Genomic DNA, 57,671 nt, shown 5'->3' with positions numbered 1-57,671 from the left:
CTCAAGCAAAATAAAGGAGGAGTAAACAAACTTGCACATTGAGTTTTTAGTAGAAGAATTATCAATGAAAGAAGCTCTCCAAAATTTATTACCTAAAATCTTAGGAGAAGAAATTACTTTTGATATTCATCCTTACCAAGGTAAAACCGATTTGCTTTCTAAATTACCTAACCGTTTGAGAGGATATAAATCTTGGTTGCCAGACGAAGACCGAATTGTAGTTTTAGTTGATGAAGACCGGGAAGATTGTAAATTATTGAAGGGAAAACTAGAAAAAATAGCTATTAATACAGGCTTTAGTACTAAAACATCCGTCGGTATAAGTCAGAAATTTCAAGTCCTCAATAGAGTAGCAATAGAAGAACTAGAAGCTTGGTTTTTTGGAGATCTACATGCTCTTATCAATGCTTATCCTGGAGTATCACCTAATCTAGAAAATCAGGCAAAATACCGTGAGGCAGATGCGATTACAGGTGGAACTTGGGAAGCTTTAGAAAAAGTGCTACAGAGGGCAGGGCATCATAAAGGAGGTCTAGAAAAGACAAGAGCAGCACGATAAATTTCGCTACATATGAACCCATCCAACAACCGCTCTAAAAGTTTTCAAATATTCTACGATGGCTTATTAAAAATCATACTATCTTGATATTTACGATATCCAAAGAGCAGTTGAAGATGAAGCCACAGCCCGCATTTACTATGAAGGACGCATGATCAGACTGGAACTGTCAGAATCAGAACGTCCTCACATTGAGCCAGAATTTGAAGAAGTCAGCGAAGGTCAGGAACAGTCAACCAGAAAACAGTTAAAAACCAAATGGGGCAGATTGAAAATAGGAAGCTTAAGCACAACGCGAGCTTCAAAAGCTCTATGATAGTGTGGTGAGGTGAATTTATAGCCTCACACAGCTCGTTGACAAGTCTAAAGACATTATTTTGTTAACGGTTGTCGAAATAACTTTGACGACAAATAATTAGTTATTCGTCAATTAAGATTGACAAGTAATTTGTCGAAAACTACTACTTTGACTACTTTGACAAATAATGTGTCGCCACGGTCATTTAATTTGTCACTTTACAACATCACTATTCCAGGTTTTGCAAACCAACTGCAATCTTGCTATGCTTTTCAATTTGCCCCATGACTTGTTTTGCCCGTGCAATCACCACCTTGGGTAAACCCGCCAACCTTCCCGCCTCAATACCGTAGGACTTATCAGCGCCTCCCGGTTGGACTTGATGCAAAAAGATAATTTGGTCTGGTAACTCCTTCACCGTCACCTGGTAATTGGCAACATTTGGCAATAGCGACGCTAGTTCATTTAACTCGTGATAGTGCGTGGCAAAAATCGTCCGCGCCCGAATCTCCGTTGCAATGTACTCCGCCACCGCCCAAGCAATAGAAAGACCATCAAATGTTGCCGTTCCTCTGCCAATTTCATCCAACAACACCAGCGATCGCGACGTTGCATGGTTGAGAATATTCGCCGTCTCATTCATCTCTACCATAAAAGTAGATTGACCAGTCGCCAAGTCATCTACTGCACCCACACGAGTGAAAATGCGATCGCACACTCCCAACCTAGCTTCCCTAGCAGGTACAAAACTACCAATTTGCGCTATCAGCTGAATTAACCCCACCTGACGCAAATAACAACTCTTACCACTCGCATTTGGACCAGTGAGGATAATTAAGTCAGGATGAGAAGAATTTCCCTTGTCCTCCTCTTCCCTTCCCAACTGCGTCGAATTCGGCACAAAGAAACCCGCAGGCAAAGACTGTTCCACAACCGGATGACGCCCATCCACAATCGTAATTTCTCGTCCTTCCACCATTTCTGGACGACAGTAACCTTGATGAACCGCTAACTCTGCCAAACCACACAACACATCCGCCGCCGCCACAGCACGAGAAATATTGCGAATCACCTCGGCTTGTGAACCCACTTCTTCGCGCAACGCCACAAAAATCTCATATTCCAACTGGTTCAAATCATCTCGCGCCGTGAGAATTCGCGCTTCCCGTTCCTTCAACTCCGGCGTGATGTAGCGTTCTTCATTAACCAGCGTTTGCTTGCGTATATAATTAGACGGCACTTGGTCTGCCTTTGCACGGGAAATACTGATATAATAACCAAAAGTTTTGTTAAATCCCACCTTCAGCGTCGGAATTCCCGTCTTTGCTCTTTCGTCTACTTCCAAGTTGGCAATCCATTTTTGGTCGTCTTCGACAGTAGCACGTCTTTCGTCCAACTGAACATGAACTCCAGGGCGAATCAACCCGCCTTCTTTGATATGTATCGGTGGCGACTCCACCAGATGACCGCGAATTTGCTGTGCTAACTCTTCTAAAACAGGCGGTACCTTCTGCAATGCTTTCAGGAAGGGTGAACGAGCATCAGCGACCAAGCGAGATAATTCCGGTAAACGAGATAGAGAATCTGCCAAAGCAAGTAAATCTCTTGCATTAGCAGTACCAGAACCAGCGCGTCCCGTGAGCCGATCTAAATCATAAATTTGACGTAACAACTGCCGTAGTTCTTGACGGAGAGTTGTATTTTCTACCAATTCTTGAATCGTGTCTTGCCGTGTCCGAATACCTTTAATATCAAGTAGTGGTTGCAACAACCACCGCCGTAAAGCACGACTACCCATCGCCGTACTGGTTTTATCCAAAGCCCAAAGCAGGGAACCGTGAAAAGTGCCATCGCGCACAGTTTGTGTAATTTCCAGGTTGCGGCGAGTTTGATGGTCAACAATTAAAAAGTCAGTGAGGGTATAGGTGCGTAGCGACTGGAGGGGGATAGCGTTTTCCTTCTGCGTATCTTCCAAATATTCCAGCAACCCACCTGCGGCGCGGACGGCTAAAGGAAGATGATCGCAACCCAATCCTTCTAGCGATCGCACTTTAAACTTTTGCAACAATCTTGCCCGAGATTCTCCTTGAGAGAACGGAATTTGCGATCGCAACGAATAACAAAACGATGGTGGCAAACATTGGGGGAGATGTTCTGATTTTTCTCCCGGACGCAGTAAACTTCCCAAGTCTGGTGCGTTGGTGGGAATAAGCACCTCCGCAGGCTGCAAGCGCATAAGTTCCTGTGTTAAATGCTCTAAATTGCTACCTTGCGTGGTGAGGAATTCACCAGTGGAAATATCTGCATACGCTAAACCCCAATGCTCCCCAGCCATGACCACAGCCGCCAGGTAATTATTGCGACTTGACTTTAACATTCCCTCCTCTAGCAAAGTGCCAGGGGTCAGGATGCGCGTGATTTCCCGCCGCACCAACCTCCCTGCAGCTTCCGCAGCATCTTCCACTTGGTCGCAAATGACAACAGCATATCCTTTTTCTACCAACTGTGTCGCGTGGCGTTCCCAGGCGTGGTGCGGTACACCACTCATCGCTACCCGTCCGACTTCCCCTACTGACTTGCTGGTGAGGGAGAGTTCTAATTCCTGCGCCAAAGTCACAGCATCTTCAAAGTAACATTCAAAGAAATCTCCCACTCGATACAGTAGCATCGCATGAGGATACTTATCCTTCGTCTCGACATAATGCTGAAACATTTGAGTCAGCTTACTGCGATCCACCAATCGAGTGTCAGTGTGCGGCGCAGTCGGGTTATTGGGTTGGGATGTTTGGGATGCAGAGTAAGAAGCAGTCATGGATGTCTACCAATACACAGGGCAACCTGTCAATATCCGATGATAGCTTGATATCAGCGATACTCTCAAATTGTTCAAGGTTTATTAACTCTTCGACGACTTCGCCTAGGAATTTGCACAGGAGTCGTTGGCTGGTAAGCCTTCAGTCCGTCATCACCCGTGAGAATTTCCACCTGACAACCGATTTTGGCGTAGTATTCAGCCACTGTCTTAATAGTCGCATCACCGATAGAAATACGTTGCACTGCTAAGTTACACCATTCATCCGCTAACTTTTTCAAGCCTTCTGCGTCCCAAAATTCCGCTTGTTCAGTGAAAGCAGCCCAAGGTGTTGTTGCGTCTGCTGCTTTCACCATCAAGTCTGCTAAAGCTTGAGCCATTTCATATCGATTGAAATTTGCTTGTGCAATGTGATTACCAGTTTCTATAATGACGGCTAGAGGTAGCACAAAATATGCATTGTCTTCTTCTTTTTTGAGAAATTCATCAACTCGCTTTTTGTCCCACTTATTCTCATCCGTTCCACAGGTATCTTTGCCAGGAACCCCCAAGTAAACACACAGTATGGATGTATCTATTATCAGAACCTTCTTCATATTTGGCGCTACTTGGTATCAGCCAGGCTCCTTTCAATAGCACCCTTCGTTGTCAGCTTACCCAGTGTACCCGATGCCATTAACTTAGGCAGGTTCTCAATATCTTCTAGCAAAGTCAGTTTACTTTCTCCAGTTTCAGAATCTCGATGCGCTACAACCACGAATGGTACTATTTCTGGTCCCAAAGCATCAAGCAAAGCTGGGTTATGAGTCGTTATTAATATGTCAATTTTTCTTGTTTCACCAATTTCTCGCAGCATTCTTACCAGTAATTCTGCCCGCGAGGGATGAAGCCCGTTATCTATTTCTTCAATTACCAGTTGACTACCTTCTGGTCGAGTAAGAAGCGCTGTAAGGATAGCTAGAAATCTCAGCGTACCATCCGACATACTTCTAGCATCTATCTCTGTGATGTGACCTGGTTTCCATAGCTCCTCGCAGTAAAGCATGGCATCTGTGCCAAACCTACCGACTTTTTCTGTCCAGATTTTTTGAATATCTCCTTCTGGCAAATTTTTGGCGTAGGCAGAAATAGTTTCTTCCACCTCAGCTTTTTGCTCATCAGGTAATGCTGCTAATACACCAGCAATGTTTGAGGCATCACTTTCAAGCGTGTCAGAAAGCAGTGAGTAATCCCGCATTTTGGAAGGAATGGGATTGAGAATGAAAATATTTGTGAGCGCAGAGATTATTAGATTGATTTTGTTTAATGTATTACTCAACTCATCTATTTGTTCTTCTATTTGTTCTATGTTAAGTGTCTTGGTTGTGGTCTTTATTGATTTTATTCTATTTTCTAACTTTTCAGTTAACGATTCTACTTGTTTTTGATTTTCTTCTTGTAAAATTTTCTCATTATTCTGATTTTTAGCGGATAATATTTCCTTAACTAACTCGTTGAATTCTTTAATATTATTTTTTGCTTTATTTAAACTATCAGAATATAACTTGTTTTTCTTGAAACTGAGCTTTAATTCTGGGAAAAAAGATTTTTTTGATTTCGTCTCATTAATTAAAATCTCCTTTTCAAGAAGATGTTCATCATTTTTTTTATATTCTATACGTTCTTCCAAAACTTGAACCACAGGTTTTGTTTGTACTGTAATACTATAAAGATAATCGGTATTTTCATCTTCCCCTTGAAGAATTGCCTTTAATGTAAACTGAGCTTCCGGTTTACGTGCAGCCCATTCCACACCCCCTCGAATTGAGGGTAAAGTTTTATCTCCTGCCAAAGCTGCTTCAATATCCTCGCCTCTAACTATTCTTTGGAGAAATTCCAAAGCTTCAACGACATTCGATTTACCACTCGCATTCGTACCAATAAGAACAGTCAGTGGGTCAATCGGAAGTTCTGCATAACGAAAACTTTTCCAATTCTCAAGGATGAGTTGCTTAAGCATGACCCACTCCAAAACTCTAATAGTTGACTTTTCTTATTATCGCTTTATCGCTCTAGCAAAACAGTTGGGGTTTGTTCACTAGAAATGCTATCACCTGAGTTATGTTGCGCAGGCGGTAGCCTAAATCCCCCCTCACGCCAGCTATCCGCCACATCTTTGATAAAACTGGCTATAGGTATAGCAACCAATAAACCCAGTAGTCCTCCCAGTTTGGTTCCTAACAGCAAGGAAATGACCACCCACACGGGATTTAAGCCAGTCAAATTCCCCAAAAGGCGAGGAGCAACAAAATTAGAATTGACTTGGTCGATCGCCACAGAAACGGCTAAGACTTCTATCCCTAACCAAAAGTTCTGCAATCCCACCAATAAGCTCACTATAGCAATACCTATACCCGTGCCAAAGGGGAACAGAGAAAAGAATCCAATGACAATACCAAAAAGTAAAGCCAAGGGAACTTGCAGCGCCAAAAATACAAGTATCAGAGCAACCGCTAGCAAAGCACCCAATGTTGCTTGACCAATAAAGTAATTTTGAAAGTCCTCGCGCAATAATTGCCGTACTTGCGAACCAATATGAGGCGAGAACCACAGAAAAATTCCATCCCAAAGACGTTCTCCGTTCAATACTAAGTAGATAGTCAGTACGACCGTCAGCAGCACATTGACTACACTACCAATGGTATCCACAGCAAAACTGAGGATTTGACCGGTAAAGGACTGAACTTGATTGGATAATCTGTCTAACACTTGAGTCAATAAACCACTCAAATTCACGGGAAGCTGTTGAGTCGCAGCCCAGTCTTGGAAAGCTTGCAGTTGTTGCGTTCCAGAATCAATCCAACTTGGCAAAAAATTAGCCAGTTCGTTAAGCTGTTCCAAAATCAGAGGAACTAAGGTGAGAGCTAAAGCGACTACAATCACTACAGCTAACAACAACACACTCCCAACAGCTAAGTTGCGTTTTACCCCTCGTTGTTGGAAAAACCGAATGGGATAGTCTAGAACAAAAGCCAGCAAACTGGCGGCGACAAAGATACTGACCAAAGGTTGAAAATACTGCACAACCTGAAGCAATACCCAACCGTTGAGTACAGCCAGGGGAAATGCGAGGCTCAAACTTAACCATCGTGGTAGTTTGTAGTTAGTCATTAGTTATTAGTCAGATTAACACTTGAGTCAGAAGACAATTTATCGTGTCTCTCCATAAAATCTAACAAAATCTGCTGATGCACAGGTCCAAGGGGTCGCACGTCTCCTGATACAGCAGAATAACTCGCACCCAAGCGAATGTCTTGCGGTGTTATTAAGCCCATATCCCAACCTTCATTCAGAACCAGTTGATTTAATTCCACTGTGAGTGGTGCATGGAAGACATGACGAACCGCAATTTTGTCGGGATAGCAGCCAAACTTAGAAAATGTTGGTGGTAAAGTATAACCAATTTCTTCTAAAATTTCCCGTTGTACCGCAAACTCTGGGGTTTCACCGGGTTCTATGTGTCCGCCAAAAAGTGCCCAGTAACCGGGATAGACAATATTGGGGATGTTATCCCGCAACTGCATGAGAAATTTGTTGTTTTGGTAGAGAATGGCGATCGCCACTTCGGTAGCCATATTCACTCCTGCTTGTCATAATTCACCTGTACGATAGACATTGTCTCTCATGCATGACTACCACAAAAACTTTAACTCTTTAAGAAAACCCTTGCATAGCAAGGGTTTTGAATGTTATGCAGCGATATTACTTGGGAGGGTTAAAGCCAGCTTTTTGCGCGGTAGCTGTATCTGCAAAGCAAATGTTTGGCTTGACCTTTTCATAATCAAGTGATTTGGGAGCATGAAGAATGTTACCCCGCTTCTTGGTAACTACGCCCTTAACAGGAGCATTGCTAGGACAAGTGGTTTCTCCTTGGGGCTTAACACCTAACTTCTGAGCTTCAGCCGAAATCCCAGTAGTTGAAGAACCACCAGTTGTCCCTGTTCCAGGACTATCTGAGGTTCCAGTTCCAGAAGACGGAGCAGTTGTAGATGTAGACGCGCCAGAGTCGCTAGATGGAGAAGTATTGCCTTCCTCAGCCTTTTTCCCACAACCCGAGAGGGCTAAGATAGTCAAAAGTGCGATGGAAATAGTCCATTGATGTCGGAATATATTTTTCATAGCCTGTTTTGATTGCTGAAATTGCACCCATTAGACCCTAAGTGGGTCGGTTTCATTAAAGTCAATGTAAAGAAGGGTAAGGGTGAGGGATTTGGGTAAGTAACCTTCTCTTACCCTTTCCCTCTACCCTTGTACAAGTTTTCCGTTTATTTACGCCGCTGCTGCTTATCTAACCGACACTGACTTCGTCAGTTGTAACGTCTGTTGCACCGCTAACACCGCTTGCAATGTTTACCAGTTGGTCGAGAATCTCTTGACTGGGAACTTCCCCTTTGAGAACAACTGTGCTGCCCGTTTGTGCTACCCACAAGTTGTTAATATCATCAAATTCGGGGTTTTCATCAAAAGCTAGGGCGACTCGCTTTGCCAAACCACTCTGATCGTACTCTCCATTTAACCCCACTCGCTCTAAAGGAATTTCTTCGCCTGTATCGTTGTTCTGACTAACTGCAGTGGGATCGGGATTCACTTGAGCATCTTCAGGCTTTTCGAGACCAAAAAGTCGTTTTAACCAACCCATAAACTTTTTTCTCCAAATATCAAACACTTCATTATTGGTCTACTTCAAACTAGGGTTATTTCCTTCTCACTCAACCCGTGTAGATTTGTATTTCCTACTGTTTGTTCAGAAATTTTCTAGTGGGTTTGAGGACAAACGAAATAGCCCTGCCTTGAAAGCAGAGTTGTTGCTTTATCAAAAGGGACGCAATAAATAAAGTTAAAAACTGATAAAAAATTGTTTCTTTCTCTATCTAAAGTATGTCTCCCTTGTCTCTAAAGCAACGCTGTGTAATGACGACTTCGTACATTACAACACATACATAGAAAATATGCTAAAAAAAAAATAAATTTTTGGCGACATTAGGATGACTAGAGTAAGTTAACAATATAGCCGCTGTCATTCGGTTAAAATTAGGACTTACGCACTGTACAAAAAGACTGAATTATGCATAACGTGCGAGCTTGTGAGGGAAGCATTGTCTGTATCTGCGGATCAATTGCACTGCGGCTGCAAAATGTTTCAGCTATCTAGAAGTGCATAAGTTGATTTCACTTACACCTACTTAAGAATGCAGCTATGAGGACTTACAGCACATTGCAAGTAAATGAAGTACAACCCTGTTGTCTCAAAGCCGAGACACTAAGCCCTTTTTACTTCTGACTTCTGACTTCTGACTCAGGAATTGCTGCTGTATGTCCTCGCTAGTTCAAAACCCCGACTTTATTGAGGTGATTTATGTAGAGATGCACTATGGCAATTCCCAGGCAAGAAAAATTTTGTCAATGCCTAAATTCTAAAAATTTTGCTTTGATATAAATAATAATTAAAATTTGCAGAAAAACTAACTTTAGATCGACGAACGTACTCAACACTACCGGACACTTGCCTGCGTCAGTCTAATAGTTCACCTTTATTAATTATGATGTATTAATTATGATGGTTGTATAAGTTCGTAGTAAGGAATGCGCGTCCACGACTGTTATCGCTTTCGCAGCGATCACTACGAAGCCTTCAAAACTAATGCGTTCTTACCACTAAAATCTCTATTCATCCGGATTGCTGGGGGCTTCTCGATGCAAGAAGCTCCCATAACTTGTTGGGTTGACGTTCCAATCACTGCTCTTCTATTTACTGCTCCTCTATATAAACTTCTCCATATTCTTTGCCAGCTAAAGGAATACTTTGGTGGCGAACTTTACCCTTAATCACCACTTGCTCTCCCTCGCCTAGACCAGTCTGATTGGTGACAACCCAGATTTTCCCTGTAGAATCATTAATTTGATATGCATATTGATTCAAAAGCGGAATTCGTTTTTCCACCTTACCTTGTACGTACACTGTAGTACCATCGTCTTGTTCTGGTTTCAACTCCTGAATTTGGGTGATGTTGGCTCCTATGGCATTCATGCCAAACCGCCCCAAGTTCCCACAACTCAGCAGTCCCCCTACAAGGCAAAGGGTCAATCCCAGGCGTATGGGTACGACAATGCCATATTTGTATAAAAACGAGAAGTTGAAATTTTTCACGAGTTGCATAACGAGTACCTCCACTCGCAAATTTTGGCATCAGTGCTTGGGTTGTGACAATTTTAATTTAACAAGTGATTATCAATACTTTATGTTTCATTGAGCCACTCCCCCAACTTCTAGTTGGGGGATTCAGGCAGAGTTGAGACTAGCTTTTTACTCGTTATAGCTATCTGGCTAGACTTTCTGCCTTTGTTAGAGAACCGCTCAAAGGGAGAATCAGACTTCCTGCTTTCAGGCGCGCCTACTTGCTTGCGGTTTATCGAACGTTGCCACGCCTCCAACAAGAGCGACTCCGCCCTCGGATACTCAAGATTAGCATCCTGCAATGACAACACATCCTGATTAACGAACCTACTCACAAACGCACTAAACAAATCCCGATGATGGTCTGGGATACCCGTTACGTCACGGTGAACTCGCTCAGATTAGATGCCTGGATTTTAGATTTACAGATTGTGAAAATCTTGCATAGGCTCAGTTTCACTCAACCATGTGTCGCATTCTTTTTTCACGCTTGGTCTCCTAATCCTTTTCCTTGAAAATCTAAAATTCTTTCCTGATTGGGGAACATTCTAAATTCTGGGTTCTCAAGTCTTCTTAGACAACCAATCTGAGAAGATAAAGAGTGTGGTCTTGCTGTTTACGCTCAGGCATCTGACAGCAACGCCAAGGCGTAGCGTACTTGTGTTGAATTCTCATGGAAACAAAAACAGCCAAACTTCTTGATGGTAAAGCGTTAGCTGAAAAAATTCAGCAAGAACTTTCTGATGGCGTTAAAGAATTGCAACCCCAAATAGGACGCCCGCCAGGTTTAGCAGTGCTGATGGTGGGCGATAACCCAGCGTCAGCAGCTTATGTACGCGGCAAAGAACGAGCTTGCCAGAAAGTGGGTATTGCTTCTTTTGGTAGACATTTTCCCACGCAAACGACCCAAGCAGAACTAGAAGAAGTTATTGCTGCACTTAATAATGATCAAAGGGTGGATGGCATTCTCGTGCAATTACCCCTCCCTAACCACTTGGATGCTGTGGGACTTTTGCATCAAATAGAGCCAGATAAAGACGCTGATGGACTGCACCCACTTAACTTAGGACGACTGGTGCGGGGAGAACTAGGTTTACGCAGTTGCACTCCCGCGGGGATCATGCGGCTGTTGCAGGAATATGCAATTCCCTTGCAGGGAAAACAGGCGGTGGTAGTAGGACGTAGTATTTTGGTGGGCAAACCAATGGCTTTGATGCTTTTGGAGGCAGATGCTACTGTGACTGTAGCTCATTCGCGATCGCACTCTTTGGAGTCGATCACCAAAAATGCTGATATTCTGATTGCAGCAGTAGGTCGTCCAGGACTTATTACGAACGAAATGGTGAAACCGGGCGCTGTTGTGGTAGATGTGGGGATGAATCGTGTGACACACTCAGACGGCAACAGTCGTCTAGTAGGCGATGTCCACTTTGAGTCCATGAAGAGTGTTGCCGAATACCTCACCCCAGTTCCAGGTGGTGTAGGTCCGATGACAGTCGCGATGTTACTGCAAAATACTTTTTCCAGTTATTTAAGGACGAATCAAAAATTATGAATTAAGAATTATGAACTATGAATTATGAGTTATTATTCTTCACTCTTAACTCTTAAGTTCTAAATTTTTTCCTGACTCCTGACTCCTCATTCTTAATGTGCCAAAGCCTCGTAAAATTGTTACTTATATAACAGAATATTAAGGAATTCAAGGATGGTAGCAGCAGATAACATTCAAAAAACTCCTGAGTCAACCAAATTTGACCTAAGAGCTTATCTCAAAGAGCGACAAAAGCTTTGTGAAGCTGCTTTGGATAAAGCTATTCCCATACGTTATCCAGAAAAGATTTACGAAGCAATGCGCTATTCACTCTTAGCAGGAGGTAAGCGTGTGCGCCCGATTCTTTGCCTTGCTACCTGTGAGATGATGGGCGGTACAATCGAAATGGCACTTGCAACAGCTTGTGCTGTGGAGATGATCCACACAATGTCGCTGATTCACGACGACTTGCCAGCAATGGATAATGATGATTACCGTCGCGGTAAGTTGACAAATCACAAAGTTTATGGTGAAGATATAGCAATTTTGGCTGGGGATGGCTTGTTAGCTTATGCTTTTGAGTATGTGGTAACTCACACCCAGAATGTACCACTGGAGCGAGTTGTACAGGTAATTGCTCATTTGGGTCGTGCAACCGGAGCGACTGGCTTGGTTGGTGGTCAAGTGCTAGATTTAGAATCGGAAGGAAAGACAGATATTTCCCTAGAAACGTTGAGTTTCATTCATAGTCACAAAACAGGTGCCCTCTTAGAAGCTTGTGTTGTTTGTGGCGGCATTTTAGGAGGAGCATCATCTGAAGATGTGCAGCGACTGTCTCGGTATTCCCAAAACATTGGGCTTGCCTTCCAAATTATTGATGACATTCTAGATATCACTGCAACCGATGAGCAATTAGGCAAAACTGCTGGAAAAGACCAAAAAGCTCAAAAGGTGACGTATCCCAGTCTTTGGGGACTGGAAGAATCAAAACAAAAAGCTCAACAGCTGATTGAGGATGCTTGTGCAGAATTAGAACCCTTTGGAGAAAAATCTTTGCCTTTAAAGGAGTTGGCACACTTTATCACCAATCGCAAGCACTAAATAATGAATAATGAATGATAAAGGCTGAGCGACTTTACAATTCATAATTTATCATTCATAATTCATATTTCTTTTCATAATTCATCATTCATAATTCATAACTTCTCATCTTACGCAAAATAGCATGCAGGACATAGGCGATATATTAGACAACCGAGTGCTGTGGGTTGCTCTAGTAGCTTGTTTGATGGCTCAAGCATTGAAGCTCGTCATCGAGCTCATCAAGAACCGTAAACTGAATATAAGTGTTTTAGTAACAACTGGAGGTATGCCTAGTGCTCACTCAGCACTGGTAACAGCCTTAGCAACTGGAGTAGGGCAAACTCTTGGTTGGGCTTCTGCGGAATTTGCGGTGGCGATGATTTTTGCCATTATAGTCATGTATGACGCCGCAGGAGTTCGCCAAGCCGCTGGAAAGCAAGCCCGGATACTCAATCAAATGATTGATGAATTATTTCACGAACACCCAGAATTTAACGGCGATCGCCTCAAGGAATTGCTGGGACATACACCAGTTCAAGTCATTGCTGGATCGGCGTTGGGTATAACTGTCTCTTGGTTGGCGAGATCAACCGGCGTGTTGGTTTTTAGTCCATAGTCAATCCTGCGATCAAAAGAAGCTGACAGCTACTGCAAACGCACAGTTGAGCGCAGTAGCACCACTTTACGACTATCTACGAGTAGGGCAAAAAAACCTTTTTCGCTCAGCTTCTCCAATGTGCTATATGCTTCTTTTTGGTTAGGTGTGTAAATAGCCAGCAAATAAGGGCGTTGTCCGTAGGAAACAAAACCCACGTCTCCTCCCACCACTTGCCGCACTTGATTGGCAACTTCCGGGCGGTTGTAGTAATCTACCAATACGGCGAAACCCCCTCCCAACCGTTCGGGTTTGTAGGTGACTTGCTGAGGCTGAGTCTGTACCACCTCTGTTGAGCGAGCAGTTTCTGATGGTCGAGTGGTGATAATACCAGACAAACCGGCAACATTGTTGATATATTTTGCCCAACTGTTAGCTTCGTCTATCTTGGTAAACCCACCTATGCGCGTCACTGTATCTTTGAGATATCTACAGGTGGTTGTTTTAATGTTAGATGGTAAAGCGTGGCGCAACTGTTTCTGATTATCTGCTGTGGGACTGATAACCAACAAAAGATACTCACCTGTATTCGGAGGTTGACAAACGGGAAGATCTTGTTGTTGAGCCAAAGCAGAATTGATGCCGCCAGAAGAGCCCACAAGGGCTAGCACTAAACCACTCAGTAAAGCATTTGGTATCTGAAATTTCTGGACAACAGTCTTAAACATAAATTTATCTTGAACTTTTCTTTTAAAAGATTATATTTAGTTATTAGTCAATAGTCTATAGTCCAATAACTAATGACTAATGACGATGTAGAGACGCGCCATGGCGCGTCTCTACAATGACTCATGACCATAGATTAAGACACGGCAGCCAGAGATGCCAACGCATCAGGAATTTCTGGTGAAGGAGCTTGAAATTCGCCTGTCACGACGTACTCCAATCGAAGTTTCAACCAGGTAATAAATTGGGGATTGGTGGAAATAATCGCCACTGCTGGTTGAGGACACTTCGCCTTAACTTCTGCCATTTGGGGTGCTTCCAAAAAAGCTGGCTGCTTAACCACCCAAAAATCAATTTCTTTTTCTTGTTCGTGGTAGTGACGGGTGCGTTCCTTGAGAACTTCCTCCATCGGTTCTTCTTCAAGAAGAAAGCGTTGAGAAGCCAAAACGTAATAGTATGTTTGCATTTTCTTCCTTTGGTTGCTAATGAATAATGATAAGGGCACAGTGACCAGCACTGTACCCTTATCATCTAAGTGAACCAGAATCACCTGATCAAAGCACTTAAGGGACAACGACTCGCTTGCAGTTCGCCAGTTGCTTGTTTTTGTGTTAATCCCCAAAGTCGCCTGACAAAACCCCAAAAACTTCCTTGCTGTTCACCAGTTCCTTTTTTGGCACCAGCTGTCAGCTTTTTAAGAAACAGGCTGTTGTCGAAGTAGTGTTCTATGGAAAGAACTCTCAAATCATCAGTGACACGCGCCACACTCATACCGACTATCTCCACCGTCTCTCCTGTAGGTGCATAGTCTTTGTATGAACCGTTAAAAGTTCCCCAATGCCGCCATTTGAATGTAACATTTGGTGGACCTGAGTAAACCTCAAGCACTTCCCACAAAAATCCTTTGGGAAATGCTGTATGGAAGAGATTGGCTGATGATTCAAAATCTTCCTCGGAAGCCTTGTAATCTTCAGTATCGCCGATAAATAAGTTGTAAGTGCCTGCGTTTACCACATCTGATGCTGTGTACGCTGCACCACCATTACTACTCATGCGAAACTGTTCGTTCACAACTGACAACCACTCAGAAGGGTTGGTTTTGAACGATGCTTCCATCTCAAAGGTTCTCACCAAGTTTTGGACAAGAGCCTCTAATGAACCTTCAAGATGGTTCTGTGTACTTTCCTTTGCAAGATTTTCCTTTGAGCGGGTATAGTCTGGAGGTGTACCATAGCGCCACTCGGCATCGCGACTATGTGCAATAACTGTGTCTCTGCCCTGTACCCAAAGCGGAGTGCTGTTCGACTGAGTTGCGCTCATAAAATTTTTGGAGAAAGAATAACCCTAGTCTTGAACATACCAAACACTTTCTGGATTTACGCAGTCGAACCCCAAAATTGTCGAAAGCAGTTGCCCTTACAGTAGCCCTCGCATCGCTTGCTTCATTTCGCGGACTGCTCTTTCCATCCCCACTAATGCTGCCCGACTGACGATGCTATGCCCGATGTTCAGTTCTTCCATACCTGGAATGCCAGCCACGCGATAGACGTTCCAGTAGGTGAGTCCATGACCGGCATTGACTCGCAATCCTGCTTGAATCGCTTGCTCACACCCTTCGTCTAGCAAGGCTAATTCCTGGTCACGACTAATTTCATCCTTAGCCTCAGCATATCGTCCGGTGTGCAGTTCAATAAATTGTGCCCCCACCTTGACAGATGCTTCAATTTGTGCTGTTTCGGCATCGATAAACAGACTCACTGGAATGCCAGCGCTTTGCAATTTATCAACCACTTCTCCGATTCTACCAATTTGACCGACGATATCCAGCCCGCCTTCTGTGGTGACTTCTTCGCGCTTTTCGGGTACTAAAGTCACATAATCGGGTTTGATGTCGAGGGCGATCGCCACCATTTCATCAGTCGCAGCCATTTCTAGATTGAGGTGCGATCGTACCGTTTGCCGCAACAGGCGCACATCTCGTTCTTGAATATGTCGCCTATCTTCCCGCAGATGCACGGTAATGCCATCTGCACCTGCTAATTCTGCCAGTACCGCCGCCGCCACGGGATCTGGTTCCACCGTCCGCCGCGCTTGTCGGATAGTGGCAATGTGGTCAATATTTACACCAAGTGTCGGCACCCCTACTATCTCCTTATCCACACTCTCAGGTCTTGATTTTACAGGAAATGGTGGTTGGGAGGTGAGTGAGGCTTCAAAGTGGATGGAGTAGCAAGTGGAAAAATGGCAAAGTGGATCCACAAGCCGACTCTTCAAGACTTTAAGGTAAATTGGGGGAATAATGGGGAATACTTTATGTCGCAACCAACTCAAAAAAAATTAATTCAAAAAACTCCAGGAGTTTGTGGAGGTAATCCACGTATTCGTGATACCCGCATTGCTGTTTGGACTCTCGTTTCTTTTCGTCAGCAAGGAGTTTTAGATGAGGAGGCAAGTCATTATTTAGTCGAATTTGCTGACACTCAAGGGCGTGAATATTCAATTGCTACCTTATTTTTGAGCCTGATAGCTTAAATCCCCATTCTCGTTTGAGATTCCCATTATCTCAATACTTGATGGTGTTTCGCTGTATGTGCGATCAGCTTTACGGCAAATGGCTGATAGTATATTTTCCTTAACAGAAATATTTTGACAAGATTCTTGATAAGTACTAGCAAAGCGGGAATTACGATTATACTTCAACTCTCCATTAACATTTTCGATTCCCAGAACCTGAATTGATGTTGACTTGTATGAACCATTTACTCTAGGACAAGTGGCGGATAGTATATCTCCTTGAATAGAAATGTTACGACAAGTTTTGTGATAAGTACTGTCACTTAATGCTTCAGGCTGAAGCTTTTTGAGTTTTTCCAATGTGTCTTGGTATTCCTTTGTGTTTCCTTGTTGCTGATACAGTTCTGCCGCTTTGTGATAATTTTCAATTGCTGCTTGCTTGTTTTTTAGCTTCGAGTAGGCTACACCCCGGTAACGCCAAGCCTTAGGATTATCAGGTTCAAGGCGAATTACTTGATTAAAATCATCTAATGCCTGCTGATGATTTCCCTTCTGACCGTAGACACTAGCTCGCCAGTAGTAAGCTTCAGCATAGTTGCGATTGAGTTCAATCGCTTCGTTAAAATCCGCAATTGCTCCATCATATTCTTTGTTATTGTATTTCTTCAATCCCCTTTTCTGATAAAGCTCTGCCGCTTTTTGATAATCTTCATTTGCTGCCTGCTGGTTTTGTTGGCTAGAATAAACGTCGCCTCGCTTGCGGTAACCATTAGGATTGTCAGGTTCTAGCAAAATCGCCTGAGTGTAATCCTTAATGGCTGCCTGATAATTTTTCATATCATAGTAGGCATCCCCGCGATGTTTGTAACCACAAGCACAGGGTTTTCCACTAGTTCCAGTTAGACGGATAAACTCAGTGTAATCCTCAATGGCTGGTTGATACTCTCTCAAGGCGTGGTAGGAAAATGCTCGCCAAGAGTAAGCGTTGGCATTGTCACCTTTTAGCTTAATTACTGAGGTGAAATTTTCAATCGCTGCTTGATAATTTTTCAGCCAATAGTAGGCCCGTCCTCTATTATCGTAAGCCTCAGCATGATTGGAATCGATATTTAGAGCCAAGCCGAAGTACTCAATCGCTTCCTGATAGTCTTTGCTATTGTATTTATCTAATCCTCGATTGTAGAAAAACTTAGCTGTTATTCCAGGTGTAGAAGAGATACTGGGATGAGTTGAGGATGTAGGTAACGCCGTTATTTTTGGCTGTAGTAGACTGACCATAAAATAAGATGATAGCCCCACTACTGTAGTAATACCCGCACCCACAAGTAATTTGGATTTTTTTAAAACAGGGACAGCACTAGCAAATGTTCTGTCACTCTGATTTGTTGTGGATACAATAGTTTCAACATCCCGTGCCAATTGCCCAACTGCTTCGCGATTTTGTGACACCTGATTTTGGCTCACGGTTATGGTGCCATTAGATACCCGTGAGCCTTCAAAGGGTTTACTTTCAGCTTGTTACTCTCATTGAAATTAGGCTTCTTTTTGAGAATGGGAATAGAATCACCAGAAACTCCAGCCATCCCAATAGCGGTGCGAGCAATGTTGAAGGCAAACTCTATGGGTGAAACCTCATCATATTCTGGATTGTAACTTGCTAACCCGTCGTAAAAGCCAACAGCAAATTCAATCGCTGCTTTGTCCTCAATAACAGCGTTCATCCCAATCACATAATCAATGTGTTGGGCAATCGCCTGTGCTTGTTCCTCGGAATAACAAGCATTTAGCAGCACACACTCCACTTGCTTGGCAAACTGTCCAAATAAATCAGCCAGTGCTTTTCCAGTTACTAGCTGGGTTTGTCCAGTTTCATCCTCAAATATCAATCCCGTGTGTCCTGAGCCATGTCCAGAAAAATGGATAATGTTGGGTCGAAAATTTAAAACTGCGCGGCGAATGTCTCTTGGACGTACCGCCAACTCTTGTTGCACAATAAATTTATCGCGTTTTTGCGCTAGCTGCAAACCTTCCTTAATGTCGCGCACTTCCGTATCCAAACGCAGTTGTAACGTTTGTTTTGGGTTTGCAGCCAAAATCAAGATTTTTTTAACCGGAGTATGGCTAGTCATTTTCTGGTTTGTGGAAAAAATTTTTTAATCATCAAGTAAATACAAATAATGTTTGAGTGTCTCCGGAAATATCTGTAGTTCTTACCATGACATCAGTGCTGCTCCTGTGCTTATGAACTGACTGCTGGCTACTAACTCGAAGCACTCGTATAAAACCGCAACGCAAACTGCCAAAACCTGGAGGAAACAAAAAACAATACCAACGCCAACACTCCCGCGCCTACTATCCAAGCGATTTCACCCCTACCTAGCATCGCTTCCGCTGGTATAGTCGTTAAAAAAGCTACAGGAACAACATAGGTGAAGAAAAAGCGGTATGCAGTAGGATATGCTACCATCGGATATCGCCCAGCTTCCAAAAAACCCCGCAGCACTTCGGTAACATTGTATATTTTGACGAACCAAATACTCGTGGCTCCCAACATGAACCACAAACTGTAAAGAATGACCAAGCCAAAACTCAGGGGAATTGCACTGATGAGGTAGTCGTCTATTCCTAAACCGAGTTTTCTACCTGCGTAGCCAATTATGATACTCCCAAAGATGAGATCTGGCAGTCCCCAAGGTGACACGGTACGGGTGGAAAGCCAAAACTGGCTGCGGATGGGTTTGAGTAGCACAAAGTCCAGTGTACCTTCCTGTACATGGCGGACAATGCTATTCAGGTTTGGGGCAAGGAAAGTCGCAGAAAAACCTTGCAGCAAGGTAAAAATTCCCAAAACTACCAAAGCTGCTTCCCATGACCACCCTGAAAAGGTGTAGCCGTTACCGTAAAACAAGAATAGCCCGAAGAGACTACCTGCAAGATTACCCAAGCTGCTCAAGGTTGCTAGGAGGAAGTTGATACGATACTCCAGCTCAGCCTCTATGGCAGCGCTCCAGAATAATTTTAGGACTCTTAGGTATCTGTTTTTCAAGCTGAAGAACTATAAGCGCAAAAGTAAGTGCATTATACTTATTATCTCATCTACTTGACGCTTTTTGCTCGCGCCCACCTGTTCTCCAGAGGAAAGCAACGAGTACTGCTGCGGTAAACAAAACGACTGCTGCGATCCGAAAGGTTCTCTGAAGACCAAACACCAGTGCTTCAGCAGGTGCAGCTGTGACATCAACAGCAGAGGACTGGGAGAGAGTCAGCACTGCAAACAAAGCTCCCATGACTGACAATCCTGTGGTTTGTCCTAAAGTCCGGGATAAAGACATCAACCCGGAAGCAATACCCAGGCGTTCTGGAGGAACCTCGCCCAAAATAGCGCTATTGTTGGGTGATTGAAACATTCCCAGCCCAATGCCAAAAGGCGCAACCCGCACAATATAACCCAGTTCTGTCAACTGAGCATTGAAGGTACTGATGCCAAGACACCCAACTGTCATCAACAGCAACCCAATCAAGCTGATGATACGCGGTCCAAACCTATCTGATAGATTCCCAGAAAAGGGGGCGACGATACCACCCAACACAGGCGACACCGCCAGCAACAACCCTACTTGTTGGGTGGAGTAGTGGAGAACTAACTCGAGAAAGAAAGGAGCAATAAAAATCACGCCTGCAATCACGATAAACACTAGCAAGCCTGATAACAAGCTGAGGCTAAACTGTAGATTGCGAAACAGCCCCAAGTCCAGCATGGGTTGTTGGATGCGTCTTTCAACCCATAAAAAACTTATTAAGCCAAGGGTGGCGATCGCAAGCAACGCCAGTGCCCCGATACTACCAAAGCCCTGATTTTGTCCGGCTGTCATCCCAACGGCGAAGCAAACCAAGGTCAAAGTCATAATCAGTGCCCCTAGCCCATCAAACTTTTGTTTGGTTGGGTTGCTCTTACCTGCAGGAACACTGCGGACTACGACAAAGCTGGCGAATATCCCTATCGGCACATTAACCAAAAAGATGCTGCGCCAGCCAGAAAGCCCAATCAGCAATCCCCCGACTGTAGGACCAAGGGCAATACCCAAAGAGACAACCGCGCCAATGATACCCAGCGCCCGCCCGCGTTCTGAACTTGGAAAAACCTCGGTAACAATTGCCGCTCCCAGCGCTGAAATCATCACGGCTCCCAGTCCTTGCAGTGCGCGAAACCCAATCAGCCAGTAGTCTCCAGGTGCAAGTCCACATAGGAGTGAACTCAAAGTAAACACCACTAATCCTCCGAGATACAGCTGTTTCTTTCCGAACATATCCCCGAGACGCGCTGCACCCAATACTAACGCAGTCACGACAAGCAGGTAGCTCAAGACAACCCATTGTATCGTGGCAAAGCTTGTGTGGAATACCTGCACCAAAGTGGGAAGAGCAATGTTGACAATACTGGTGTCAATAGTATACATCAGTACACCCAGACCAACACCCAACATTGCCCACCACTTTCCTGATGATGGCTGAGGTAGATGCAATTGGTTTGAGTTGCCGTTCATATTCTTATTTTTTGGTGTCTCAACCTGCTTGGGTTAGTTCTGCCGTCAGAAAATTTCGTAGTCTTTTTACCGCTCGCTGTCTAACTATTAGCTTTCTAACCATTCGTTGTCAATATATTTGTGTGCTTGCAATCAACTTAAGGAGACTCTAAATAGTCAGTTTGTCTCTGTTCTACAGTTTGTTCAAACACTTGCTTTAATAAAATCAATCCTTCTTCTATCTGAAGAATTTGTTCTTGTGTGAGGTCACTGAAGAGATCAGCAATGCGATCGCGAGTTTGTTTGCGAGCTTGTTCCAGGTGATGCAGCCCGTCTTCCGTCAACTTGAGGACAACACGCCGCCGTTCTTGGGGGTGATCATTGCGATGGACATAGTTGCGCTGAACAAGCCGCTCTATAGTTGCTGATGCTGTCGCACGAGTCACTCCCAAGTGTTCCGCAAGGTCAGAAAGTGAAGTACCAGGATTACGATCTAAAAATGCGAGCGTCCGGAATTGAGGAACGGACAACGTAGTAGAGCCTATAGCACGCATATCTGCTCGGATTGCTCGCATAACCAATGGAATTGTTTCCATCACCTTAGCCGCACAATCTTTTGAAGTTGTTTTTTGAGAAGTTTGCTCTAAGCCCATTTGAATTGTTATTTTTCCTAAGTCACTGCAAGTTTAACGATGCAAAGCTGCCACTCTATTGTAGAGATAACAATCTCTTAACTTCTGCTGCCACTTTTATTGGATACAATCTGCACTAACTGACATCTTGCACCAATATCAATAAGAGGCGGAGCCTCTATATTCTCGTTCCCAGGCTCAGCCTGGGAACGAGGGCTGGGAGGCTGAAGCCTCCTCCTTGTTGAGAATGGTGAGTCCAGAGAAAACCGCCCCTCCCCAAAACATCGGGGAGGGGTTGCGGGTGGGGTTTGCACTCTGGTTGGTAATGATGAGTGTTTAAACGGACTTGGTATGACTTAGGACTGAAGGCAAAGAAAAAATAGTATGAGTGTGCGTGAAATAATTTATGTCACCACGCGTGAATACAGTCGTCCACTAATGACCGTCATGACCACAATTGCAAATAGCAGAACTGTAAAGTCTACAGCAAACCCATATGTGCTTGTGCCATTTGCCAACATTGTACCTCTAAGAGCATCGACCTGATATGTTAACGGATTGAGGTGTGAAATCATCTGCAACCATTTTGGCATCAGCGAAATGGGGTAGATCGCATTGCTCGCAAAGAACAATGGCATAGTCATTAACTGCCCAATCCCTGTAAAGCGTTCTCTTGTTTTCACAAGACATCCAATGATTAGTGAAAAAGTCGAGAAACAGACTGCTCCCATAATCACAATCAGCACAACTCCCACAATGGCGAGCGGATTGAAATTCAACTTGACACCCAGCAGCAGTGATAATCCATAAATAATGACTATCTGAGGTAGACTTCGCACCCCAGAAGATAGAGATTTGCCCAGTACCATAGCTACGCGGGGAGTGGGACTAGCCAGGAATTTATGAACAATTCCTAAGTCTTTTTCCCAAATAATTGCCATACCACCTGTGAAAATTGCCATAAATAGCACGCTTTGAGCCAGAATTCCAGCAGCCATGAAGTCCAGATATGGCAAGCCATTGGTGGGAATGGCACGAATGCGGCTAAAGACTTGTCCAAAAATCAGAAGCCACAATGCAGGTTGGGCTGTACGCAAGAATATATCGCTTGGATCATGCCATAGCTTGCGGACTTCCAGCTCAACAATCACGAGTGTCTTTGTTATCAAGTCGGAAATGGCAGCCAGTAAATTTGCTGAACGAGAGGGTCGTCCGTTAGCCCAACCGACGTGCAGCGCGTCTGATTCTCGATGTCTCATGGTAGTTGACTCCTGATGCTAATTGATCACCTGTGTAGTGGATAAACACGTCATCTAAAGTTGCATTACTCTTAGCCAAAGAAGCTTTCAATTCTGCCGGTGTACCAGTTACAACGACCTTGCCTCGATGCATAATTGCCACTCGGTCACATAAGCTATCTGCTTCTTCTAAAAAGTGAGTAGTTAACAGTACAGTCGTGCCATAATTCTCAAGGAGTTGTTGCACAAGCTCCCACACCTGATTGCGTGCTATCGGGTCTAGCCCTACAGTTGGCTCGTCAAGAAACAGAATTTTAGGCTGATGCAGAATTGACTGAGCAATTTCCAGCTTGCGGATCATGCCACCAGAGTAGTTTCGTACTAGTCTGTGGGCGACATCCTGCAAACCCATAAATAATAGAGCCTCCCGGATTCGATGTTCGCGTTTTGACCGGGGAATATCGTACAGCTTGGCAAAAATCAGCAGATTTTCATAACCTGTTAAATTGCCATCTGCAGAAAGTGCTTGGGGGACATATCCAATGACTCGCCTTACTGCTGGCGCTTGATGAGTAACATCAAATCCAGCTATGACTGCCTGTCCTGAGCTAGGGGGCAGCAGAGTTGTCAACATCTTAATGACAGTACTCTTGCCTGCACCGTTCGGTCCGAGCAAGCCAAACACTTCACCGACTTCTATAGTGAAACTTAAGGCATCGACTGCGGTAAATTTGCCAAACTTGCGAGTGAGGTCCTGCGCCTGCAATGCAGCCTCAGTGATAGTCAGTTGCACCACGGATGAAATTTGCCTCCGTTAGTTAGATATTCTAACAATTAGTATTGCATATCTTTATTCACTCGAATACTTACGTTTCATTCATAGATGCAGAACTTACGCACTATAGCGCTTCTCACTCGGATGAAATACATATTTTGTGGGGTGGGCATCCACCCATTGGTGTCAACTTAAGCTAAAACCCTGTCTTTAATCTCGTTTCCAGGTTCCACCTGGAAATGCCCTTGAAGCGGCTAGTAACTAGGGGTGTAGGGGAATAGGGGTATAGGGGGGTCACCGGACCCCACCCTTAAAGGATAGGGTTTTAAGCTGTAGTACCCGTGTTTTTTCGTGCTATGCATCTCAAAACACATCTTTTTTCTATTCCCCTTAAAAGGGGAGGCTTTAAACCAGTCTTCTCCCAAGGGGAGACGCTACGCGAACGGGACGGACTATATTCCCCTACACCCTTACCCCCTTACCCCCGCGCCCGTTGCGGACTCGGTAACGCTCTTAAGCAAGGCAGAGCCTCCTAAGGCTGCATTCCCAGCCTCAGGCTGGGAACGAGGCAAAAACGACGCTAAATTGAGTGTTTGAGCTTTAAGTTGACACGTATGGCATCCACCCTGCCCTCAATTTAAGACGGGTTAGAAGCCCATCCCACAATCCAAAGTTGTATTGCACTCAATCAAGAACCGCTATAAAACGGTCTAGGCAGATTCTGGCTAATACAGGAGTTTTCAATTAGGTAGAACGCAGGTTTTGCGTAGGGGCACAGCAGTGCTGTGCCCCTACCATGTAGTTTGTAGTTTATGTTTTTGAAAGCGCTGTATATTGGCATCGTGTTCTCTGCCTTTGGTGTATGCAATGGAAAAGTGTGATAAATCAGTTAAAGTCAAAAAAATTCTGATATTCTTTTGAATTTTATGTTAAATAAGTTATTGAATTAGAGGATTTTCTATGCATTTTGATTTAGTACAAATAATAAAATCACTGGGATACTTTGGAGTATGGGGAATTATTTTTGCTGAGTCTGGCTTACTGATTGGCTTTTTTCTACCAGGTGATAGTTTGCTGTTCACTGCCGGATTCGTAGCATCTCAGCAACTACTTAACATCTGGGTTCTCATAATTGGTGCTTTTCTCTGTGCAGTCCTTGGTGATAATGTGGGTTATGCAACTGGACACAGATTTGGTCGTAGGCTCTTTCAAAAAGAAGATTCATGGTTATTTCATAAAAAACATTTGGTAAAAACAACAAATTTTTATCAAAAGCATGGTAAGAAAACACTTGTTTTAGCGCGATTTGTGCCTATCGTGCGGACTTTTGCGCCGATTGTCGCTGGCATTGGTGCGATGCATTATCGTACATTTATGTCCTATAACTTAATTGGCGGCTTTCTTTGGACATTCGGCATCACTCTGTTAGGATTTTTCTTAGGAAAATCTCTACCTGCCGAACAGGTAGATAAGTTTTTGTTACCAATTATTGGATTAATTATTGTTGTTTCTTTAGTGCCGTCAATTCTTCATGTTGTCAAAGAAAATCAAAGCCAAAAATAACGGGTAAGCTTAGTTTGTAGTAAGCGAATGGCGCGTATGCAGCGTATGCAGGACTTACTACAAACTCCGCCAAGTTTGTATAGTGAACTACTAAATGGTTTAGTCCTTTGTTTGATGGGTGCAATTGTAAGTCCCTCAATTTTATTTGCCTTAATTTGGGGTGATTCGAGTCTTTTTGACCTCCTGACGGCAAGGTTATGGTTGTTAACTATTTGCTCAAAGAAAATAAGAGTAAGAAAGGGGCGATGTCTTCAATGGGAAGCAAATGTTGAGCTGCACCGAGGGCCAGTGCCTCTTTCACCATGCCAAACGCCACACCATTCTCATCTTGAGCGATTGTCAGACCTCCTACTTGAGAAATGACTTGTAAGCCTTGTACACCGTCATGACCAAGCCCAGTCAATAAAACCCCGGCAGTTGTTCTGCCATAGAAGCGAGCGATAGATTTAAACATAACTGTAATCGAGGGACAATGCTTTTCTCCTGGTACAGCTCTTGAATAAATAAACTTGCCTCGAGAGTCTAATTCAAGATGATTCTTCTCTGGAGCAAAATAAACTGTTCCTGGTTCAGGGGACTCACCAACTTGAGCAACTTTGATTTTCAACTTACACTGCAAGGACAACCAATCCACCAATTTTGACAAAACGCCTTCGCCTACGTGCAGGGTACAAATAATCGGTAATGGGAAATCAGCCGGCAGTTTGCTCAGAATCTTTTGGATAGGTTGAAGACCTCGTGTGGAAGCCCCTATACAGATCACCCGGTAGGAAAGTGTCACATTTGTTACTGGTGTTTCAGTTTTTAAGGACGACCCAGATGTTGTCGGCGACCCAGGAGGAGTCAACGGCTGTTTTTGTTGTTGCGGTTTGGCAGCCACATTCATACTCGAAAGGACTTTAATTTTGGCAATCAACGCTGCTTTAATTTTCTCATAGTCAGTCGGCGAACCAGTGGTTGGTTTGGGGAAAACATCTGCAGCACCGGCTTGCAACAGACGAAAGATAGTGTCGATGTCGGTGTTTTGGACAAAATTGCTAATCACCAAAATTGGTCGCGGGTCTTGAGCCATGACACGCTTGGTCAACTCCAGACCATCCATATTTTCCATCATCAGGTCTGTACAAATCACATCCGGCTGCGTCTTGGTAATCACTTCCAGACCCTCCTCACCATCGCGTGCTGTACCGACCACAGCCACCTCTGGTGAGGAATTTAGCAATCGTTGGAGAATTTCCAGAGCAATAGGGGAATCTTCGACCAGAACTACTTTCTTTTGGCGTATACTCATTTATACAAACTTCCTTAATGTATCTAAAAACTCTCCTTGCTCGAACTCGCCTTTGGTGATGTAAGCGTTTGCTCCGACCTGTGCGCCTTGGCGCTTGTCCTCCTCCGATGCCATCGTTGTCACCAAAATGACAGGCAATTCCTTGTATTCTGGTAATTGGCGAATTTTAGCAGTCAGTTCCAGCCCGTCCACATTTGGCATTTGGATGTCCGAGATCACGGCATCGAATTGGCTTTCCCTGAGTTTGTTGAAGCCGTCTTGACCGTCTACAGCAGCAGTGACTTCGTAACCAGCACTTTCCAAAATCCGCCTCATTTGGGTACGAATGGGAATGGAATCTTCAACCAGAAGAATCTTCTGTTTGATTTGTGCTTTTTCGCTTAACTCCTTAACTGTAATAGAAACAACTGTCTTTTTGGCTGACTTGAACAAATCTGGAGGATTGAGCACCATGCAAACTTCTCCAGTCCCGAGAATTGTGGCACCGGATATATTGCAAACCCTCTTGAGCAAATGACTCTGCGGTTTCAAGACAATGTCCTGTAGCTCATTGACAGTGTCTACCAGCAATCCCAAACGCTCGGAACCAAGCCGCAGAATAACGCAGGGAATGCTTTTGATGCCAACGTTCAAAGCTTGGGTTGATGCAGGCACTTTGACAGGTAAGCCTAATAAATCTGCAAGCCAAGCAACCGAGACAGGCTGTCCTTGGAATGGGAAGGTTTGGCTCCCTTCCACAGCAAAGATTTCCTGAGGAGAAACCAACAGCATCGTTTCCACAAATTCCACAGGGATGGCATAGGAATTTTGGTTGACTTGCACAATCAAGACATGGGTCGTTGCGAATATGCTACTGATCGTGATGCGAAATAAACATCCCTTGCCTGGAGTAAATTCTACTTGGATGGTTCCTTTGAGTCGTTCGACGTTGGCACGCACGACATCCAAACCGACGCCTCTGCCGGAAATCTCAGTGACTGCTGTGCGAGTGGAGAAACCAGGCGCAAATATCAATGCCTGAATCTCCGCCGTTGACATCGCTGCCAGTTCTGCTTGAGAGCGAATGCCACGGCGCATCGCTGCCAGTTTAATGGCTTCGATATCCAAACCGCGCCCATCATCTGAAACTTCAATACTCACGGTGTTGCCAGTTTGGTAAACCTTCAGGTGAATTGTTGCCGTCGGGGGCTTGCCAAGTTTTAAACGCTCTTGGGGTGTTTCGATGCCATGATCTATGGCATTGCGAAGGATGTGCATCAGCGGGTCTTTCATCTCTTCAATAATCCGCTTGTCTACACTAATCTGTTCACCTTCGATGTGAAGATCAACTTCTTTGCCTTGCTGCTTAGCCAAATCTCGTACGGTGCGGGGAAACAGATGAAAAATTGTGGATAATGGCAGTAGTCGCAGAGAGGTGACTCCCGATTGAAGTTCATTGGATATGATTTCGAGTCTGGCAGTATAGTCAAACGCTTTCTTCTGGACTCGATTGAGGTACTCTCCCAGTTGCTTGAGGCGGTTTTCTGTTAAATTAGAGGAATTTTGCATCTGTTGCAGTTGACTACCTAGCCCGCGTCGTTCTAAGTCTCTATATGCTTGACGGATGATAAAAGCTTGTCGGTTCAACTCTTCCCACAGGGTGATCATTTCGTCAATTTCAACAAGTTGGTCTGCAATCTGACCTTTGGTAACTAGCAGTTCACCTACTTGTGTCAACAGCTTATCGAGCCTTTGGGATTCAACGCGGATAGTGTCAATTTGGTAGTCGCTTTCAGGCGCAATAGTGTCTGCGTTTGCTACCGTGGATTCATTAATTTCAACTGCATCATTGAATACGGTTTGTGGCTCTGCCAGGGTCAAGGAATCTTCCTCTGATTCGGTATCATCGAAGACCAAGGACTGTGCAAAGGGGAAGGTAGAGGAATCCTCCTCTGATTCAGCTATGTTTTCTGGTACGGTTTCTGGAATTTCCGACCATGCATCACTAGACTCACCTCTCATAAGTTGAGCTAGGACATGGAAGACGCTGACTCCTGCTGGTTGTCCGGTAACGGCTTCATGGGCAATTTTACGAATAGCATCCAGTCCTTGAGAAAGGCATTCGTAGAGTTGGGAAGTGAAAACTCGCTCACCCTGCTTAACGGACCCCAGAATTTCTTCGATTTGGTGGGTGAGGGTTTCCACATCTTTGACCCCCAACATCCGGGAATCACCTTTGAGGGAGTGGGTTTCTCGCAGTAATCCTTCCAGTTTGGCTTTGTCTTGGGGATTTTTTTCTAGATGCAGCAACCCTGCTTCGATTTTCTGTATACGTTCGGCACTGGCTGCTTTGTACAGCGATCGCAGTTCTTCGTCTTCTATCATCATGGCTTTAAAGCTGTTTTGATGAATGATTTTGTTTCGTTTTGTTACAGCATAGCCTGAAGATTCTGAGCCGCTTCACTGAGGTCTTCGGTAGCTTCTTTCACCTGGGAGATGCCAAGGGCTGTTTCTTTTGCCTCTAAGTTGATGGCATTCATGGCTGCGACAACCCTTTGCACCGCAACAGCTTGCTGTTTAGCTGTCATGGCAATCTCTTGGTTATTAAGGAACACCATATTAATAGCATCAGCGATATTGATGAACACATCACCTGTTTCTTCAGCTAACCTGATTCCTTGGGTCGCTTTTTTGGTGCCTTCATCAGTCACCATGATAGTGGAGTTAATTGCTGCTTGCACTTCGTTGACCAAAATATGAATTCGGTCAGCTGATTTCCTGCTTTGATCAGCCAGTTTACGAATTTCGCCAGCCACGACGGCAAACCCTTTGCCTTGCTCACCGGCACGCGCTGCTTCTACGCCTGCGTTGAGAGCCAGCATATTTGTTTGGGTCGCCAGATCTGCGACGATGTCAGAAACTGTGGTGATTTGTCCTGTTTGCTCAGAAAGACGAACAATTTGGTTGGCGATCGCAATCACCTGGTCTTTCAGTTCCGAAATACCGTCCATCGCCACACCCACTGTTTTCGTTCCTGACTCAGCCAGTTCTAAGGCTTTCTGCGCCCCAGAGGCAGAGATTTCGGCTTTTTGGGCGGATTGGAGCGAATAAGTTCCCACTTCCTCAATCGTAACTGTGGTTTCATTCACTGAGGAAGACTGCTGCAAGATGGTGCGTTCCTGTTCGTTGACTGTGCTAGTAATGTCTTTTGTCGAAGATGCAACCGCATTAGAGGCGTCTTGGATTGTCTTAGCAATACTCGACGAGAGGGCATAAGAAATGACTAGGGAGATAGAGGCAGCTAGCAATGTACCCAAACCGGCAATAATTTGTATCAAGACAGTTGCCTGTCTGACTTCGTTAATCGATGCTTGAATAATTTTGTCTTGCTCCTGTTCAAACTCTTTCTGCAACGCTTCAGCGTTTTGAATAAACGGTCTAGTTTTTTCTGTTTGAAATGTTTTGAGTGCCTGGTCTTTCTTACCTGTCTTTACCAAAGTAATAGTCTCTCGACCAGATTGCTCGATTTGCTGCCCAAGTTGACGGATTTTTGTCAATCGCTCTTTCTGCTGTGGGTTGACAACAACTTTTTCAGCAACGTCTAGGGATTTCTTATAGTCAGATACCCCTGTGTTAAAGGATTCTTCGAGATTTTCAGTCTCACTAAATATTAAGAAGCCGCGTGTTGCCCGTTCCATCCTTGATAGACCCAGCGTTGCTTTAGATGCTTCACTAGATGCGGTTTTGGCATCTTCCACTTCTTTGAAGGATTGATCGAATCTTCGAGAATTTCCAAAAGCCAGACCGCTTATCACTATCAATAAGAACAGCGGAAATGAATATCCCAATAAAATTCGACCTCTTAACTTTAATTTTGCCAACATATGTTCATATCCTTCTGGGTGATATCTATCTATAAATTGATTCCGAATTGAGTCAAGATTTTGAGTTATACTTAATACGAATTGTGCTTAGCACTATATTTGTTCATTCACTACCAGTCCTCCTTGGGTCAGGATTTTAGGTAAGTCTAGGACAATCAGCATGTTTTCCTGAAAGAAAGCTATTCCTTGAACGTACTGTGCATCGCCCGTGAGTTTTATTGTGGGCAAAGGTTTGATTTCAGCAGGGTTGAGATTAACCACCTCCAAAACTTTATCGACTGGCAATCCGGCAACAATATCATCAACTTGAACCACGACTGCTTTAGAACCAACTCTAATCGGGCTGATTGGCAAATTCAAAACATTCCGAATATCAACTAAGGTGATAATTTCTCCACGCAAATTCATATTGCCAACAATATGGTTTGGGCAGCAGGGAATTGGCGTCAAATTGTCAATATCCGTAAATTCCCGCACCAGTTCTAAGTCTAGCCCATAGTACTCGTTACCAATGCCAATGACTGCTAGGGGTATGAGGCTGGTTGTCACCTCTAAATCTTCTAATGATTGCCTCAGATCAAGAGCCCGCTGTCGGAAAATAGCTCTTTCTTCAAAAGTCGCATGGGGACAAAATAAGTCGTAGAAGTTTGGTGTTTGGAATTCTTCAATCTGTTGGTATTCGTTATAATTTTGTTGCTCGTCATCAGATGCTGTTATGCTCTCCAACTGGCTTTGTGCATCCCAAATCAAGGTAACTAAGATATCTGGTTGACGAACTAATTTCTTGGAATCAAGCAAAAAAATTGTTTCTGACTCTATATTGGCGATACCAGCAAGAAATGTCGTGTTGATATCACAAAGGAATCCATCAGAAGGCGCTGCTTCAATGACTTCATCATCTAGTTCTAACATTTCGTTGACCTGGTGAACTAGTATGCCAATTTGCAAGCCCTCCCACCCTAAAATGATGATGTAGTCGCTAACGTGGCAAACTTTCGGCGGATATCCTTGAAGCCAATCAAGATGTATCACTGGCACAATTTGCGTCCGCAAGTTGAGGATGCCGATAATATCGGTACTTGCTTCAAAAATGGGTATCAGTTCCGGAAGCGGGAAAATTTCTTGAACCAGTGCTGCTTCGATTCCATAGTGCAAATCATGTATACGAAATGTCAGGTATTTTTTGTTCTCCATTGCAGTTTTCTACTCTTGATGTTGACTGTTAACAATTAACTGTCAATGGTCAGACGAGACTTATTTGAATACAATTTGATATAATAAAAGGATAGGTAACAATACAAAATTAAACTGAAAAGCTTGCAAAACTTTGTTATCTAAAGTTATATTTGTAAGAGACAGTTTTTAAAGTTTCTGGTCTTTCGCCCACAAATTTTCCCACAATTTCAAGTAAATGGTGAGGTTCAAATGGCTTGGTTAAATAATGAGTTGTTCCAGCAATTTGACCTCGAAGTTTATCAGAGAATTTATCTCGTGCCGTGACCATAATAATGGGTAATTTTTTGAATTTCGCAATACTACGTACTGTACGGCAGAATTCTAAGCCGTCAATATCTGGCATGGTGACATCCAACAGCAACAGTGCAATAGGATTGGTATTCATCAAACTCAGCGCTTGCAAAGCGTTATCTGAAAAAAGAACTTGATAGCGTTCTCCCAAAGCCCGCTTGATTAAAATCTGCACCACAGGGCTGTCATCAACACTTAGAATAACTGGACGTTGCTCTTCAACATGAGAAACTGTTTGAACCAGAGGTGTATGCTGTCCAAAAGTTATCCAGCTCGATGCTACCCACTCCGTATAGCTTCGTGCTATATCTAGAGGGTCTTGGTCTAATTGTTCGGCGATGTCAATGAGCGATCGCCTACCATCCACCCACTTGTGTAAATCCTGCTGCGCAATGCTTGTTTTTACTGTTCGCCAACCTGGTAACAGCTGAGGAACCGCCTCCATACTGGGAATAACACGAGCAAGTGCAGTCCATTGGTGCTGGCGATGAGCAACATCTTGGATCAGTTTATTCCATTCCAAACCGTGAGCATCTTTTCCATAACTTAAATCAATCTCAACTGTGGGATCTAACTCTAACTTTCCTGGATAAGGCAATGTTTGTTCTAACACTTGCACAAATTGAGTATGGATACAGGTTTCAATCTCTTCCCACTTAAACACTCGTATCCGCACGATTTGCTCTAAAAGTTCTCGAAAAGATGACGGATTTTGTAATTTTTGCGCTGCATATCCAACAGCAACCTCAGCCCAGTCATGACTTAACTTAATCCCAATTCTTCTAGCAAGTTCTTGATTATTAACTATTTTTGACCCGCCGTAAACAATCTTGCCGTTGTTCAAAAAGACAACACGTAATCTTGGCTTTTGCTCAGAATTTACAATTGCATTGATGCAAACAGATCCACTCTTCCCTGTACTTTGTAGATCCTCTAGCAAATCACTGAGTTGTCCCGCTTGATACTGTAATGATTTCAACATCCTAAATTAAATAATTTACTATACATTTCGAGGTATATGTAGCGGATGAATCATATTTTGTCATTACCCGCACTTAAGATGTGGACAAGCTCATATGAATTTTGCTTTTCCGTCTTAAAAAAGAAAACCTGTCTATTCAAAATTCTGCCCTTGTCACCTACTTTGCTTAATTCAAAATATGCTTACGGCACCCTACGCGTGAACACCCATTCTAAATTCAAATTTTTTTTTAATTTTTAATTTTGAATTTTAAATGTTTGAGTAGCGAGTCTGAGATCAAGCCTCGAGTTGCAACAGTGAGTCGTCAGAGGCTCCAAACCCTCGTTACCAGGTTCAACCTGGTAACGAGATATTACAGCCAGAGGCTCTTGTTGGGTGCAAAATCTGAGGAGTGTCACCTACTTTGCCTCAAAGCGTAGGTTTACTAAATTCACCCCAATATATCTAGCTAAAACAAACACTGTCTTGCTATTCTATTCCCTATCCATAAATGACCTAACTTAACTGGATCTATCCTTGATCACACTCAAAGTGTGCGCTTAGTGAATGATGAAATTTACACTACAGATTTAGGGCAGTCAGTGTAAGCACCACAGCCCTCCAAGAAAGTAGGTATTCATGCTAATTAATCTTCACCTCTGGAAAATACAGTAGATACCCTATAACCTCATTGCGACCGATAGCAAAAACTAGACACACCCAATCACTCAACTACAAGTCCCTGACGGTTCTGTAAAGAGGTTTTTTTCGTTGCGATCGCTTTCTTACGTATATACGTATATACGTATTTTAGTAAAAAGCGACAACAGAGTACGGTTACGTACTCAGCTTTAGTTGCATAACCAAAGTTACCAAACAAGACACTAAAAATCAAGTAGAATCTATGAAGGCTTTAAGAAAAGTTGTTTAATTGGGATCAAAGCTTTGATTAAGGCTTTGAAATGAATCATGTACCAGGTTAGGTCTTATACTGCCTTTGTACCTGTGATTGCTGTATGCAAAAATTCCAAAAAATAAGATTTCTAGGCACATTATTGAATTGATTATTATTGATTTTTATTTCATTCTTTCTCTTAAATGTTTACATATAGCAATCCTCCGCAGATTTATGAAAATTGAGAGACACAGATCCCCTTTGTGATAGTTGTCGGCTGGGCGTGGAGAAACTCGAAACCCTTCAGCGTTCCTCAACCACTGCCAGGGTGGTTTAAAATTTGGTTTGTTACAGTGCAGGTGTTGGGAGTGATAGTACCTCTCGTGGTGATTGTGTGGGGTGTATGGTGGCGTGATACTCGCCTATGAACTGCGTTTGTTCCCTACTTGGTGATGCTGGGGTTGCAAATCCTATCTGAGATTTTAACACTGAGGCAATTTCAGACAGTTGTGTGGGTGATGGTTCCTTATTTATACTTACCTTATCGCTTTTGGCAGCTTTATGAAGCGTGGAAGTTCCTAAGTTTTGAAACCGATTTGGCATGGGTAAGAAATTTATTGCTGCTACAAATAGTGCTGTGGATTGGCAACCATGTCTTAAATGTAACGCAGTTACCAAGGCTACTGCGCTGGGAAGTTAAAGAAGATTCCGACATGAGTATTTAGTTGAGCTTTCAGAAACTAGAGAAAAGCTGATAGCGTCAAACAAAGGAGAGTATTTTTGTGGACGTTGTAGCTTGAAAACGCGCTCTAACTACTGGCAGCTTCTACCGTACATCCAACCCCAGTGGCAAACCCTTGTCAAGGGGTTCATTGGCATCTTGGGATATGTGCTAGCGACTTTGGCACTTTTGACTCTCGTGCGTCAATTCGCAACTGTTTTTGGGGGTGGTGATTTAAAAGCGATCGCCCTACAACTTGGCATCATAGCAGCAGTGTTTCTGGCACGAGGATTTTTTCAATCTGTGCAAGATATGTACATGGCAAAAGCAGCACTGCGAGTCGCTTTTCATCTCCGCAAACAGGTTTACTCGCACCTGCAAAAGCTCAATCTCAGCTTTTTTGAAACAGCAAAAGCAGGTGATTTATCTTACCGCCTGACTGAAGATGTTGATCGGGTTGGGGAAGTTGTACACAAACTCTTTCATGACTTTATCCCCTGCGTTTTGCAGTTGGTGGCAATTCCCATTTACATGATTTCTCTGAATTGGCAACTGACACTAGCTACAGTCATTGTTGCACCGTTGATGGGTATTTTAATTGGTTGGTTTGGCGAAAAGTTACGCCAGTTTTCCTTAAAAAGTCAAAATCGTGTTTCAGATTTGTCAGCAATACTAACGGAAGTTTTCAGCGGTATCCGCCTCATCCAAGCTTTTGCAGCAGAAAACTACGAAATTGCCCGGTTTAGCCGTGAAGCAGAACGCACTTTAAAAGCAAAATACTCAGTCGAACGGCTAAAAGCCATTCAGATTCCGATTATCGGATTTCTCGAAGTTTTGAGTGTTTTAACACTGCTGTTCGTTGGCGCGTGGCAAATTGCTAATGATAACTTGACAGTAGCGGACTTTCTCAGCTACCTAACTGCAGGAGGGTTGTTGATTGACCCTATCGCTCACGTAACGAACAACTACAATGAGTTTAAACAGGGTGAGGCGTCTGTTGACCGTGTTTTTGAATTGTTGGCTATTCAACCAACGGTGGTGGAAAAACCAGATGCTCTGTTGCTTCCGACCGTGACTGGTAAGGTAGAATATAGCTCTGTGTCCTTTGCCTACAAATCTGGTGAACCTGTCTTAAAAGATATCAGTTTGTTGGCACAACCAGGAGAAGCGATCGCCCTTGTGGGTGCTTCGGGTGCTGGGAAAACCACTTTTGTGAATCTTCTCCCCCGCTTCTATGATCCTAATACTGGTCAAATCTTAATCGACGGCGTTGATATTCGGGATGTCACGCTTGACAGCCTGCGGCGACAAATTGGCATTGTTCCCCAAGAAACGATTATGTTTTCTGGGACAATTGCCCAAAATATTGCTTTCGGGCAAGACTTGTTTGATATCGAAGATGTTGAGAAAGCTGCGAAAATTGCTAACGCCGATCAGTTTATCACCCAACTGCCAGATGGTTATCACACTTGGGTGGGAGAGAGAGGCGTGAATTTATCCGGTGGACAGCGACAAAGAATCGCGATCGCGCGTGCTGTTTTGCTGAACCCTAGAATTCTTATTTTAGATGAAGCGACATCGGCATTAGATTCAGAGTCGGAAGCTTTGGTACAGGAAGCGCTAGAAAGGCTGATGGAAGGGCGGACTGTGTTTATTATTGCTCATCGTTTGAGTACAGTGAGGAGGTGCGATCGCATTTTAGTTCTGGAACGCGGTCAAATTGTCGAATCGGGAACTCATGAAGAATTGTTAACGCTAGGGCGTCGTTATGCCAGATTTTACGCCCAGCAGTTTAGCCAGACTTGACGTACTCCTCGGCATAAAATGTACGCTTGTTTCTTAAAAGATGTTCCAATGTAGGCATTAGCCATACATTTCCACCTTGATTCCTGTTTTTTAGACTCTTAACTAGACTGAAAATCAGTCCCCGCCGGACCGTCTCCGCAGGCATTTTGATTTTACGTCCACTTTGGGCGTCCCACCGCAGACTACGGTACAGTCACTCATACTACGTTTCTACCCAAAGGAGTCCAGTTATGGATATCCTGTATGGATCGCCAAGGGCGTACCTTGAAGAATTCTACCAGAGAAACATGATTGTTAAAACCTGTCGTGTCACGTTTCATCCCCGGATTAAAAGGCAGGGGTTCTCACGCTCCCGTTATGCTTTGATAGACAACTCATGGGAGAGTTCATGGTCTTCATGAGGAGCAAAATCCCAGTTTAGGAGTTTTTCTAAAAGTTGACTCTGACGTTTGGCATTTTGCTCAATCTCTTTCAGCGCCACAATTGTAGCACTGCGGTCAAGTTGACCTTGACGCCATAGTTGAGTCAAGTGAGATGTGCGATTTAGGCACGACTTGAACTCGATAGCCAGAGAATATTGAAACTTTCTTAATTTTTGATAGTGAAAGTCTACATTGAGTGACACACTTGAAGCATGAGGGTCGATTTCGTAAGGAGCAAGACGCCAGTTTAGGAGTTGTTCCAACAGTAGAGTCTGAAGTTCGGTGTGTTGCTCAACGATTTCAAAAGCTTGAAGAGTGGCATTGTGGTCGAATCGACTTTGACGCCACAAATGAATCCAAGATAGCAGACAGTTAAGGGAAAATCTAAATTCAATAGATATAGAAGATAGAAATTTTATATACTTTTGGTTAACGTAATCTGCATCTATCTTAGTACTGACTTTACTTTTTCTCATATCATACTTCCTAGTGTAGTGTTGACCAGAATCGGCGGTAACTACCGGAAACTAACGGAATTAACTATACTGTACAAGTTTTCTCTACGAGAGTCTGTATACCCACAAGCAGATTTGTTCTACTATCTTGAGGAGTATCACTAAACTGAAACTTTAAAAAGAATTCGGGATCACCACACGGGTAAATCAGGGATACTCACCAAGATTTTTTGTTTTAAAAGAAAGAATTTGGAGGCTTTTCATCTTGATCCATCTAGCCAGAAAAATTTTCCAACAGATAATTTCTTCGTGTTTATCTGTATACATCTACGCTTTTAAATACCCTACAATCCACTTAAGTTTGTAAAACTTTAGAAAAACTAAAGATTTTAGGAAAAGTCGAGAGAGCATAAATGGCAGCCATTACAGTTCATCAAAAAGTCTTTGAAAAATTAAAACAAGCTTATATAGAAAAGTTAGGTAGTTCACCGAAACTTCTCATTACTGAGTTAAATCGTGTTTATCAAGATAAAGACAATTTGACAAAAGATGTCATTTCTGACAAAACTTTACGTAATTTTTTCAACAACCCTGAACCAACAAAAATGCAGGAGAAGAATCTTAACTTCTTATGCAGAGTGTTGCTAGGATACGAAAGTTATCAAGAAGCTTTGAGACAACAAGCAGCATTAGAACAAGGACAAGCAAATACTCATGTTCATGAAGATTGGCTTGACCGCTACCAGGAATATCTCAGAATAAAGTGCGGCACAATGAAAGTGCTTACTATGACTCAACCTGTACAATTAGATAGTGTTTATGCGAATGTCAATGTTTTAGAAGCTATTAAAAGCAAAAAGCAAACAACAATTGAAGAATTGTTAGGTAACATTTCTAGCGACAGTGTTAATAGTATAAGTGTTAGTCGCATCAACTATACAGTGAGCGATAGAAATATAGCAGCTTTAGATGCCGTTAAACATTATCATAAGCTTCTGATTTGGGGTAAACCAGGAGCAGGTAAAACGACTTTTCTTAAACACTTAGCTTTGCATACTACCCAAGAAATAGGACAGCAAATTATCCCGATTTTTATTTCCTTGAAAGCATTTGCAGATGAAGAAGATAAACATAGCCTTATTGATGCTATCAAACGAGAATTGCTCACTTACGCCTCTGTGTCAGCGTCACTTGTTCAGGAGTTACTAGAACAAGGTCGTTGCTTGATACTATTAGATGGTGTAGATGAAGTCAGAGACGCAGAAAGCAACCGAATATACAGAAGCATTAATACTTTGGTAGAACAATTTTCCAAAAACCGTTTTGTTATAACCTGCCGTTCCGGAGCTTCAGATTATACATTTGAATATTTTACAGAAGTGGAGATGGCAGATTTTAATGAACACCAAATTGCGATGTTTGTTAAGAAATGGTTTGCCTCTAATCAAGATCCCAAACTAGGAGACGAATTCTTAGCAGAAATAGAAAAAAACAGGTCTATCAAAGAGTTAACAACAAATCCTTTACTACTCACTATGTTGTGTTTAGTGTTTGAGGATTACTATAAATTGCCCAAAAATCAATACTCACTGATTGATGATGCTATAAATGTCCTACTACGCAAATGGGATGCTAGTAGGCGAATTGAACGCAATTGGGCGAACCAATTTAACTTACCACATCAACGAAGAGTTAATCTGCTTAGCCAGATAGCTTATGAAGCTTTTAACCAAGAACCACAAAAGTATTTTTGGCAAACGAGTGAACTAGAAGAGTTAATTAGGGATTATATTGAAAATCTTCCTGAAATTTCTCCTAAGACGCTGAGGATTGACAGTTTAGCAGTCTTGAAAACTATCGAAGCCAATCATGGATTACTCGTTAAGCAAGCTCAAGAACTTTATTCATTCTCCCACCTAACTTTTCAGGAATACTTCGTTGCTAATTACATCGTGGAGAGTCGAAATCCCGAAATTTTGAAACAAATTATCAAGCAGCACTTAACCAACCATCAGTGGCGAGAAGTGTTTCTCATGATTGCAGGACGACTCGCCAATGCTGATGAATTCCTCAAACTCATTTTTAGCCAAATCAACAAGCTAGTCAATAGTAGAATTTTCCAAGATATGTTGACTTGGTTGGATGATGTAACAGCCTTACACGCAGTCAAATCTAGTTCATGGAGAGCGTTTTATTTATTTGTTGATCAGGAGTTTGAACTTTATACTAATCGATTGACAAAAATTGATTCTAACTTGGGTTTAAAACTTGCAGTTATCTTGAAAGAGTTTAATGACGAACGAGAAAAAATTATCAAACGTTCACAAGTGTCCAATTTTGCATTAAATTTAGTTGATATTTCTGCTAAAGTTTCTGCTAAAGCTTACGAACAAGAATTTGAACCTCATAATATCAACCCTTTGTTAAGAAAAGAACTTCCTGTTAGTGTTAATTCTCCTCAACTCCGAGGTGGACTCACTATTGATAAGGAAAAGGGTATCATTAGTATTCATAAACAGGAACATCAAATCACTCTTGATAAAGAACATTTTCCTTTTCAAAATTCTAGCAATAGTGATGAACCAGAAGATATAACTGAGGGTGAAGAAGATATAGTTGCTCGTGCTAGACAACTGAAATATGACGATTTAGCAGATGAATTGATATACTTGCAAGATTGCTTTCCCTCTGATGACGCTTTGACATGGGAATGGCAAGAGTGGTCAAAAAAATTGAAAGGATTGATGAGGTTGTATTTACATATTGGTTTTGATGATGTGAAATTTTCCCAAAAGCAAATCAACACTTTGAAAGATTATTTTTATGCCAATATTCTATTAATAGAATGTATTCGAGGAGATTGTTACTCTTCAAAAGAATTACGCAACCAAATTGTTGACCATTTATTGTTGCCAAAGAAATGTATTCCTAAAACCCTCACCCTTGAAATATAGAAGTTATGTTCACAGGGCGTAAGGTGTATTCATCTTTTTCCACTACACCCTTATTATTCCGCTTATTACCCCTTATTACCGCTTATTACCTTTAATGCTATATTAATTAAGTACGCTATAGCATTAAAAAAGAATGGCTGTATGTTATCAACCCAGGGCTAAAGCCACTGGGCTTGTCCTAAACAAGCTGGACAACGTAAGTGATGACTAGCCCATGAGACGCAATTTGGTACACACTCCCGAATGCTTCTCCAGTTCGGGTTATCTGTAAGGCTTCTTGTTAAGTCGTGGTTAAAGACCAGTTATCTTAGTTGCGTTGGGCGAGGAGACCCTTCGGGTATGCCTTCGGCACACCTTCGGTGAACGGCAATATCCTGCGACGGGAAACCCGTCTTCAGATTTGCCTCACTTAAACAGGTTTGCTGGTTCCTGGGATTATATCCAATCAAAAACCAGTCCCTTTCACGGGCATTAAAATACCCGTTCATGTTTCCTCCCACGCCTAGAAGGCATGCGTTTCCACATGTACCGTGAGGTTTTATGAGCAAGCAGGTTAAGAAAGTATGTAAGCACGAACCGGGTAAAGACTGGACAGACGGCTGTTGTAGCTCGAATCATGTAGATGACACGAGTTCTAGAAAGCCTGATGAACAAGTCACAAAATTTGCTTTCGAGCAGTCTTTTTCAGCCGTTTCATTAAAACCGGAAAAATCTGCCAGCCTCATTACTAATTAGTTGGTTTAGCGCCAACGATCTGGGCGGAAAAATCGCCCAAACCTGAGATTTTGGAGGCATGCAGGAGTATTTATACATGGGCGATTTTTCCGGAGGCTGGCAGATTTTTCAATCGTTGTGACCCAACCCAACCAGGGACATAAGCGAAAGCTACTTGCTGCAATTATTGTGCTATAATCCAGTCGGCAAATTCAAAGTATGCACTACCCAGTCCCTACCTTTTATTTCCTGGGAAGTTCATAGGGTTTCCAAATAGCTCAACAAATCCGCCATTTCTTGCGGGCTAGGTTGAAATTTCGGCATGGGTGGAGTTTCCCCACTAATGACTTGGTGAATCAGACCATACGGGGATTTACGCTTTGAGACTCCTTGTAAACTGGGACCTACACGCCCATCTGCTTCCCAGCCATGACAACCAGCACAGTTGATTTGAAAGATGGCGTGTCCTAGTACTTGATCGCCTTTGAGGGATAGAACGCTTTTGACGTATGGATCGGAAGCTCTGGTTATATCAACAGCAAAAATGCTCAAAACGACTGCTAGCAGAATTGCCAGCGCCGTCAGAGTGATTCGCCAAATCAGAGTTTCAGGTTTGGTAATCTGGTTATCCAAAAGTTTGCTGTTTAAGTCGAAGTGTACAAAAAGTTTTCATTTCATACACATAGCTTAAAAGTTCTTGATTGTGACTGCAAGCACAGACAAATGTTTTTTTGCTAACTAAGCAGGGGGTAGGGGTGAGGGGGATGCTGTCGGATGAGGGGGATGAGGGGGATGAGGGAGATGAGGGGCATGAGGGGGATGCTGTCGGATGAGGGGGATGTGAGCTTTTGGAAGAAGGGATTCATGCGAGATTTGGTAGAATCAAGGGCGGGAACAAAATATTGAACGATAGCAACAAAGGAGATTTAAAGTGGTTGAACCCTTGCTTGACGGCATTGTGCTGGGTCTAATCTTCGTAACCTTGAGTGGATTGTTTTACAAGGCTTACCAACAATACAAGCGCGGCAATCAGCTAGGTTTGTAAAGAAAGCATAAGGAGATGAGAGAAATGAGAGAGATGAGGGAGATAAGGAAGAGTACTAATTGTTCTTTGACTTCCTCATCCTCCTCATCCTCCTCATCCTTCTCTACTTTTGAAGCCCTTCCCTCACTCCATAACCCTGTAAAAGGTTAAAGCTGTGTTTCCGTAAACTTTTTCGCGGTAGATTTCCCAAGATGGAATGACTGGAGGTGTCCAATCTTGAGGATTATGTTCGACTGCTATTTCACCATTGGCGTCTAAAAGCCCAGAGTGAGCGATCGCCTCTAGCACTGGCTGGTATAATCCACTCGCATAAGGTGGATCGAAGTAAATTCTGTCAAACTGTCCTGACAATTTTGGCAAAAGCTGTACGACATCTCCCCGCAGTACCTTCCATTCTTGTTCGGCACTCGCTAAGCTCTGCCAGTTTTGTTGGATAATTGCACAAGCACGGTTAGATTTTTCAATCCCTACGACTAGGCTGGCTCCTCTACATAAAGCTTCTGCACCCATTGAACCAGTACCGGCGCACACATCCAGCCAGCGACAACCTTCTATTGTCCCCTGCCAAATATTAAAAACTGCCTCCCGTACCCGCGCACTTGTCGGTCGGGTTTCTCTCCCTGGTAAAGTTTTTAATTGTCGATTACCGTAAATTCTTAAACTCATTAGTCATTAGTCATTAGTCATGAGATGCAAACATCTTTTTATAGGGTAAGCATCACCCACCAGTTACTTGTAAAGGTAGGCAATGCCATCCTATATGAAATTTACAATTTTTAACAATCAATTCTCAAAAAACCCTTTGACTATGAACTAAAGACTAGAGACTATTGACTCATCCACAATTGTATTTAGGCAGCAACTTGTGTCCAAACTTGGGATACAAAATTAGACAGAATTTGCAATCCAATATTAGAGGACTTTTCTGGGTGGAACTGAACTGCCATAAGGTTATCGCGGGCGATCGCAGCTGTTACAGTTTGACTACCGTGGGTAACATTTGCAGCACAGACTTGCGGATCTTGTGGATCAACATAATAGGAATGAACAAAATAAACCCAAGGTTGAGATGGGAGATACTCCCACAAATTACTTTTTGGGTGAGTCAGTTCGAGTTGATTCCAACCCATATGAGGAATGGCGATTCCTGGTTCTCGGTGAAATCGCCTGACTGTTCCTTTAATAATTCCCAGTCCGGGTTCAACTCCTTCTGCACTTGACTCAAAAAGAATTTGCAGCCCTAAACAAATGCCTAAAAAGGGTTTGCCAGATGCAATTGCATCTTTGATTGGTTTTTCCAAACCACGTCCTCTCAAGTGTTGCACTGCTGGATCGAATGCACCCACTCCCGGCAAAACTATAGCATCTGCCTTTTCTAATTCCTTTTGAGAGTCAGTAATCTTAGGAGTTGCCCCGGCTTTTTCCAAACCTTTGCAAACCGAGTGCAAATTTCCCATGTCGTAGTCTACGACTGCAATCACTGTCATTTACCTGCTCCCTGTTAATTTATGATGGAGGGTATTTCTATATTATCTATATTAAATAATATTCGATATGAAGAAAAGAATTCTATTAACTTCTTTTGACACTTGGTTATCTGAGCAAAAATCAAATTCTTCTGATGATTTGTTGGCAGAAGTTGCTCGGCTTAACTCGTTACCTTATGATTTAACCTTGTTGCGACTATTGCCTGTAGATGTGCAGCGAGCCAGTTTTCGAGTCATAGAAAAAATCCATGAACTCCAACCAGACTGCATTATCTGCTGTGGCATGGCACGAAAGCGGACACTATTAAGTGTGGAAGTCGGCGCTAGTTGTGGAGAAAATGTGTTGCAGACAACAGTTGATTTAGAGCAATTAGTGGCGGGAGCAAGGGCAGTTGAGATCAGTCACGACTGCGGAAAATTTGTTTGCGAAGGTCTTTACTATTGCGTTTTAGATGAACTACGCCAACACCAATTAACAACCCCTTGCATCTTTGTCCACGTTCCTATTTTGACTGAAGAAAATTTGCCCTTAGTCCTTGACGATTTTTTATTGATTATGCACAGGCTGGCACTTTGGTAAAGCTGTTTGCGTCTGTAGCGAGAAAAATATATGTAAGTATATGTTGCCATTCTTACTAATTTTTCCTATCGCTCAAATAACTCCTCCCCCTGCAGCACCGCCACCGCAAGAAATTGTGCAACAGCAACAAGTGCGTCCTTTACCAGGCAATCTGGATAGTGTGCCTGTATTTAACAGCAACAGTCCAGAAAAGGTTCTTAAAGAAGGAATTTTGCTTTCCACCTTTCCATCCGAAGGCAAAAAAGTCTCAACAGCACACCTGAATTTTCCTTTTAAAGGACGATTTGATGTTTTTGCCCATCATGTTGCCCAAGCACCCACACCAGAAGACTTGCGATCGCTCTATCTGGGTATAATTCTGCATAACCCAGGAAAACAACCTGTGACAGTGAATATCTTGCAGGCGGCGAGTTATTTAAGCCAACCAGATGCACCGTTTGCGGAGTTGCCATCTAAGAGTGAGAATATTTTGGGGACAATTTTCGCCGGACCAGGCGATCGCGTGATGTATGATGTTCTGCGGGGACAACGACAAGACACATTTCCTCCCCAAATCATCATTCCACCAGGCGAAAGCCGGATGTTGATGAATGCGCCCATTCCTGTCAACGGACTCACACCACCGTTAAATGGTCGGTCTACACTCATGCGACTGTGGAGTAATGACACAGTTTATGCAGCGAGTCTGGCAATGTTTGCACCAAAGAATCCTGATGGCAGCGAGCGTGAGCCTACTTTAGAAGAATGGCAAAATTTACTAAATAATGGTGATTTATCCGGACCACGCGATAAAGTCCCCACCCCTCTTGAGGAGACTAACAAACCAATAATATATGGTCGTGTTGCCGGAGTCGCCCAGGGGACTGAATGGAAAGCATTATTAATAGATGATCCAAAAACTCAGCATCTGACCATTCCCAGTTCTGGACAAGCCTTTTCTTACGCTCTTAGTGCTTTAAATCGCGGTACCTTAGGAACGAGTCAAATACAAAGTGCGCCGATGCTGGTACGTTATCCTGACACCGCATATCGCGCTCATGGAAATTACACTGTGCAATACAGCCTAACATTGCCACTGTATAACAATACTCAGAACCCGCAAACCGTTATGGTGTCCATGCAGACACCAATAAAAGAAGACCAGTTAACCAAAGCAGGATTGCGCTTTTTGAATCCACCAGCGCCGCAAGTCTTGTTCCGGGGTTCGGTAAGAGTACGTTATAAAGATGACCAAGGTCTACCCCAAACACAGTATTTACATTTGGTGCAGAAACGTGGACAACAAGGGGAACCATTAGTGCTGTTAAATATGAAAGCAGGAGAACGAAGATTAGTAGAAGTAGACTTCCTCTATCCGCCAGACGCCACCCCACCCCAAGTGCTGACAGTTCAGACGATGAATAATGTCGGTTCAACTAGTTTAGTGAAATAGTGAAGTTGTCATTACAGCGGTTTTCAGCTAAGGTGGGCATTGCTCACCAATATTTCAAACCTCTATCATATAGCTTTGAGAAGCAATGCCCACCCTACGATTTATGGTCTAATCATAGAATCAGCGCTGTAAATACATCCGATGAACAAACGGCGAGATAACGTCCCCTTTGATCCTTACTACTTCGAGAAACAGGCATCACGAAATGTAACCTTTTCGCTGGGCGACACCTTCCGCCACATCTACCAAATTAATCATTGGTGTGGAGCCGATTCAGTTTCAGGGGAGGGAGCTAGCAGGAGTCAAACGCAACAGATCGAAGCTGAACTTCCAGCACTACTCAAGACATTACAGGTGGACGTACTTCTCGACTTACCCTGCGGAGACTTCAGTTGGATGCAGTTCATCGATTTACCATCACGTTACATCGGTGCAGATGTTGTCTCCGAACTCATTGTAGAGAATCAGAAGCGGTACGGAAGCCAAAATCATCAGTTTATGACACTGGATTTGATCAGCGAACCTCTACCGACGGCAGACTTATTGTTATGTCGGGACTGCTTTGTGCATCTTCGGAATGCAGAAATTTGCTCTGCTCTTAATAATATCAAAAGGAGCCAGATCACTTACCTGCTAACGACGACTTTCCCAAATTGTGAGGAGAACGAAGATATCACCACAGGCGACTGGCGCTTGCTAAATTTGGAGAAACCGCCTTTTAATTTTCCGACACCACTACGGCTGATCAATGAGCAATGTAGCGAGGGAGATGGTTTGTATCGAGATAAGAGCTTGGGATTGTGGCTCTTACAAGACATTCCTTTGGTGAAGACACAGTAAAACTCACCTGATTTGATTAAAAATAATTAATAAAAGGCAAATAATAAAATAAGAATGGAGAAAATCAACAAATAAGTTTACCTGTGAAGAAAAAATCCCACGCTTTCTAAGCATAGGATTATCAGTCTGACCTTTCATTTCCCAAAACTTTCACCTTGACGATAACGTCATCATTCACCTTGACATAGACCTTGACCACCACTCCAAATGTGGGATCGACTTTGACGAAAACGTTGACCTTTACCACAATTTGCAAGAAACCCCGGTAGTTAAACCGGGGAAAAGGGGTTTTGTCGTGTACTTTGAGTCTTTTATGCAAGACCGCATTAATTTATAAAGATAGGCTTGTTTCAATCCAAATAATTGCCAAATTGCCAAGTAACTAGGTAATAATAGCTAAAATAAAACCCCAGGCTTATTACCTGGGGTTGACGGTGTTTCAACCACGATGTGCATGACGGCTTACCGCCCTAATCTATCCTTTTGTTCTTAACAAGAGTAGCCAAAATGCCAAGAACACTTATCCACAGATAACTACTGAGTTTGCGACAATTCCCTCAACAACAATGTGTTCTTGGCGAAAAAATCGTAATAAATATTAAGTAGAGTCGGCAAGGCACACCCTATAGACTAAAAAAAAGAAATTAAAAAAAATTAATAATTTGTGAATCAACAGCCTAACTATCAAACCACAGCACAACCCTCAAATGGCTGGCATGGCAAACTTAATTTAGTGTACGCCCATCGCCAAAATACAACAACGCTGATTCACAACCAAAATCAAGCACCGCTGAAGGTGCAACGCCCATTTTATCCAGAAGGGCAAGAGGTTTGTCATAGCGTGATTTTACATACAGCAGGGGGAGTTGTGGGAGGCGACCGCCTTTCTTGCAACTTCCACCTGCAACCGAACGCCCAAGCACTCATCACCACAGCAGCAGCAAGTAAGATATACCGCAGTAATGGCACTCAAGCAAAACAAAGCATTGAGATACAAGTTGATACTGGTGCTTGTTTGGAGTGGTTACCCCAAGAAACAATTGTCTTTAACGGGGCGATTTATCGGCAAGACTTGCGGGTAGAATTAGCTACGAAAGCGAGTTGGATAGGCTGGGAAATCAACCGATTTGGACGCAGTGCTAGAGGAGAGAAATTTGCAACAGGAGAATGGCGATCGCATACCGAAGTTTGGCAGCAAGGCGTCCCCTTATGGATTGATCGGCAATGGTTACCAGGTAGCGTTGAGGTTTTTCATAGTCCCCACGGTTTGGCAGGGCAACCTTTAGTAGGTAGTCTGGTATACGTTGGGCAAGAGGTTTCATCTGATTTGGTGGAGAAAGCGCGTTCTTTGTGGGATGGCAAAGGGGAAGCAGGTGTGACTCGTCTTTCATGTGGATTATTATGTCGATATCGTGGTTCTGCTACATCTGAGGTGAGAAACTGGTTTATTGGTGTGTGGCAGCTATTGCGTCAATCATTTTTGACACGTTCTAGTTGTGTACCAAGAGTTTGGCAGATTTAAACAAACCGCCAAGACGCCAAGGACGCCAAGAGAGGAGAGAAAAGAGGTAGGAAATGCAACTTACGCCGCAGGAGAAGGATAAACTGTTGATTTTTACTGCTGCACTATTGGCAGAAAGACGGAAAGAAAGAGGTTTGAAGTTGAATTATCCAGAAGCGGTGGCGTATATTTCTGCTGCTATTTTGGAAGGTGCAAGAGACGGACGAACTGTGGCAGAGTTGATGAGTTATGGTACAACGCTGTTAATGCGGGATGATGTGATGGAAGGCGTACCAGAAATGGTGCATGAAGTCCAAGTGGAAGCAACTTTTCCTGATGGGACAAAGTTAGTAACAGTCCATAATCCAATTCGTTAATTTAGCTTTGCACCTATTTCGTTTGAGGATGCTTATAAAATGCTTTCCCCCGAATTACAGATGAATATCCCTGAGGTTGTAGAAGAAGTCAAAGCAGCTTTCAAACGCTACGAGCAAGCATTGGTGACAAATGATATTACGGTGCTTGATGAATTATTTTTTAACTCACCCAGCACAATCCGCTATGGTGCAGGTGAAGAAAGTATTGGTTATCAGGCAATTCAAGATTTCCGCAAAGGGCGTAATCCATCTAACTTATCTCGAGATTTACAAAACACCATTATTACAACTTACGGAGACGATTTTGCTGTAGCCAGTACGGAATTTACTCGCACTACTTCATTAAACAAGTTAGGACGACAGCAGCAAACTTGGGTTCGCACTTGTGAGGGTTGGCGAATTGTTGCAGCTCATGTCAGTACGCGTGATTTATCTAGGTAAATAGTTATGATTCCAGGGGAAATTATTACAGCAGTTGGGGAAATAGAACTCAACGCAGGTCGTCCTACTGTAAGATTGCAAGTGTCAAATACAGGAGATAGACCGATACAAGTTGGTTCTCACTTTCACTTTTTTGAAGTCAACGCCGCGTTAAATTTTGATAGAGAACAAGCGCGGGGAATGCGCCTCGATATACCCGCTGGAACAGCAGTCCGCTTTGAACCAGGGGATGAAAAAGAAGTGACATTAGTCCCCTTAGTTGGTAGTCGTCAAGTCTACGGTTTCAACGCCAGAGTTAACGGACAGCTGCCACAATTATAAAAGTTTATTTTTAAACGCAGAGGGACGCTGAGGTAAACGCAAAGTAACGCGGAGTTAAAGTTTATTGGCTATGCGTTTGATGCCTTCTTTTAGGTGGAGAACGTTAAAGTTGAGGAGAAGACCGAGTTTGCAATTAGCTAGTTTGAGATAAGTTAAAAGTTGTACCGAGTGAATTGGTTTGATAGATTCTACAGATTTGACTTCAATAATGACTTTATTTTCGACTATTAAATCTAATCGATAAACACAATCCAATTTCACCTCTTCGTAAATAAGCGGTAATGGAACTTGCTTACCAACATTTAATCCCTTCTTTCTCAACTCGTAATCCAAGCACTCCTCATAAGCTGACTCTAACAAACCCGGTCCCAACGCTGTATGCACTCTCATTCCACAGCCAATTATCACCCCACTCAAATCATTCTCATCCATTCTCTGCGAACCTTTGCGCTTACCTTTGCGCCCCTTTGCGTTTAAACTCAATTCTAACCTCGGTTTAATAGCAGTGTATTATGCCTTACAGAATGTCTCGCCGCGCTTACGCGGAAACCTTTGGTCCAACAGTAGGCGATCGCATCCGACTAGCCGACACAGAATTATTTATCGAAGTAGAACAAGACTTCACCACCTACGGGGACGAAGTGAAATTTGGCGGCGGTAAAGTCATCCGCGATGGGATGGGACAATCTCCCATTTCCAACGCTGATGGTGCTGTTGATTTAGTCATTACGAATGCCTTAATTCTCGATTGGTGGGGTATCGTTAAAGCAGATATCGGCATTAAAGACGGCAAAATATTCAAAATTGGTAAAGCTGGAAATCCTTATATTCAAGACAACGTAGATATTATTATTGGTCCTGGTACCGAAGCGGTAGCTGGGGAAGGCATGATTCTCACTGCTGGCGGTATCGACACCCACATTCACTTTATTTGTCCGCAACAGATTGAAGTGGCGATCGCTTCCGGTATCACCACAATGATTGGCGGCGGTACTGGTCCTGCTGCGGGTACAAACGCTACTACCTGTACTCCAGGACCTTGGAATATTTACCGAATGCTGCAAGCCGCTGATGCTTTTCCTATGAACTTAGGATTTTTAGGTAAAGGCAATGCCAGCTTACCTCAAGGACTGGTGGAACAAGTGCAAGCAGGTGCGATCGGGTTAAAGTTGCACGAAGACTGGGGAACGACACCCGCTGCAATTGATACTTGTCTCAGCGTCGCCGATGAATATGACGTCCAGGTAGCCATTCATACCGATACTTTAAACGAAGCGGGGTTTGTGGAAGACACCATCGCCGCTTTCAAAAATCGTGTTATCCATACATACCATACTGAAGGTGCTGGCGGCGGTCACGCACCAGATATTATTAAAGTGTGCGGGGAAGCGAATGTGCTACCATCTTCCACCAATCCTACACGTCCTTACACCGTCAACACCTTAGATGAACATCTGGATATGTTGATGGTGTGTCATCACCTCGACGCTGGTATTGCCGAGGATGTGGCGTTTGCAGAGTCGCGCATCCGTCGGGAAACTATCGCCGCTGAAGATATTTTGCATGATTTAGGTGCGTTCAGCATGATTTCTTCCGACTCCCAAGCGATGGGACGAGTTGGTGAGGTAATAATTCGCACCTGGCAGACAGCGCACAAAATGAAAGTGCAACGCGGAGACCTCACCCTTGATACCCCCCTTTCTAAGGGGGGCAGGGGGGATCTGGCAGACAATTTTCGGGCGAAGAGGTATGTTGCCAAGTACACTATCAACCCAGCCATTACTCACGGTATTTCTCAGTATGTGGGTTCAGTGGAAGAAGGCAAACTTGCAGATTTGTGTTTGTGGCGTCCGGCGTTTTTTGGTGTCAAGCCGGAGATAGTCATTAAAGGCGGGATGATTGCATGGTCACAAATGGGCGATGCGAATGCAAGTATTCCCACACCGCAACCAGTGCATATGCGACCGATGTTTGGCAGTTTTGCGGGTGCGCGTCACGCTACATCGTTCACTTTTGTCTCACAAGCAGCTTTGGAAAGGGAAATTTCCAGCCAATTGGGTTTGCAAAAGCAAGCCGTTGCAGTCTGTGGGACACGCCAGTTGAGTAAGCGGGATATGAAGCTGAATGATGCGTTACCTCATATTGAAGTTGATGCCGAAACTTATGAAGTGAGGGCAGATGGGGAGTTGCTAACGTGTGAACCTGCAACAGTTTTGCCGATGGCACAGAGGTATTTTTTGTTTTGACGCTAATGGCAAGGAACAATTAGCAATTAGCAATTATTAGCCTGTAACCAGGTGACTAAAAAGTTGGCGAATTAAATCCTTTTTAAACCGTAAACCCGCCAGCAGCTGAGTACAGTTGGAAATCAGCTGTCGCTGTTCTGGTTCTTCTATATTACCGACCTCTTTCCCAAGCGTTTAGTCGTTGGGAGCGATCGCTCAATCCCGTTAAGGAAAAAAGAAATTAACACTCACTAGCGTGCAAATTGTGCAGTAGAGAGCGATCGCCTGCTTTGTAATGAAAACGCGATGGCACGGAGTGCCCGCCAAGGGCGATGGCGCAGAGCGCCCGCTGAGTCCTCCGGACACGCTACGCGAACGCGATCGCTTGTTTTATCGTCATATGGCGATGGCGCAGAGCGCCCGCTTCGCGATCGCTTTCTATCGCTTTAGTGTTTGTCACACGCCCAAAGCTTTTGTTACCAAGATTAAAGCGGTTTTCAAGTAAATAAACCACGGGGTAGGGGCACGGCAATGCCGTGCCCCTACAAAAATCTGTGGTTCAATTAGCTGAAAATAGCTGTAATATCAAGTCCGCTTAAATACTTGTCATTACCTTAAGAACCCCACCCCGCCAAAGCTGCGCTTAGGCTCCCCTCCCCGCTTGCGGGGAGGGGATAAAGGGGTGGGGTGCAGTTAACGTGGTAATCATAACTTATTAGCGGGACATGATATAAAGCTGTCGTCACTAACATCAAGACATTCATAAATACAGCAGATTGCAAGAGAAGCCGCCGCTTCTAAAAACCGAAGCATATCTAGGCATAAATCCGTAAATATGGGCAAGCTCAACTCCACGGTATAAGTTCGCTCAATTTCGTTGCGCATTTCTGCTTGGTTCCCTTGCCCTGTGGCTCAGGTTCTTTGACCACTAATCCCCAGTTAGAGATACTGAAACGAATTTCAAGTACGAGACTTAAAAAATATTCAATTTTTTGTAATTAGTTCGTGCTAAGTATTTCAAGGTTTTCACGCCCAGTAAGCTATGAGATCCCGCACTAATCAAGCGTAATTATATTATACACGTAGATATGCACAATTACCGGAAAAATCTCGGCAAGAATACCAAGATTTGCCGAGATATGCACAAAATTTATCGAGCAGCAGCCAACCCCTTCACCGCGTCACCGTGCCTCCACGTTCCCGCGTCTCCTCACTCCGCCTCCAAGTTCTTCAACTCCTCTGGTGTAAACGGATTCTTGTCTGCACGTAAATCTTTTACCCAGCGTTGCCGTTTTGCTTTCGCCTCAGCATCGTTACTAGATTTAATAAATACCTCAAACTCTTCAATGGCACCCGTAAAATTACCAACTAGCGCCCTTGCCAAACCCCGACTCTCGCGGGTAGATCCATTTTCAGGAGCAAGTTTCACTGCTTTTTCACAAGCATCATTAACTACATTCTTGGCATAACCTTGCAAGCTACCCCGCCAACACAGGCTGTCCCAAGCATTAACGAGGGTTTCTCTGGTTGGCTGTAGCTGTTCAATCTTTTTATAAACTGCAACTGCTTTGCTAAAATCATCCTGCTTCAAATGTTCTTTTGCTTGGGAAATTAAACCTCGTACAAAAAAGTCTTTAGCAGCTTTTTCTGGGTTAGTTTGTACACCTTCTGTGTCTGGATCTATATCTACTTTGGAATTTAGTTGCTGTACTTGTTGAAACTTGGCGACTGCTTTAGCTCTATCACCTTGTCTGGCTAGTGCTGTGGCTTGATTAATGAATGCTTTGCTGACAAGTTGTTTGGCAACTGTTTCTGCATTATTTTGTACGCCATCGGTGTCTGTGTCGAAGTCAACTTTGGGATTGAGTTGCTTTGCTTGTTGAAACTTAGCGATGACATCGGCAACATTGCCTTGTGCGGCTATGAGTGTGGCTTGATTAACTAATCCTTTGCTGGCAAGTTCTTTGGCAACTTGTTCTGGATTGTTCTGCACACCATCGGTATCTGGATCGAAATCAGTTTTGGCGTCTAGTTGCTTTGCTTGTTGAAGCTTGGTGACTGCACCGTCAAAATCGCCTTTGTCTGCTATTTCTCTGCCTTCTTTAACGAATGCTTGACTGACAAGTTGTTTGGCAACTTTTTCTGGATCGTTCTGGACACCATTGGTATCTGGATCGAAATCAATTTTGGCATCTAGTTGCTTTGCTTGTTGAAACTTGGCAACTGCACCATCAAAATCGCCTTTGTCTGCTATTTCTCTGCCTTTAAAAGCCAAACGGAGAACTTCGGTTTTGACTTCTGGATTAATGTCTAATTTAGAGTCCCATTTTTTAGCTGTTTTGAACTTAGCCAGCGCATCCTCAAAATTACCATTCCTGGCTGCATTTTCTGCTGCTGTCACCATGACTGGGGCTGCTGCTAACAAAATATTTTGATTTTGGCAAGCTTCTAATTTTTCTAAAGCTTCTGGATGAGTGATTAAATAACCTTTTAGCCTTTGACAACCCCGCGTAAGTAAATCATCTAAATTGAAGTACCAGATTTTGATCGTCTTGTCAGAACTTGCAGAAGCAAGGGTTTTGCCATCACTGCTAAATGCCACGCCCCAGACAGCATCGGAATGTCCACTGAGAGTGCGAATCACTTTACCGGTGCTGCTGTCCCAGATTTTGATCGTCTTGTCAGAACTAGCAGAAGCAAGGGTTTTGCCATCACTGCTAAATGCCACGCCCCTGACAGCATCGGNTTGTCAGAACTAGCAGAAGCAAGGGTTTTGCCATCACTGCTAAATGCCACGCCCCTGACAGCAGAGGAATGTCCACTGAGAGTGCGAATCACTTTACCGGTGCTGCTGTCCCAGATTTTGATCGTGTTGTCATAACTTGCAGAAGCAAGGGTTTTGCCATCACTGCTAAATGCCACGCCCAAGACAGCAGAGGAATGTCCTTCCAAGGTATTTTTTTCTTGAATTGCCAACATCTCTTGAATGCTGATTATGGGACTCAAAGCCGGGTAATCGACAATGGGGCGCTTTCCCTGCACTAGCTTCTTGAGTGTTTGCCCAGCCTGCATCGCCATGACAAAGCTTTCAACCCTTTCTGGCGGATTTGAATTAAACCGTTCTAGGGCATAGCTGCCAACCTGTTCGACTTCAGTGGCAGTAAAAGCCTTTCGTCTAGCTTGTTCTGCAATTACAGCTATTCCTACAGCCCCCAGTAGCGACACTCCTAAAATCGTAGCCCCAATGTAAGTTTGTCGTCGCGTTTTCTTTTTTGCCCGTCTCTCTTCTTCCAGGGCTACTTCTGCTTTCTGTTGCGCCGCTTCTAAAATCTGCTTCGCCTGTCTTTCAGTTGCCAAAGCAAGTTGCATTTCTCGCTGATCCAAATCTTGGCTAGCTGCTAAAAATTGATAATCCAAATCACTGAGGCTTTTGTCTCTCGCCCAAGCTTGCACATCCCGCAACGCCTGTCCCCGCAATAGCCAAGATTCGTCTTTATTAGTAGCAACCCACGATTCTAATGCTTCTGCATAAGGTCGTAAACCTGCTAAGGTTTTTGTCACCCAATTTTGATCAAAAACAGATTTGTAAATCTGATTATAAACTCTTAACTTCGACTGCTGTTTTACCACCAACCCCGACAACCGCAACTCCATTTGTTCAGGGCTGTCATCTCCGGCAATTTCTCCCTGCTGCAAAATTTGCTGATACAGTCCCAGTAGTCTGCCGGCACGTTTCTCATTTTTCAAAATGCGATCGCGTATCGTCCGCAAATGTTCTGGTTCATCCTGCGATTCCCAATTCTTGATAATCCGGGATTTTACCAATTCCTCCACATATAATCCCTCCTCCAACCCCTCCCCTAACCCCTCCTCAAACCCCTCCCCTAACCTCTCCTCAAACCCCTTTCCCAACCCCTCCTCAAACCCCTTTCCCAACCCCTCCTCAAACCCCTTTCCCAACCCCTCCTCGCTTGCGGGGAGGGGTGCCGCAGGCGGGGTGGGGTTCTGCGGATGAGTATGAATGAGTTTACAAAGCTTCTGCGTCAGAAAAGGTTGTCCCCCAGTCCAAGCCAAAATTTCTCTCATGACAATCTGGGGATGAGTAACTTTTTCTACCAATCCTTTGACTAAGGGTTCGGCTTCATCTGCCTGAAACCCGCGTAGTTCAATTGCCCTACCAATATTAAAAGGTGTGCGTTTTTTATCTTCAATTAAATCTGAAGGCGTCGCTACCCCCAAGAGTGCAAAAGTGAGGCGTTTGTATTGCAGTTTATCAGCACGTTGGTTATAGCAGTCTCGGATCAAAGCAAAAAAATCGTCAGTTCCCACAGTTTGCTTCAAGTTGAGGACACCATCAATTTCATCGATAAAAATGACAATGTTTTGCTCAACCTCTTTTAGCAGAACTTCTTCGATAAACTCACTCAATCGCTGTACTGGGGAGAGAAACTCGCGATCGCGCCACCAAGCCCGTAAATTAAACTTGTCTGAGAGGTTAAAACTGCTTACCAAACGGCGGACAATTCCCGCATACCATTGATCCGGTGTGACTTGCTGGCTACCAATTGTAGTTAAATCAATTGCTGCACAGGCAATACCTTCTGCTTGCAGCCGTTGCATGGTTTGCACCCGCAAGCTAGACTTGCCCATTTGCCGTGAGTTCAGCACATAACAAAACTCCCCTATTTTCAACCCTTCATAAAGGTCTTGATCTGCCTGTCGCTTCACATAAGTAGGGGCATTTGTTGGTAAACTTCCCCCGACTTGATATTCATAGACTGGGTTTTGTGCTAGGTTCATGAACTGAGTTTCAGGGGATTCATTTTATAGAGAAGTTGAGCGATCGCGGAAATACTGACGGTACAAATTGAAACGAGGTACGACATAATTATTTTCTAGATCCACCAACCCCATACTTTTTAATTTAAAAGCTTGTATTGGCTCCAGTTGTACTGGTGCGGTTGTTGCAACAATTTGTTTCATTCCCATTGCTAGGTCAGGATGTTGTTTCAAATTCCACCAGTGTCGTCGCAAATGGTCGCCAAAAGGACCAGCATCTGTAGGGGCAACTTGTAATAACTCCTCCAGTTTGGTATCCCGTCGTGCAATGCGATAAAGTGCAACCCGCACCAAATAAGGATGTCCTCCCACCATTGCCATCAACTGCTCAACTTTGGTAGAACTCCAATTGAGTCCGTGCCTACGTGTCAAATCTTGCAGTTGTTCCGCATTAAACTCCGGTAACTCAATCGCCAGCCCCACATTAAAAGGCGATTGATTGATATTCATTGGGATATAAACTTCTGTTGAATGCGCTACTACCAACCGCAATTTCTTCCATACATCCCGATTCTTCGCCTCCTCATGCCAAGCCCGCAAAAGTCCAAAAAAGTCGGCAGCAATTTCAGGGTATTGATAGACTAAATCGACTTCATCCAAGCCCAAAGCCAAAGGTTCGTTGATTTGTGCCAGGAGATACTCCTCAAAATAAGCTGTACAATTATCCTTGCTACCAAAAATCTCATCCCAGTAATCCGCTAACCGATTTGGTAGCCGCAATTTCCGCCCGACACTAGCACAGAACCAACGCAAAAATAAATCCAGGTCTGCGAACACTTTACTATCAGCCAGTTGAAAACTCAAAGATACCGCTAGAGAACCTTGTTGGGAAGCTTGATGAAGAATCCGCGCCATCAGCGAAGTTTTACCCATTTGCCTGGGTGCTTTGATGCGGATAAGAGAACCAGGTTTCAAAATCGCCTCATAGCAATGAGATTCTATAGGGGGGCGTTCCACATAAAAAGCAGAAGCTAGATCCACTTGACCTTCTGGCAATTCTGGTTCTGCCACTGGTAAAGGTGGGGATTCCAGAGTTTCCACAGCAGGCGATGTTGTTAACTCCTCTTCTGAAAAGACAGCCTCACGACCTTCTGCCAAAATTGTCAATATTTCTTGCAAAATCTTGGGTGTATCCGCAGATGATTTCCACTCTCGCTGTTGAATTCTTTGTAAATAACCCCGCAAGTCATAATTTAGTGGCGAACTCAAAGGAAAATTGATGCGAACGGGCAAAATCACGGGTTTACCGTCAGGACGTAAATCTTGCAACTGCTTCGCCCGCCTCACTTCTTCTGTCACCATTTCACTGGTTGCAGATTTAGGAGATAATAGCAGCAGAAAGTAATCAGACTGCTGCAATTCTCTATCGATACGCTCCGGCCAGTTTTCCCCGAGTCGGATACTCTCCCCAGCCATAAATGCTTCATGTCCAGCCGCTTTCAAAGCTTCATAAAACTGTTGAGCCAGCGTTAAATCTGGGTCTTGGCTACGATAGCTGATAAAAACTTTAGCGCTTTGACTTGCTGGTTTCACTGTTTCTAAGGAAAAAGCTTGACCCAACTCAGACCATGCTGTAACCAGCACTTGGGTAGGAATAATAAACGCTGCTTTAGCTGCCGATCGCTCCATTTCTGCCGCTACAGCCATTCCTGCTATACCTTGTAGCTGCTCATCCCAAATCGGCGCACCACTGAAACCAGGCTCTAATGCATAACCTTGTTGTTTGACATCCTCCAGTTGCACCCATCCGTTTGCTAGTCCAGCCCTAATTTCACCAGAAGCCCAAGCGCCATTAGGTTGGTTTTTTGGAAAACCTAATACTCTAAAAGGATGTCCCCATAATTCGTCTGATAATAGTTGGTGAAAGTATAGGCAAATATTACATAGCCTTGGAAACCATTTCAGATT

Annotated in this window: 53 protein-coding genes and 1 pseudogene; 22 read left to right on the top strand and 32 right to left on the bottom strand. The window is 43.6% G+C overall.

From position 1 onward, the window contains the following. Positions 1-31 precede the first annotated feature (31 nt). Together AACT52_RS29880 and AACT52_RS29875 are read left to right on the top strand one after the other, a co-directional pair. Positions 32-559: a DUF4276 family protein gene (locus AACT52_RS29880; protein WP_198941018.1), complete on the top strand. Its 528-nt coding sequence runs from the start codon at positions 32-34 to the stop codon at positions 557-559. Between the two features lie 88 nt (positions 560-647). After that, complete coding sequence (locus AACT52_RS29875) at positions 648-875, top strand: hypothetical protein (RefSeq protein WP_158054814.1); 228 nt, start codon at positions 648-650, stop codon at positions 873-875. Positions 876-1,086: 211 nt separating this feature from the next. Here AACT52_RS29875 and mutS read toward each other — a convergent pair whose 3' ends face one another. The 8 genes from mutS to AACT52_RS29835 form a co-directional block, all read right to left on the bottom strand. After that, on the bottom strand, positions 1,087-3,669 hold the full coding sequence (gene mutS / locus AACT52_RS29870) for a DNA mismatch repair protein MutS (RefSeq protein WP_073634432.1): 2,583 nt from the start codon (positions 3,667-3,669) through the stop codon (positions 1,087-1,089). A 74-nt stretch (positions 3,670-3,743) separates the two neighbouring features. After that, positions 3,744-4,265 (bottom strand): hypothetical protein, encoded by a 522-nt coding sequence (locus AACT52_RS29865; protein ID WP_073634431.1) that lies wholly within the window; start codon positions 4,263-4,265, stop codon positions 3,744-3,746. Positions 4,266-4,273: 8 nt separating this feature from the next. Then, on the bottom strand, positions 4,274-5,668 hold the full coding sequence (locus tag AACT52_RS29860; protein ID WP_073634430.1) for an AAA family ATPase: 1,395 nt from the start codon (positions 5,666-5,668) through the stop codon (positions 4,274-4,276). A gap of 44 nt (positions 5,669-5,712) precedes the next feature. Continuing rightward, positions 5,713-6,819, bottom strand: coding sequence for an AI-2E family transporter (locus tag AACT52_RS29855; RefSeq protein WP_073634429.1), 1,107 nt, complete (start codon positions 6,817-6,819; stop codon positions 5,713-5,715). Next, positions 6,819-7,283 carry an NUDIX hydrolase gene (locus AACT52_RS29850; RefSeq protein WP_073634428.1) on the bottom strand — a complete coding sequence of 155 codons (465 nt, stop codon included), beginning with the start codon at positions 7,281-7,283 and terminating at the stop codon, positions 6,819-6,821. The genes AACT52_RS29855 and AACT52_RS29850 overlap by 1 nt, the downstream gene beginning before the upstream one ends. Positions 7,284-7,410: 127 nt before the next feature. After that, positions 7,411-7,827: a sunset domain-containing protein gene (locus AACT52_RS29845; protein WP_143172915.1), complete on the bottom strand. Its 417-nt coding sequence runs from the start codon at positions 7,825-7,827 to the stop codon at positions 7,411-7,413. 169 nt (positions 7,828-7,996) lie between these two features. Next, entirely contained in the window at positions 7,997-8,347 is a 351-nt protein-coding gene (locus AACT52_RS29840) for a BON domain-containing protein (RefSeq protein ID WP_073634426.1), read from the bottom strand. A 1,110-nt stretch (positions 8,348-9,457) separates the two neighbouring features. Beyond that, complete coding sequence (locus tag AACT52_RS29835; protein ID WP_073634425.1) at positions 9,458-9,865, bottom strand: hypothetical protein; 408 nt, start codon at positions 9,863-9,865, stop codon at positions 9,458-9,460. Positions 9,866-10,556: 691 nt separating this feature from the next. Between AACT52_RS29835 and folD the strand changes: the two genes are divergently transcribed. The 3 genes from folD (at position 10,557) to AACT52_RS29820 (ending at position 13,116) form a co-directional block, all read left to right on the top strand. Then, positions 10,557-11,438, top strand: a complete 882-nt coding sequence (gene folD / locus AACT52_RS29830; protein ID WP_073634424.1) for a bifunctional methylenetetrahydrofolate dehydrogenase/methenyltetrahydrofolate cyclohydrolase FolD — start codon at positions 10,557-10,559, stop codon at positions 11,436-11,438. Between the two features lie 153 nt (positions 11,439-11,591). Further along, positions 11,592-12,518 (top strand): geranylgeranyl diphosphate synthase CrtE, encoded by a 927-nt coding sequence (gene crtE, locus AACT52_RS29825; protein WP_073634423.1) that lies wholly within the window; start codon positions 11,592-11,594, stop codon positions 12,516-12,518. Between the two features lie 124 nt (positions 12,519-12,642). Further along, entirely contained in the window at positions 12,643-13,116 is a 474-nt protein-coding gene (locus AACT52_RS29820; RefSeq protein ID WP_041042428.1) for a divergent PAP2 family protein, read from the top strand. Positions 13,117-13,145: 29 nt separating this feature from the next. On the opposite strand, the gene AACT52_RS29815 is transcribed toward AACT52_RS29820, so the two are convergent. From AACT52_RS29815 to AACT52_RS29800, 4 genes are all read right to left on the bottom strand, one after another. Beyond that, complete coding sequence (locus tag AACT52_RS29815) at positions 13,146-13,823, bottom strand: hypothetical protein (protein WP_073634422.1); 678 nt, start codon at positions 13,821-13,823, stop codon at positions 13,146-13,148. A 134-nt stretch (positions 13,824-13,957) separates the two neighbouring features. After that, on the bottom strand, positions 13,958-14,287 hold the full coding sequence (locus AACT52_RS29810; protein WP_073634438.1) for an MgPME-cyclase complex family protein: 330 nt from the start codon (positions 14,285-14,287) through the stop codon (positions 13,958-13,960). A gap of 80 nt (positions 14,288-14,367) precedes the next feature. After that, complete coding sequence (locus AACT52_RS29805; protein ID WP_073634421.1) at positions 14,368-15,141, bottom strand: SnoaL-like polyketide cyclase; 774 nt, start codon at positions 15,139-15,141, stop codon at positions 14,368-14,370. A 96-nt stretch (positions 15,142-15,237) separates the two neighbouring features. Further along, complete coding sequence (locus AACT52_RS29800) at positions 15,238-15,960, bottom strand: pyridoxine 5'-phosphate synthase (RefSeq protein ID WP_073634420.1); 723 nt, start codon at positions 15,958-15,960, stop codon at positions 15,238-15,240. A gap of 78 nt (positions 15,961-16,038) precedes the next feature. On the opposite strand from AACT52_RS29800, the gene AACT52_RS29795 reads away from it, so the two are divergent. Next, complete coding sequence (locus tag AACT52_RS29795; RefSeq protein ID WP_233154114.1) at positions 16,039-16,353, top strand: DUF433 domain-containing protein; 315 nt, start codon at positions 16,039-16,041, stop codon at positions 16,351-16,353. On the opposite strand, the gene AACT52_RS29790 is transcribed toward AACT52_RS29795, so the two are convergent. The 7 genes from AACT52_RS29790 to AACT52_RS29760 form a co-directional block, all read right to left on the bottom strand. Then, entirely contained in the window at positions 16,330-17,799 is a 1,470-nt protein-coding gene (locus AACT52_RS29790; RefSeq protein ID WP_073634419.1) for a tetratricopeptide repeat protein, read from the bottom strand. The genes AACT52_RS29795 and AACT52_RS29790 overlap by 24 nt on opposite strands. Positions 17,800-17,801: 2 nt before the next feature. Continuing rightward, positions 17,802-18,464, bottom strand: coding sequence for a CHAT domain-containing protein (locus tag AACT52_RS29785; RefSeq protein ID WP_073634418.1), 663 nt, complete (start codon positions 18,462-18,464; stop codon positions 17,802-17,804). A gap of 131 nt (positions 18,465-18,595) precedes the next feature. Further along, positions 18,596-19,381: an ABC transporter permease gene (locus AACT52_RS29780; protein ID WP_073634417.1), complete on the bottom strand. Its 786-nt coding sequence runs from the start codon at positions 19,379-19,381 to the stop codon at positions 18,596-18,598. A 46-nt stretch (positions 19,382-19,427) separates the two neighbouring features. Next, a complete protein-coding gene (locus AACT52_RS29775) occupies positions 19,428-20,879 on the bottom strand; it encodes an MFS transporter (protein ID WP_198941016.1) in 1,452 nt (483 codons plus the stop codon). A gap of 137 nt (positions 20,880-21,016) precedes the next feature. After that, entirely contained in the window at positions 21,017-21,511 is a 495-nt protein-coding gene (locus tag AACT52_RS29770; protein WP_073634416.1) for a MarR family winged helix-turn-helix transcriptional regulator, read from the bottom strand. Positions 21,512-21,894: 383 nt separating this feature from the next. Further along, entirely contained in the window at positions 21,895-22,749 is an 855-nt protein-coding gene (locus tag AACT52_RS29765) for an ABC transporter permease (RefSeq protein ID WP_073634415.1), read from the bottom strand. Then, positions 22,706-23,521, bottom strand: coding sequence for an ATP-binding cassette domain-containing protein (locus AACT52_RS29760; RefSeq protein ID WP_233154113.1), 816 nt, complete (start codon positions 23,519-23,521; stop codon positions 22,706-22,708). Before AACT52_RS29760 ends, AACT52_RS29765 begins: the two co-directional genes overlap by 44 nt. A gap of 942 nt (positions 23,522-24,463) precedes the next feature. Between AACT52_RS29760 and AACT52_RS29755 the strand changes: the two genes are divergently transcribed. Next, entirely contained in the window at positions 24,464-25,066 is a 603-nt protein-coding gene (locus tag AACT52_RS29755) for a DedA family protein (RefSeq protein WP_073634413.1), read from the top strand. 208 nt (positions 25,067-25,274) lie between these two features. Here AACT52_RS29755 and AACT52_RS29750 read toward each other — a convergent pair whose 3' ends face one another. From AACT52_RS29750 to AACT52_RS29730, 5 genes are all read right to left on the bottom strand, one after another. Continuing rightward, positions 25,275-26,357 (bottom strand): chemotaxis protein CheB, encoded by a 1,083-nt coding sequence (locus AACT52_RS29750; RefSeq protein ID WP_073634412.1) that lies wholly within the window; start codon positions 26,355-26,357, stop codon positions 25,275-25,277. After that, complete coding sequence (locus AACT52_RS29745) at positions 26,358-28,724, bottom strand: hybrid sensor histidine kinase/response regulator (protein ID WP_073634411.1); 2,367 nt, start codon at positions 28,722-28,724, stop codon at positions 26,358-26,360. A 41-nt stretch (positions 28,725-28,765) separates the two neighbouring features. Beyond that, on the bottom strand, positions 28,766-30,220 hold the full coding sequence (locus AACT52_RS29740; protein WP_073634410.1) for a methyl-accepting chemotaxis protein: 1,455 nt from the start codon (positions 30,218-30,220) through the stop codon (positions 28,766-28,768). Positions 30,221-30,313: 93 nt separating this feature from the next. Next, complete coding sequence (locus AACT52_RS29735) at positions 30,314-31,414, bottom strand: chemotaxis protein CheW (protein WP_073634409.1); 1,101 nt, start codon at positions 31,412-31,414, stop codon at positions 30,314-30,316. Between the two features lie 136 nt (positions 31,415-31,550). Then, positions 31,551-32,729, bottom strand: a complete 1,179-nt coding sequence (locus AACT52_RS29730) for a response regulator (protein ID WP_073634408.1) — start codon at positions 32,727-32,729, stop codon at positions 31,551-31,553. 1,137 nt (positions 32,730-33,866) lie between these two features. Between AACT52_RS29730 and AACT52_RS29725 the strand changes: the two genes are divergently transcribed. The 3 genes from AACT52_RS29725 to AACT52_RS29715 all read left to right on the top strand — a co-directional run bounded on the left by AACT52_RS29725 (position 33,867) and on the right by AACT52_RS29715 (position 36,130). Further along, positions 33,867-34,031, top strand: a complete 165-nt coding sequence (locus AACT52_RS29725; RefSeq protein ID WP_233154112.1) for a hypothetical protein — start codon at positions 33,867-33,869, stop codon at positions 34,029-34,031. 33 nt (positions 34,032-34,064) lie between these two features. Continuing rightward, entirely contained in the window at positions 34,065-34,328 is a 264-nt protein-coding gene (locus tag AACT52_RS29720) for a hypothetical protein (RefSeq protein ID WP_445263933.1), read from the top strand. Between the two features lie 71 nt (positions 34,329-34,399). Next, on the top strand, positions 34,400-36,130 hold the full coding sequence (locus tag AACT52_RS29715) for an ABC transporter ATP-binding protein (RefSeq protein ID WP_073634407.1): 1,731 nt from the start codon (positions 34,400-34,402) through the stop codon (positions 36,128-36,130). Between the two features lie 355 nt (positions 36,131-36,485). Here the strand turns inward: AACT52_RS29715 and AACT52_RS29710 are convergent, their stop codons facing one another. Next, a complete protein-coding gene (locus AACT52_RS29710; protein WP_073634406.1) occupies positions 36,486-37,028 on the bottom strand; it encodes a hypothetical protein in 543 nt (180 codons plus the stop codon). A 392-nt stretch (positions 37,029-37,420) separates the two neighbouring features. On the opposite strand from AACT52_RS29710, the gene AACT52_RS29705 reads away from it, so the two are divergent. Further along, entirely contained in the window at positions 37,421-39,961 is a 2,541-nt protein-coding gene (locus tag AACT52_RS29705) for an NACHT domain-containing protein (protein WP_073634405.1), read from the top strand. Between the two features lie 540 nt (positions 39,962-40,501). Then, positions 40,502-40,696, top strand: coding sequence for a hypothetical protein (locus AACT52_RS29700; protein WP_143172912.1), 195 nt, complete (start codon positions 40,502-40,504; stop codon positions 40,694-40,696). Positions 40,697-40,933: 237 nt separating this feature from the next. Here AACT52_RS29700 and AACT52_RS29695 read toward each other — a convergent pair whose 3' ends face one another. Then, entirely contained in the window at positions 40,934-41,308 is a 375-nt protein-coding gene (locus tag AACT52_RS29695) for a c-type cytochrome (protein ID WP_073634404.1), read from the bottom strand. Between the two features lie 298 nt (positions 41,309-41,606). Here AACT52_RS29695 and petG point away from each other — a divergent pair, with 298 nt between their 5' ends. Next, positions 41,607-41,720 carry a cytochrome b6-f complex subunit V gene (gene petG / locus AACT52_RS29690; protein ID WP_017316458.1) on the top strand — a complete coding sequence of 38 codons (114 nt, stop codon included), beginning with the start codon at positions 41,607-41,609 and terminating at the stop codon, positions 41,718-41,720. Between the two features lie 123 nt (positions 41,721-41,843). On the opposite strand, the gene rsmD is transcribed toward petG, so the two are convergent. Both rsmD and hisH read right to left on the bottom strand, forming a co-directional pair. Then, the gene (gene rsmD, locus AACT52_RS29685; protein ID WP_073634403.1) at positions 41,844-42,386 is read right to left on the bottom strand and encodes a 16S rRNA (guanine(966)-N(2))-methyltransferase RsmD; all 543 of its coding nucleotides are present in this window, start codon (positions 42,384-42,386) and stop codon (positions 41,844-41,846) included. A 185-nt stretch (positions 42,387-42,571) separates the two neighbouring features. Then, complete coding sequence (gene hisH, locus AACT52_RS29680) at positions 42,572-43,207, bottom strand: imidazole glycerol phosphate synthase subunit HisH (protein ID WP_073634402.1); 636 nt, start codon at positions 43,205-43,207, stop codon at positions 42,572-42,574. Between the two features lie 67 nt (positions 43,208-43,274). Here hisH and AACT52_RS29675 point away from each other — a divergent pair, with 67 nt between their 5' ends. The 3 genes from AACT52_RS29675 to AACT52_RS29665 all read left to right on the top strand — a co-directional run bounded on the left by AACT52_RS29675 (position 43,275) and on the right by AACT52_RS29665 (position 46,059). Beyond that, on the top strand, positions 43,275-43,787 hold the full coding sequence (locus tag AACT52_RS29675) for a peptidase C15 (RefSeq protein ID WP_073634401.1): 513 nt from the start codon (positions 43,275-43,277) through the stop codon (positions 43,785-43,787). A gap of 40 nt (positions 43,788-43,827) precedes the next feature. Next, the gene (locus AACT52_RS29670; protein WP_073634400.1) at positions 43,828-45,219 is read left to right on the top strand and encodes a DUF3370 domain-containing protein; all 1,392 of its coding nucleotides are present in this window, start codon (positions 43,828-43,830) and stop codon (positions 45,217-45,219) included. A gap of 141 nt (positions 45,220-45,360) precedes the next feature. Continuing rightward, complete coding sequence (locus AACT52_RS29665; protein ID WP_073634399.1) at positions 45,361-46,059, top strand: class I SAM-dependent methyltransferase; 699 nt, start codon at positions 45,361-45,363, stop codon at positions 46,057-46,059. A 121-nt stretch (positions 46,060-46,180) separates the two neighbouring features. Here the strand turns inward: AACT52_RS29665 and AACT52_RS29660 are convergent, their stop codons facing one another. After that, positions 46,181-46,378: a hypothetical protein gene (locus AACT52_RS29660; protein WP_143172911.1), complete on the bottom strand. Its 198-nt coding sequence runs from the start codon at positions 46,376-46,378 to the stop codon at positions 46,181-46,183. A 345-nt stretch (positions 46,379-46,723) separates the two neighbouring features. Between AACT52_RS29660 and AACT52_RS29655 the strand changes: the two genes are divergently transcribed. From AACT52_RS29655 to AACT52_RS29640, 4 genes are read left to right on the top strand one after another with little or no spacing between them, the layout of a single operon-like run. Further along, on the top strand, positions 46,724-47,581 hold the full coding sequence (locus AACT52_RS29655) for an urease accessory protein UreD (protein WP_073634398.1): 858 nt from the start codon (positions 46,724-46,726) through the stop codon (positions 47,579-47,581). A 53-nt stretch (positions 47,582-47,634) separates the two neighbouring features. Further along, positions 47,635-47,937, top strand: coding sequence for an urease subunit gamma (gene ureA / locus AACT52_RS29650; RefSeq protein ID WP_073634397.1), 303 nt, complete (start codon positions 47,635-47,637; stop codon positions 47,935-47,937). Between the two features lie 39 nt (positions 47,938-47,976). Next, the gene (hpxZ, locus tag AACT52_RS29645; RefSeq protein WP_073634396.1) at positions 47,977-48,378 is read left to right on the top strand and encodes an oxalurate catabolism protein HpxZ; all 402 of its coding nucleotides are present in this window, start codon (positions 47,977-47,979) and stop codon (positions 48,376-48,378) included. Positions 48,379-48,384: 6 nt separating this feature from the next. Next, positions 48,385-48,699, top strand: coding sequence for an urease subunit beta (locus tag AACT52_RS29640; protein ID WP_073634395.1), 315 nt, complete (start codon positions 48,385-48,387; stop codon positions 48,697-48,699). Between the two features lie 54 nt (positions 48,700-48,753). Here AACT52_RS29640 and AACT52_RS29635 read toward each other — a convergent pair whose 3' ends face one another. Next, positions 48,754-49,131, bottom strand: a complete 378-nt coding sequence (locus tag AACT52_RS29635; RefSeq protein ID WP_073634394.1) for a GxxExxY protein — start codon at positions 49,129-49,131, stop codon at positions 48,754-48,756. Positions 49,132-49,211: 80 nt separating this feature from the next. On the opposite strand from AACT52_RS29635, the gene ureC reads away from it, so the two are divergent. Further along, positions 49,212-50,945, top strand: coding sequence for an urease subunit alpha (gene ureC, locus AACT52_RS29630; RefSeq protein ID WP_073634393.1), 1,734 nt, complete (start codon positions 49,212-49,214; stop codon positions 50,943-50,945). A gap of 274 nt (positions 50,946-51,219) precedes the next feature. Continuing rightward, entirely contained in the window at positions 51,220-51,429 is a 210-nt protein-coding gene (locus AACT52_RS29625; RefSeq protein WP_073634392.1) for a hypothetical protein, read from the top strand. Between the two features lie 2,031 nt (positions 51,430-53,460). Here the strand turns inward: AACT52_RS29625 and AACT52_RS29615 are convergent. Further along, positions 53,461-55,724 (bottom strand): annotated as a pseudogene (locus AACT52_RS29615) (AAA-like domain-containing protein); the annotation flags it as partial. A 24-nt stretch (positions 55,725-55,748) separates the two neighbouring features. Further along, entirely contained in the window at positions 55,749-57,392 is a 1,644-nt protein-coding gene (locus tag AACT52_RS29610; protein WP_198941019.1) for an AAA-like domain-containing protein, read from the bottom strand. Positions 57,393-57,671 lie beyond the last annotated feature (279 nt).

The organism is Scytonema sp. HK-05 (genome assembly GCF_963872035.1).
Taxonomy (GTDB): domain Bacteria; phylum Cyanobacteriota; class Cyanobacteriia; order Cyanobacteriales; family Nostocaceae; genus Kalymmatonema.
The sequence above is the reverse complement of the archived record's forward strand: the minus strand, read 5'-3'. Positions and strand labels throughout refer to the sequence as shown.

What these genes read in the sequence shown, in the direction of transcription:
- mutS (WP_073634432.1), bottom strand. Translation starts at nt 3,669, where the DNA reads ATGACTGCTTCTTACTCTGCATCCCAAACATCCCAACCCAATAACCCG.
- AACT52_RS29865 (WP_073634431.1), bottom strand. Translation starts at nt 4,265, where the DNA reads ATGAAGAAGGTTCTGATAATAGATACATCCATACTGTGTGTTTACTTG.
- AACT52_RS29860 (WP_073634430.1), bottom strand. Translation starts at nt 5,668, where the DNA reads ATGCTTAAGCAACTCATCCTTGAGAATTGGAAAAGTTTTCGTTATGCA.
- AACT52_RS29855 (WP_073634429.1), bottom strand. Translation starts at nt 6,819, where the DNA reads ATGACTAACTACAAACTACCACGATGGTTAAGTTTGAGCCTCGCATTT.
- AACT52_RS29850 (WP_073634428.1), bottom strand. Translation starts at nt 7,283, where the DNA reads ATGGCTACCGAAGTGGCGATCGCCATTCTCTACCAAAACAACAAATTT.
- AACT52_RS29845 (WP_143172915.1), bottom strand. Translation starts at nt 7,827, where the DNA reads ATGAAAAATATATTCCGACATCAATGGACTATTTCCATCGCACTTTTG.
- AACT52_RS29840 (WP_073634426.1), bottom strand. Translation starts at nt 8,347, where the DNA reads ATGGGTTGGTTAAAACGACTTTTTGGTCTCGAAAAGCCTGAAGATGCT.
- AACT52_RS29835 (WP_073634425.1), bottom strand. Translation starts at nt 9,865, where the DNA reads ATGCAACTCGTGAAAAATTTCAACTTCTCGTTTTTATACAAATATGGC.
- folD (WP_073634424.1), top strand. Translation starts at nt 10,557, where the DNA reads ATGGAAACAAAAACAGCCAAACTTCTTGATGGTAAAGCGTTAGCTGAA.
- crtE (WP_073634423.1), top strand. Translation starts at nt 11,592, where the DNA reads ATGGTAGCAGCAGATAACATTCAAAAAACTCCTGAGTCAACCAAATTT.
- AACT52_RS29820 (WP_041042428.1), top strand. Translation starts at nt 12,643, where the DNA reads ATGCAGGACATAGGCGATATATTAGACAACCGAGTGCTGTGGGTTGCT.
- AACT52_RS29815 (WP_073634422.1), bottom strand. Translation starts at nt 13,823, where the DNA reads ATGTTTAAGACTGTTGTCCAGAAATTTCAGATACCAAATGCTTTACTG.
- AACT52_RS29810 (WP_073634438.1), bottom strand. Translation starts at nt 14,287, where the DNA reads ATGCAAACATACTATTACGTTTTGGCTTCTCAACGCTTTCTTCTTGAA.
- AACT52_RS29805 (WP_073634421.1), bottom strand. Translation starts at nt 15,141, where the DNA reads ATGAGCGCAACTCAGTCGAACAGCACTCCGCTTTGGGTACAGGGCAGA.
- AACT52_RS29785 (WP_073634418.1), bottom strand. Translation starts at nt 18,464, where the DNA reads ATGACTAGCCATACTCCGGTTAAAAAAATCTTGATTTTGGCTGCAAAC.
- AACT52_RS29775 (WP_198941016.1), bottom strand. Translation starts at nt 20,879, where the DNA reads ATGAACGGCAACTCAAACCAATTGCATCTACCTCAGCCATCATCAGGA.
- AACT52_RS29770 (WP_073634416.1), bottom strand. Translation starts at nt 21,511, where the DNA reads ATGGGCTTAGAGCAAACTTCTCAAAAAACAACTTCAAAAGATTGTGCG.
- AACT52_RS29765 (WP_073634415.1), bottom strand. Translation starts at nt 22,749, where the DNA reads ATGAGACATCGAGAATCAGACGCGCTGCACGTCGGTTGGGCTAACGGA.
- AACT52_RS29755 (WP_073634413.1), top strand. Translation starts at nt 24,464, where the DNA reads ATGCATTTTGATTTAGTACAAATAATAAAATCACTGGGATACTTTGGA.
- AACT52_RS29750 (WP_073634412.1), bottom strand. Translation starts at nt 26,357, where the DNA reads ATGAGTATACGCCAAAAGAAAGTAGTTCTGGTCGAAGATTCCCCTATT.
- AACT52_RS29745 (WP_073634411.1), bottom strand. Translation starts at nt 28,724, where the DNA reads ATGATGATAGAAGACGAAGAACTGCGATCGCTGTACAAAGCAGCCAGT.
- AACT52_RS29740 (WP_073634410.1), bottom strand. Translation starts at nt 30,220, where the DNA reads ATGTTGGCAAAATTAAAGTTAAGAGGTCGAATTTTATTGGGATATTCA.
- AACT52_RS29735 (WP_073634409.1), bottom strand. Translation starts at nt 31,414, where the DNA reads ATGGAGAACAAAAAATACCTGACATTTCGTATACATGATTTGCACTAT.
- AACT52_RS29730 (WP_073634408.1), bottom strand. Translation starts at nt 32,729, where the DNA reads ATGTTGAAATCATTACAGTATCAAGCGGGACAACTCAGTGATTTGCTA.
- AACT52_RS29710 (WP_073634406.1), bottom strand. Translation starts at nt 37,028, where the DNA reads ATGAGAAAAAGTAAAGTCAGTACTAAGATAGATGCAGATTACGTTAAC.
- AACT52_RS29705 (WP_073634405.1), top strand. Translation starts at nt 37,421, where the DNA reads ATGGCAGCCATTACAGTTCATCAAAAAGTCTTTGAAAAATTAAAACAA.
- AACT52_RS29700 (WP_143172912.1), top strand. Translation starts at nt 40,502, where the DNA reads ATGAGCAAGCAGGTTAAGAAAGTATGTAAGCACGAACCGGGTAAAGAC.
- rsmD (WP_073634403.1), bottom strand. Translation starts at nt 42,386, where the DNA reads ATGAGTTTAAGAATTTACGGTAATCGACAATTAAAAACTTTACCAGGG.
- hisH (WP_073634402.1), bottom strand. Translation starts at nt 43,207, where the DNA reads ATGACAGTGATTGCAGTCGTAGACTACGACATGGGAAATTTGCACTCG.
- AACT52_RS29675 (WP_073634401.1), top strand. Translation starts at nt 43,275, where the DNA reads ATGAAGAAAAGAATTCTATTAACTTCTTTTGACACTTGGTTATCTGAG.
- AACT52_RS29670 (WP_073634400.1), top strand. Translation starts at nt 43,828, where the DNA reads ATGTTGCCATTCTTACTAATTTTTCCTATCGCTCAAATAACTCCTCCC.
- AACT52_RS29665 (WP_073634399.1), top strand. Translation starts at nt 45,361, where the DNA reads ATGAACAAACGGCGAGATAACGTCCCCTTTGATCCTTACTACTTCGAG.
- ureA (WP_073634397.1), top strand. Translation starts at nt 47,635, where the DNA reads ATGCAACTTACGCCGCAGGAGAAGGATAAACTGTTGATTTTTACTGCT.
- hpxZ (WP_073634396.1), top strand. Translation starts at nt 47,977, where the DNA reads ATGCTTTCCCCCGAATTACAGATGAATATCCCTGAGGTTGTAGAAGAA.
- AACT52_RS29640 (WP_073634395.1), top strand. Translation starts at nt 48,385, where the DNA reads ATGATTCCAGGGGAAATTATTACAGCAGTTGGGGAAATAGAACTCAAC.
- AACT52_RS29635 (WP_073634394.1), bottom strand. Translation starts at nt 49,131, where the DNA reads ATGGATGAGAATGATTTGAGTGGGGTGATAATTGGCTGTGGAATGAGA.
- ureC (WP_073634393.1), top strand. Translation starts at nt 49,212, where the DNA reads ATGCCTTACAGAATGTCTCGCCGCGCTTACGCGGAAACCTTTGGTCCA.
- AACT52_RS29625 (WP_073634392.1), top strand. Translation starts at nt 51,220, where the DNA reads ATGAAAACGCGATGGCACGGAGTGCCCGCCAAGGGCGATGGCGCAGAG.
- AACT52_RS29610 (WP_198941019.1), bottom strand. Translation starts at nt 57,392, where the DNA reads ATGGAGCGATCGGCAGCTAAAGCAGCGTTTATTATTCCTACCCAAGTG.